Source organism: Arenivirga flava, assembly GCF_030161575.1.
Lineage (GTDB): Bacteria > Actinomycetota > Actinomycetes > Actinomycetales > Microbacteriaceae > Arenivirga > Arenivirga flava.
On sequence record NZ_BSUL01000001.1, the window covers coordinates 1,243,426 to 1,299,949 of the forward strand.

51 protein-coding genes and 8 pseudogenes (1 of these 59 cut by a window edge) are annotated in these 56,524 nt (G+C 70.3%); 26 read left to right on the forward strand and 33 right to left on the reverse strand.

Features of this window, described 5'->3' with window-relative positions; translation table 11 throughout:
• Positions 1-87: 87 nt before the first annotated feature.
• Positions 88-1,052 (reverse strand): annotated as a pseudogene (galE, locus tag QQK26_RS06080) (UDP-glucose 4-epimerase GalE).
• A gap of 369 nt (positions 1,053-1,421) precedes the next feature.
• Between galE and QQK26_RS06085 the strand changes: the two are divergent.
• Positions 1,422-2,357: a GlxA family transcriptional regulator gene (locus tag QQK26_RS06085; protein ID WP_348519993.1), complete on the forward strand. Its 936-nt coding sequence runs from the start codon at positions 1,422-1,424 to the stop codon at positions 2,355-2,357.
• 240 nt (positions 2,358-2,597) lie between these two features.
• Here QQK26_RS06085 and QQK26_RS06090 read toward each other — a convergent pair whose 3' ends face one another.
• The 4 genes and pseudogenes from QQK26_RS06090 to QQK26_RS16200 form a co-directional block, all read right to left on the reverse strand.
• Positions 2,598-3,125, reverse strand: a complete 528-nt coding sequence (locus QQK26_RS06090) for a PDDEXK family nuclease (protein ID WP_284231064.1) — start codon at positions 3,123-3,125, stop codon at positions 2,598-2,600.
• 186 nt (positions 3,126-3,311) lie between these two features.
• Positions 3,312-3,443 (reverse strand): annotated as a pseudogene (locus QQK26_RS16410) (type IV toxin-antitoxin system AbiEi family antitoxin domain-containing protein); the annotation flags it as partial.
• A 383-nt stretch (positions 3,444-3,826) separates the two neighbouring features.
• Positions 3,827-4,444, reverse strand: coding sequence for a cupin domain-containing protein (locus tag QQK26_RS16195; RefSeq protein WP_348519994.1), 618 nt, complete (start codon positions 4,442-4,444; stop codon positions 3,827-3,829).
• Complete coding sequence (locus tag QQK26_RS16200) at positions 4,441-5,079, reverse strand: type I phosphomannose isomerase catalytic subunit (protein WP_348519995.1); 639 nt, start codon at positions 5,077-5,079, stop codon at positions 4,441-4,443. Before QQK26_RS16200 ends, QQK26_RS16195 begins: the two co-directional genes overlap by 4 nt.
• Positions 5,080-5,199: 120 nt before the next feature.
• On the opposite strand from QQK26_RS16200, the gene QQK26_RS06100 reads away from it, so the two are divergent.
• Genes QQK26_RS06100 through QQK26_RS06125 form a run of 6 tightly spaced genes read left to right on the forward strand, consistent with a single transcriptional unit; the run spans position 5,200 to position 10,971 of the window.
• Entirely contained in the window at positions 5,200-6,396 is a 1,197-nt protein-coding gene (locus QQK26_RS06100; RefSeq protein ID WP_284234475.1) for an acyl-CoA dehydrogenase family protein, read from the forward strand.
• 45 nt (positions 6,397-6,441) lie between these two features.
• A complete protein-coding gene (locus QQK26_RS06105; protein WP_284231067.1) occupies positions 6,442-7,842 on the forward strand; it encodes an O-antigen ligase family protein in 1,401 nt (466 codons plus the stop codon).
• A gap of 37 nt (positions 7,843-7,879) precedes the next feature.
• Positions 7,880-9,157, forward strand: coding sequence for an exopolysaccharide production protein (locus tag QQK26_RS06110; RefSeq protein WP_284231070.1), 1,278 nt, complete (start codon positions 7,880-7,882; stop codon positions 9,155-9,157).
• A 46-nt stretch (positions 9,158-9,203) separates the two neighbouring features.
• Positions 9,204-9,575, forward strand: coding sequence for a glycosyltransferase (locus tag QQK26_RS06115; protein WP_284231072.1), 372 nt, complete (start codon positions 9,204-9,206; stop codon positions 9,573-9,575).
• Positions 9,576-9,601: 26 nt separating this feature from the next.
• Complete coding sequence (locus QQK26_RS06120) at positions 9,602-10,147, forward strand: glycosyltransferase family protein (RefSeq protein ID WP_284231076.1); 546 nt, start codon at positions 9,602-9,604, stop codon at positions 10,145-10,147.
• On the forward strand, positions 10,144-10,971 hold the full coding sequence (locus QQK26_RS06125; RefSeq protein WP_284231080.1) for a glycosyltransferase: 828 nt from the start codon (positions 10,144-10,146) through the stop codon (positions 10,969-10,971). The genes QQK26_RS06120 and QQK26_RS06125 overlap by 4 nt, the downstream gene beginning before the upstream one ends.
• Before the next feature lie 67 nt (positions 10,972-11,038).
• On the opposite strand, the pseudogene QQK26_RS06135 reads toward QQK26_RS06125, so the two are convergent.
• The 9 genes and pseudogenes from QQK26_RS06135 to QQK26_RS06170 all read right to left on the reverse strand — a co-directional run.
• Positions 11,039-12,978, reverse strand: a pseudogene (locus tag QQK26_RS06135) (DUF6541 family protein).
• Positions 12,979-12,990: 12 nt separating this feature from the next.
• On the reverse strand, positions 12,991-14,883 hold the full coding sequence (locus QQK26_RS06140; RefSeq protein ID WP_284231090.1) for a glycosyltransferase: 1,893 nt from the start codon (positions 14,881-14,883) through the stop codon (positions 12,991-12,993).
• Between the two features lie 68 nt (positions 14,884-14,951).
• Positions 14,952-15,689 carry an ABC transporter ATP-binding protein gene (locus QQK26_RS06145; protein WP_284231094.1) on the reverse strand — a complete coding sequence of 246 codons (738 nt, stop codon included), beginning with the start codon at positions 15,687-15,689 and terminating at the stop codon, positions 14,952-14,954.
• Positions 15,690-15,691: 2 nt separating this feature from the next.
• Positions 15,692-16,555 carry an ABC transporter permease gene (locus QQK26_RS06150; RefSeq protein ID WP_284231097.1) on the reverse strand — a complete coding sequence of 288 codons (864 nt, stop codon included), beginning with the start codon at positions 16,553-16,555 and terminating at the stop codon, positions 15,692-15,694.
• 16 nt (positions 16,556-16,571) lie between these two features.
• Positions 16,572-17,741, reverse strand: a complete 1,170-nt coding sequence (gene glf / locus QQK26_RS06155) for a UDP-galactopyranose mutase (RefSeq protein WP_284231099.1) — start codon at positions 17,739-17,741, stop codon at positions 16,572-16,574.
• Between the two features lie 83 nt (positions 17,742-17,824).
• Positions 17,825-18,358, reverse strand: a complete 534-nt coding sequence (locus QQK26_RS06160; RefSeq protein WP_284231101.1) for an arabinosyltransferase C-terminal domain-containing protein — start codon at positions 18,356-18,358, stop codon at positions 17,825-17,827.
• Between the two features lies 1 nt (position 18,359).
• Entirely contained in the window at positions 18,360-18,887 is a 528-nt protein-coding gene (locus QQK26_RS06165; protein WP_284231104.1) for a hypothetical protein, read from the reverse strand.
• 66 nt (positions 18,888-18,953) lie between these two features.
• A pseudogene (locus QQK26_RS16415) lies at positions 18,954-19,400 on the reverse strand (arabinosyltransferase domain-containing protein); the annotation flags it as partial.
• Positions 19,401-19,459: 59 nt separating this feature from the next.
• Positions 19,460-20,857 (reverse strand): annotated as a pseudogene (locus QQK26_RS06170) (arabinosyltransferase domain-containing protein); the annotation flags it as partial.
• Between the two features lie 180 nt (positions 20,858-21,037).
• Here QQK26_RS06170 and QQK26_RS06175 point away from each other — a divergent pair.
• Genes QQK26_RS06175 through QQK26_RS06190 form a run of 4 tightly spaced genes read left to right on the forward strand, consistent with a single transcriptional unit; the run spans position 21,038 to position 23,376 of the window.
• Positions 21,038-21,625: a hypothetical protein gene (locus QQK26_RS06175; protein WP_284231110.1), complete on the forward strand. Its 588-nt coding sequence runs from the start codon at positions 21,038-21,040 to the stop codon at positions 21,623-21,625.
• A complete protein-coding gene (locus tag QQK26_RS06180; protein ID WP_284231112.1) occupies positions 21,558-22,268 on the forward strand; it encodes a polysaccharide biosynthesis protein in 711 nt (236 codons plus the stop codon). Before QQK26_RS06175 ends, QQK26_RS06180 begins: the two co-directional genes overlap by 68 nt.
• On the forward strand, positions 22,265-22,981 hold the full coding sequence (locus QQK26_RS06185; protein WP_284231116.1) for a glycosyltransferase family 4 protein: 717 nt from the start codon (positions 22,265-22,267) through the stop codon (positions 22,979-22,981). The genes QQK26_RS06180 and QQK26_RS06185 overlap by 4 nt, the downstream gene beginning before the upstream one ends.
• Positions 22,978-23,376 (forward strand): glycosyltransferase, encoded by a 399-nt coding sequence (locus QQK26_RS06190; RefSeq protein ID WP_284231119.1) that lies wholly within the window; start codon positions 22,978-22,980, stop codon positions 23,374-23,376. The genes QQK26_RS06185 and QQK26_RS06190 overlap by 4 nt, the downstream gene beginning before the upstream one ends.
• Before the next feature lie 53 nt (positions 23,377-23,429).
• Here the strand turns inward: QQK26_RS06190 and QQK26_RS06195 are convergent, their stop codons facing one another.
• Positions 23,430-24,359 carry a decaprenyl-phosphate phosphoribosyltransferase gene (locus QQK26_RS06195; RefSeq protein WP_284231122.1) on the reverse strand — a complete coding sequence of 310 codons (930 nt, stop codon included), beginning with the start codon at positions 24,357-24,359 and terminating at the stop codon, positions 23,430-23,432.
• A 95-nt stretch (positions 24,360-24,454) separates the two neighbouring features.
• Between QQK26_RS06195 and QQK26_RS06200 the strand changes: the two genes are divergently transcribed.
• Positions 24,455-25,066, forward strand: a complete 612-nt coding sequence (locus QQK26_RS06200) for a histidine phosphatase family protein (protein ID WP_284231125.1) — start codon at positions 24,455-24,457, stop codon at positions 25,064-25,066.
• Between the two features lie 12 nt (positions 25,067-25,078).
• Here QQK26_RS06200 and QQK26_RS16420 read toward each other — a convergent pair whose 3' ends face one another.
• From QQK26_RS16420 to QQK26_RS06210, 4 genes are all read right to left on the reverse strand, one after another.
• On the reverse strand, positions 25,079-25,480 hold the full coding sequence (locus tag QQK26_RS16420; protein WP_431307986.1) for an LGFP repeat-containing protein: 402 nt from the start codon (positions 25,478-25,480) through the stop codon (positions 25,079-25,081).
• 67 nt (positions 25,481-25,547) lie between these two features.
• A complete protein-coding gene (locus tag QQK26_RS16425) occupies positions 25,548-26,537 on the reverse strand; it encodes an LGFP repeat-containing protein (protein ID WP_431307987.1) in 990 nt (329 codons plus the stop codon).
• Between the two features lie 71 nt (positions 26,538-26,608).
• A complete protein-coding gene (locus QQK26_RS06205) occupies positions 26,609-27,538 on the reverse strand; it encodes a hypothetical protein (RefSeq protein WP_284231128.1) in 930 nt (309 codons plus the stop codon).
• A gap of 55 nt (positions 27,539-27,593) precedes the next feature.
• Entirely contained in the window at positions 27,594-28,907 is a 1,314-nt protein-coding gene (locus tag QQK26_RS06210) for a fibronectin type III domain-containing protein (protein WP_284231131.1), read from the reverse strand.
• A gap of 488 nt (positions 28,908-29,395) precedes the next feature.
• Between QQK26_RS06210 and QQK26_RS06215 the strand changes: the two genes are divergently transcribed.
• From QQK26_RS06215 to QQK26_RS06230, 4 genes and pseudogenes are all read left to right on the forward strand, one after another.
• Positions 29,396-30,517 carry a glycosyltransferase family 4 protein gene (locus QQK26_RS06215; RefSeq protein ID WP_284231134.1) on the forward strand — a complete coding sequence of 374 codons (1,122 nt, stop codon included), beginning with the start codon at positions 29,396-29,398 and terminating at the stop codon, positions 30,515-30,517.
• Positions 30,518-30,627: 110 nt separating this feature from the next.
• Positions 30,628-31,872: an acyltransferase family protein gene (locus tag QQK26_RS06220; protein ID WP_284231136.1), complete on the forward strand. Its 1,245-nt coding sequence runs from the start codon at positions 30,628-30,630 to the stop codon at positions 31,870-31,872.
• The gene (locus QQK26_RS06225) at positions 31,827-32,720 is read left to right on the forward strand and encodes an SGNH hydrolase domain-containing protein (protein WP_284234477.1); all 894 of its coding nucleotides are present in this window, start codon (positions 31,827-31,829) and stop codon (positions 32,718-32,720) included. The genes QQK26_RS06220 and QQK26_RS06225 overlap by 46 nt, the downstream gene beginning before the upstream one ends.
• A 101-nt stretch (positions 32,721-32,821) precedes the next feature.
• Positions 32,822-33,294 (forward strand): annotated as a pseudogene (locus QQK26_RS06230) (CAP domain-containing protein).
• A 28-nt stretch (positions 33,295-33,322) separates the two neighbouring features.
• Here QQK26_RS06230 and QQK26_RS06240 read toward each other — a convergent pair.
• The gene (locus QQK26_RS06240) at positions 33,323-34,408 is read right to left on the reverse strand and encodes an LCP family protein (RefSeq protein WP_284231145.1); all 1,086 of its coding nucleotides are present in this window, start codon (positions 34,406-34,408) and stop codon (positions 33,323-33,325) included.
• Positions 34,409-34,420: 12 nt separating this feature from the next.
• Here QQK26_RS06240 and QQK26_RS06245 point away from each other — a divergent pair, with 12 nt between their 5' ends.
• Positions 34,421-34,633 carry a hypothetical protein gene (locus QQK26_RS06245; RefSeq protein WP_284231148.1) on the forward strand — a complete coding sequence of 71 codons (213 nt, stop codon included), beginning with the start codon at positions 34,421-34,423 and terminating at the stop codon, positions 34,631-34,633.
• Between the two features lie 31 nt (positions 34,634-34,664).
• On the opposite strand, the gene purE is transcribed toward QQK26_RS06245, so the two are convergent.
• Positions 34,665-35,159: a 5-(carboxyamino)imidazole ribonucleotide mutase gene (gene purE, locus QQK26_RS06250; protein WP_431307988.1), complete on the reverse strand. Its 495-nt coding sequence runs from the start codon at positions 35,157-35,159 to the stop codon at positions 34,665-34,667.
• A gap of 20 nt (positions 35,160-35,179) precedes the next feature.
• Entirely contained in the window at positions 35,180-36,307 is a 1,128-nt protein-coding gene (locus QQK26_RS06255; RefSeq protein ID WP_284231152.1) for a 5-(carboxyamino)imidazole ribonucleotide synthase, read from the reverse strand.
• A gap of 111 nt (positions 36,308-36,418) precedes the next feature.
• Between QQK26_RS06255 and QQK26_RS06260 the strand changes: the two genes are divergently transcribed.
• Positions 36,419-36,889, forward strand: coding sequence for a GtrA family protein (locus QQK26_RS06260; RefSeq protein ID WP_284231155.1), 471 nt, complete (start codon positions 36,419-36,421; stop codon positions 36,887-36,889).
• A gap of 4 nt (positions 36,890-36,893) precedes the next feature.
• On the opposite strand, the gene QQK26_RS06265 is transcribed toward QQK26_RS06260, so the two are convergent.
• Positions 36,894-37,196 carry a hypothetical protein gene (locus tag QQK26_RS06265; RefSeq protein WP_284231161.1) on the reverse strand — a complete coding sequence of 101 codons (303 nt, stop codon included), beginning with the start codon at positions 37,194-37,196 and terminating at the stop codon, positions 36,894-36,896.
• A gap of 94 nt (positions 37,197-37,290) precedes the next feature.
• Positions 37,291-37,689: pseudogene (locus QQK26_RS06270) on the reverse strand (biotin--[acetyl-CoA-carboxylase] ligase); the annotation flags it as partial.
• A 138-nt stretch (positions 37,690-37,827) separates the two neighbouring features.
• Between QQK26_RS06270 and QQK26_RS06275 the strand changes: the two are divergent.
• The 3 genes and pseudogenes from QQK26_RS06275 to QQK26_RS06285 all read left to right on the forward strand — a co-directional run bounded on the left by QQK26_RS06275 (position 37,828) and on the right by QQK26_RS06285 (position 40,854).
• Entirely contained in the window at positions 37,828-38,907 is a 1,080-nt protein-coding gene (locus tag QQK26_RS06275) for an LCP family protein (protein ID WP_284231166.1), read from the forward strand.
• A 113-nt stretch (positions 38,908-39,020) separates the two neighbouring features.
• Positions 39,021-40,621, forward strand: a pseudogene (locus QQK26_RS06280) (acyl-CoA carboxylase subunit beta).
• Entirely contained in the window at positions 40,618-40,854 is a 237-nt protein-coding gene (locus tag QQK26_RS06285) for an acyl-CoA carboxylase subunit epsilon (RefSeq protein ID WP_284231168.1), read from the forward strand. The pseudogene QQK26_RS06280 and the gene QQK26_RS06285 overlap by 4 nt, the downstream one beginning before the upstream one ends.
• A gap of 1,152 nt (positions 40,855-42,006) precedes the next feature.
• On the opposite strand, the gene QQK26_RS06290 is transcribed toward QQK26_RS06285, so the two are convergent.
• From QQK26_RS06290 to QQK26_RS06305, 4 genes are all read right to left on the reverse strand, one after another.
• Positions 42,007-43,041 (reverse strand): hypothetical protein, encoded by a 1,035-nt coding sequence (locus tag QQK26_RS06290; protein WP_284231172.1) that lies wholly within the window; start codon positions 43,039-43,041, stop codon positions 42,007-42,009.
• Positions 43,038-44,321, reverse strand: a complete 1,284-nt coding sequence (locus QQK26_RS06295; protein ID WP_284231174.1) for a sensor histidine kinase — start codon at positions 44,319-44,321, stop codon at positions 43,038-43,040. Before QQK26_RS06295 ends, QQK26_RS06290 begins: the two co-directional genes overlap by 4 nt.
• Positions 44,322-44,396: 75 nt before the next feature.
• Positions 44,397-45,059 carry a response regulator transcription factor gene (locus QQK26_RS06300; protein WP_284231179.1) on the reverse strand — a complete coding sequence of 221 codons (663 nt, stop codon included), beginning with the start codon at positions 45,057-45,059 and terminating at the stop codon, positions 44,397-44,399.
• A complete protein-coding gene (locus QQK26_RS06305) occupies positions 45,056-46,282 on the reverse strand; it encodes a class I SAM-dependent RNA methyltransferase (RefSeq protein ID WP_284231181.1) in 1,227 nt (408 codons plus the stop codon). The genes QQK26_RS06300 and QQK26_RS06305 overlap by 4 nt, the downstream gene beginning before the upstream one ends.
• Here QQK26_RS06305 and QQK26_RS06310 point away from each other — a divergent pair.
• The gene (locus tag QQK26_RS06310; RefSeq protein ID WP_284231184.1) at positions 46,281-46,943 is read left to right on the forward strand and encodes a Maf family protein; all 663 of its coding nucleotides are present in this window, start codon (positions 46,281-46,283) and stop codon (positions 46,941-46,943) included. The two genes, QQK26_RS06305 and QQK26_RS06310, sit on opposite strands and share 2 nt — an antisense overlap.
• Positions 46,944-47,514: 571 nt before the next feature.
• Here QQK26_RS06310 and QQK26_RS06315 read toward each other — a convergent pair.
• Both QQK26_RS06315 and QQK26_RS06320 read right to left on the reverse strand, forming a co-directional pair.
• Positions 47,515-48,351: an alpha/beta fold hydrolase gene (locus QQK26_RS06315; protein WP_284231186.1), complete on the reverse strand. Its 837-nt coding sequence runs from the start codon at positions 48,349-48,351 to the stop codon at positions 47,515-47,517.
• Between the two features lie 134 nt (positions 48,352-48,485).
• On the reverse strand, positions 48,486-48,632 hold the full coding sequence (locus tag QQK26_RS06320; RefSeq protein WP_284231189.1) for a hypothetical protein: 147 nt from the start codon (positions 48,630-48,632) through the stop codon (positions 48,486-48,488).
• Between the two features lie 181 nt (positions 48,633-48,813).
• On the opposite strand from QQK26_RS06320, the gene QQK26_RS06325 reads away from it, so the two are divergent.
• The gene (locus QQK26_RS06325; RefSeq protein ID WP_284231192.1) at positions 48,814-49,080 is read left to right on the forward strand and encodes a hypothetical protein; all 267 of its coding nucleotides are present in this window, start codon (positions 48,814-48,816) and stop codon (positions 49,078-49,080) included.
• A 93-nt stretch (positions 49,081-49,173) separates the two neighbouring features.
• A complete protein-coding gene (locus tag QQK26_RS06330) occupies positions 49,174-50,937 on the forward strand; it encodes an acetyl/propionyl/methylcrotonyl-CoA carboxylase subunit alpha (protein WP_284231194.1) in 1,764 nt (587 codons plus the stop codon).
• 118 nt (positions 50,938-51,055) lie between these two features.
• Here QQK26_RS06330 and QQK26_RS06335 read toward each other — a convergent pair whose 3' ends face one another.
• Positions 51,056-51,583, reverse strand: coding sequence for an RICIN domain-containing protein (locus QQK26_RS06335; protein WP_348519996.1), 528 nt, complete (start codon positions 51,581-51,583; stop codon positions 51,056-51,058).
• Between QQK26_RS06335 and QQK26_RS06340 the strand changes: the two genes are divergently transcribed.
• On the forward strand, positions 51,485-52,399 hold the full coding sequence (locus tag QQK26_RS06340) for an alpha-L-arabinofuranosidase C-terminal domain-containing protein (RefSeq protein WP_284231201.1): 915 nt from the start codon (positions 51,485-51,487) through the stop codon (positions 52,397-52,399). The two genes, QQK26_RS06335 and QQK26_RS06340, sit on opposite strands and share 99 nt — an antisense overlap.
• Positions 52,400-52,571: 172 nt before the next feature.
• Positions 52,572-53,597: an aldo/keto reductase gene (locus QQK26_RS06345; RefSeq protein WP_284231204.1), complete on the forward strand. Its 1,026-nt coding sequence runs from the start codon at positions 52,572-52,574 to the stop codon at positions 53,595-53,597.
• Positions 53,598-53,687: 90 nt separating this feature from the next.
• Here the strand turns inward: QQK26_RS06345 and QQK26_RS06350 are convergent, their stop codons facing one another.
• Both QQK26_RS06350 and QQK26_RS06355 read right to left on the reverse strand, forming a co-directional pair.
• Positions 53,688-55,868, reverse strand: coding sequence for a CocE/NonD family hydrolase (locus tag QQK26_RS06350; RefSeq protein ID WP_284231207.1), 2,181 nt, complete (start codon positions 55,866-55,868; stop codon positions 53,688-53,690).
• A gap of 96 nt (positions 55,869-55,964) precedes the next feature.
• Positions 55,965-56,524, reverse strand: partial view of a LamG-like jellyroll fold domain-containing protein gene (locus tag QQK26_RS06355; RefSeq protein ID WP_284231216.1) — the 3' end only. It continues 3,568 nt past the right edge of the window; only the last 560 of its 4,128 coding nucleotides appear in the window; the start codon falls outside the window, past its right edge; its stop codon occupies positions 55,965-55,967.

A 56,524-nucleotide genomic window follows, 5' to 3' on the forward strand; every position in this document is an offset into this window, starting at 1 on the left:
CCGGTCTGCGCCACGCCGGGGTCGCGCATCCCGGAGAACACCGAAGCGGCACCCCCGAGCAGGGGGTGCCGCTTTCACAGTGCGCGTTCAGGCAGTCGCAGCCTGGCGCGCCGACCACGCCGAGTCGACCATCTCGTCGAGGGTGAAGGTCATCCGCCAGTCGAGGTCGCGCGCCGCGAGATCGCCGGTGGCCACGATGCGGTCGGGGTCGCCGGCGCGACGCGGCGCGATCTCCGGCTCGAAGGCGATGCCGGTGACACGGGCCATCGCGGTCATGATCTCGCGCACGGAGACGCCGTCGCCGCTGCCGAGGTTGTAGGCCGGCTCGACGGGCTCGCCGGCCTCGAGGCGACGCGCCGCCGCGACGTGCGAGCGCGCCAGGTCGGCGACGTGGATGTAGTCGCGCACGCAGGTGCCGTCCGGCGTCGCGTAGTCGTCGCCGTTGATGCGGGGGTGCGGCCTGCCAGCAGCGCATCGAAGACCAGCGGGAACAGGTTGTGCGGGCTGGCATCGTAGACGCCCGGGTCGCCGGAGCCGACCACGTTGAAGTAGCGCAGCGACGTGTGCTGCAGCCCGGTCGCGACGCCCTGATCGCGCAGCAGCCACTCGCCGATGAGCTTCGACTCGCCGTAGGGCGACTCCGGGCTCTTCGGGGTGCCCTCGACGACGAGGTCGGTGTCGGGCGTGCCGAACACGGCCGCGCTCGAGGAGAAGACGATCTTGTCCACACCGGCCCGCTCCATCGCCGCCAGCAGCACCGCGGTGCCGGTGACGTTCTGCTCGTAGGTGTGCAGCGGGCGCTGCACCGAGACGCCGGCGTACTTGTAGCCCGCGACGTGCACGACGCCCACCACGGCGTGCTCGCGCAGCGTCCGCTCGACGAGCTCGCCGTCGAGGATGCTGCCGCGCACGATCACCACGCCCTCCGGCACGAAGCCGTCGAAACCGCTGGAGAGGTCGTCGAGGACGACCACCGGCACGCCGGCCTCCTGGAACGAGCGGACCACGTGCGCACCGATGTAGCCGGCCCCGCCGGTCACCAACCAAGTCATGCGACCAGCCTAGGGGCGGGTGCGGATGCGGCGGTGACCGTCGCGGGCGATGTCACAGACGGTCGCGACGACGCCGGCGAGGGCGAGACCGGCGAGAAGGTAGAAGAACACGATCATGGCACGAACGCTACGAGTGGCAAGATTCCGCCACGAGTGGCAGGATGGCCTCAGGTCGTCGGATTCCTGCCACGGGATCTGCCACCGATCCGCGATCACCGGCCACGAGGCGCTGTGGAGACGACCCGCTGCAGTGCCCGCTCGCCTGCTCGGGCGACCGCCCTCATCCGCTCTCCCCCACCGATCGGAGCCCGTCATGCTCGAGAAGATCGCCCTGCTCGCGATGCCCGGACTCACCCCTTCGAGTTTGGGGTGATCTGCGAGGTGTTCGGCATCGATCGCCGCGACACGGGCGGGCCCGCCTTCGACTTCACCATCGCGACCGCCGTGCCCGGACCGGTGCGCACGAGCATGGGCTTCGACGTCGTGGTCGACCAGGACCTCTCCGCGATCGCCGACGCCGACCTGCTCGCCGTGCCCGCGTACCCGGTCGGCACGCCGGTGGACGAGGTCTACCTCGAGGCGATCCGAGCGGCGCACGAGCGCGGAGCCTGGGTGCTCAGCGTGTGCAGCGGGGCCTTCGCGCTCGCGCAGTCGGGCATCCTCGACGGGCGCCGGGCCACCACGCACTGGATGCACGCCGACGCGATGGCCGAACGCTTCCCGCGGATCGAGGTCGACGCCGATCGGCTCTTCGTGGAGCAGGACCGCATCGTCACCGGCGCCGGCACCGCCGCGGGCATCGACGCCGCACTGCACATCGTGCGCCGCGAGATGGGGGCCGCCGCCGCGAACTCGATCGCCCGGCGCATGGTGGTGCCGCCGCAGCGCGACGGCGGGCAGTCGCAGTTCATCGCGACCCCCGTGGTCGAGTGCGCGGACGACTCGCTCGCGGAGGTGCTCGACTGGATGGCGGAGCACCTGGAGCGCGAGCTGCCGGTGCCCGAGCTCGCCCGCAAGGCCCTCATGTCGCCGCGGACCTTCGCGCGGCGCTTCAAAGCCGAGACCGGCACGACCCCGGCAGCCTGGCTCAATCGGCAGCGCCTGCTGCGCGCGCAGCAGCTGCTGGAGGAGAGCGCCTACGGCCTCGAGCGCATCGCGGCGGAGACCGGCTTCGGCACCGCGGCGGTCATGCGGCACCATTTCGTGCGCGTGCTGCAGACGACGCCGACCGCGTACCGCGCGACCTTCGGAGGCCTGGCGGCGTCGGCGTCCGCGCCGGACGCGGGCGCGCCCCTCGCCGGCTGAGGCGGCCGGGAGCGCCACCGCTCCGCCCACGCTGCGGGCCACGCGTCGCCCGGTGTGCGGCTGCGCCATCGCGCGGCTTTCTGGAGTTCAGGAGCCACGTCGCGGCTCGCCGCACAGTCGCCCGCAACACGCCGCCACCGACGCATCCGCTCCTGAACTCCATCGGTGTGAACGGCGGCCGCGGAGCCCCTCGCGCCGCCGCGCACGGGCGGGTTCAGCGATGGCATCGCAGGCGCCGTGTCAGCAACCGGTCGATGCCCTCACCGCCGCCACGCATGCGGGCCAGTCGTCTCGGAGCTGGCGGTAGGTGATGCGGACGACGTCGTAACCCCAGAGCCGCGCAACGAGGTCCTTCGCCCGGTCGCGCTCGAAGGCCACTGGATCGTCATGGTGCGCACGCCCATCGATCTCCATGAGGCACGACGGCCCGCAGCGGAGGTCGTAGGGGCCAGCGCCCGGCAGCCGGAACTGCGGGGTGGCGTGGATGCCGACCTCCAGCAGTCGTAGGCGAGCGATGGTCTCCCCTCCGGCCTCGGCCCTGCCGTCGATCAGCGTGGCCCATGCCCGCACCCGATGCGGAGCGTTCGCGAAGGTCGAAAGGACCGTCGCGCCGTCCGCGAGGCCGAGATGGATGATCGAGTCCGCGAGCACGATCGCCTCTTCCAGGTCGCACCGGCTGAGCACCACCGCGAGCGCCTCCACAGGACCGTCACGCCAGGCGTCCTCGCCGTACCGACCGGGACGCCTGAGCTCGCCGCTCCAGTGCACGAGCGCACCCGAGGTCTGCTCCGGCCGGAGCCTCGCCGCATTCGCTGGAACGCGGATCTCGAGGGGGTGCGCGCTCGGCATCCAGACCCCGTAGCTGCGCAGCGCCGACCGGCCGGTCAACCGACCGCCGCGCGAGATCGCCTCCCGCGCCTCCCGCGGCGCATCGGCTCCGACGTACCAACCGCGGCGAGCACGGACGAGTGCTCCGATGCCGACCGCTTCGCGGATCCGCGAGTCCGGGACACCGGCGGCGAACAGGTCGGCCCGACGGATGACGCCGCCATGCCGACGCAGCAGATCGACGATGACGGGGTCCACAGGCTCATCGCACCGCAGTCGCGGACCGCTCGCGCAGGTCGACCCGATCCTGTGGACAGGGTCGGGCTGTCGAGGAGCGGCGCCTGGCGCCCCGCGCTCCGCGTCGCTGCGCCCGGCCGGCCGACGTGCCGCGCTTCGCCCTGGTCGCGGGTGACCTATCGGCGCACCGCCTCAATCGAGGATCAGGAGTCACGCGGCGACACGCCGCGATCGCCGCGCAACATGCCGGGACGAGGCCCGGCGGCTCCTGAACTCCAGTGCGTCGAGCGGAACAGCTGTCGGGCCGGCGCGGGAGCGCCCGGGCTGGGCGGGCACCCGGCGCAGGGACGGTGCGCTCCGGGCCCTGCTGCGGAGGCCACAGCGACGCGGCCGAGGGCCAGCGGTCAGGTCGTGGTCGCGAGGAACGCGGTGCCCCTGCCGAAGACGCGGAGGGTGCGCTCGTCGGGGGTGGCGTAGAGCGACTCGCCGCGGGTCATCGAGGCGCTCGAGCGCTCCCCCGCGAGCTGCATGTCGCCGGCGGTGGCGATGATGATCGCGGGGCCGGTCAGTTCGACGGTCGCGGTCGAATCACCCGGCTCGATGGCGACGAGGCGGAAGTCGCCGTCCGTCGGCGCATAGACCGTGGCGCCGGGTCCGGAGGTCCGCCCGGGCAGGTACGGCGCAGGCAGCGGGCGGAAGTCGAGCACCGAGAGCAGCTCCGGCACATCGATGTGCTTCGGGGTGAGGCCTCCGCGCAGCACGTTGTCGCTCGCGTTCATCAACTCGACGCCGAGACCCGCGAGGTAGGCGTGGATGTTGCCGGCGGGCAGGTAGATCGCCTCGCCCCGCGCGAGCGAGACCCGGTTGAGGAGCAGCGCGATGACGATGCCGGGGTCCCCGGGGTAGTCCTCGGCGAGCGCCGCGGCGGTGATCAGTTCGGCGCTCGGTTCCGGCAGCTCCGAGCGATCGGATGCTCCTCCGGGCATCGTCGCCGCGATGACGGACGCCGCGATCACCGTCACGGCTTCCACCAGCTCGACGACGCCGTCGCCGCGCGTGATGAGCCACTCGAAGGCCTCGCGCAGCGCCCCCGCTCGAGCAGGTCGATCAGCTGGTCGAGCGCGACGCCGGCCTCCTCGAGTCGGAGAGCGCCGCCGAGCGCAGCCACCGGTGCGAGCGCCGCGCGCATCGGCCGCAGCAGCGCCACGACCTCGGCCGGCTCGCGGAAACCGCTCAGCGCCTCGAAGCGCTCGCTGAGCGCGACGACGAGCTCGGGCTTGGCGGAGGCGTCCTTGTAGTTGCGGTGCGGCGCGTCGAGCGGGATGCCGAGGGCGTTCTCCCGCTCGAAGCCCTCGCGCGCCTGCTCGGGGCTCGGGTGCGCCTGGAGCGAGAGCGGCGCGGCGGCGGCGAGGAGTTTGAGCAGAAACGGCAGACGGTCGACGCCGGCGGATGCGGGGTCCGCCTCGATCCACTCGGCGAGGTCTGCGGCGCCGCCGGTGAGCGCCGGCTCGTCGATGCGGCTCGGCGATCCCGGGTGCGCGCCCAGCCACAGTTCCGCCTCCGGGCCGTCTCCCGCCGGCCGTCCGAGCGCCTCGGCGATGAGCGTGCGCGACCCCCATCCGTAGTCCCGGGGCATGTTGGAGATGGGGATCAGCATCGACAGGGCCTTTCGGACGGAAGCTACAAGCGCACGGGAGGTCGGTCGCACCCCCTTGGCCCACAGTAACAACGGGCTGCGAACGGCGGATGTCCGCGCGTAGCGTCGAAGCCCCGACACCTGCGATGGAGCACACGTCATGACCTTCTCCCCCTCGTCAGCGACTTCCTCGGCTACAGCGCCGAGCTCACCGAGCTGGAGCGCGGCAAGCTCGCCGAGCTGCGCACCTGGCTCGAGGCGGAGGTGGCGCCGATCGCGGACGACTACTGGCAGCGCGCCGAGTTCCCCGTGCAGCTGCAGCGGCCGCTGGCGGAGCTCGGGATGCTCGGGCTGGGGTTCGAGGAGACCGCCGCGTTCGAGAACTCCGCCGTGTTCCGCGGCTGGGCGGCCCTCGAGATGGGCCGCGTCGACGCCGGCATCGCCACTTGGGTGGGCGTGCAGAACGGTCTGGCCCTCGGCGCGATCGGGGTCTGCGGATCGCCGGAGCAGCGGGCCGAGTGGCTGCCGCGGCTCGCGAGCGCCGAGGTCGTCGGCGCCTTCGGTCTCACCGAGCCGCTCTCGGGCAGCGACAGCGCGCAGGGGCTGCGCACCACGGCGCGCCGCGATGGGGACGGATGGGTGCTCAACGGCTCCAAGCGCTGGATCGGCAATGCCACGTTCAGCGACATCACCGTGATCTGGGCGAAGAGCGAGGAGGACGGGCAGGTCAAGGGCTTCATCGTGCCCACGGACACTCCCGGCTACGTCGCGACGAAGATCGAGGGCAAGCAGGCGCTGCGCACCGTGCAGAACGCCGACATCGCGCTCACCGACGTGCGCATCCCGGAGTCGCTGCGGCTGCAGGGCGCGAACAGCTTTAAGGACACGGCGAAGGTGCTGCGCCTCACGCGCGCCGAGGTCGCATGGCAGGCGGTGGGCATCGCGATCGGCGCATACGAGGCGGCGCGCGCCTACGCGACCGAGCGCGTCCAGTTCGGCAAGCCCATCGCCGCGCACCAGCTCGTGCAGGACCTGCTCGTCAAGAGCCTCGGCGACATCACCGCGAGCCTGGGCATGTGCGTGCAGGTCTCGAAGATGCTCGACGCCGGTGTGCAGCGCGACGAGCACTCGGCCCTCGCGAAGGCCTTCTGCACCGCGGGGATGCGCGAGGTCGTCGCCCGCAGTCGCGAGATCGTCGGCGGCAACGGCATCGTGCTCGAGCACGGGGTCGCGCGGCACTTCGCCGACGCCGAGGCCATCTACTCGTACGAGGGCACCCGCGAGGTGAACACGCTCATCGTCGGTCGCGCCGTCACCGGCGTCGCCGCGTTCGTGTGATGCGGCCAGCGGATGCGCGCGAGCGCACCCCGGTAGCCTGAGGCGGTGCCCCTGCCTCAGCCCGCGCCCGTGACGGAGCCGTCCGCGCCCTCCCGCCGCGACCGGATCGCCAACGCCCTGACCTCGCACCGGGTGATCGTCGGCACCGTGCTGCTGCTGCTCGTCTTCGGCGGGCGCCCGCTGCGCAACGCCTTCGGCTACCCCGGCTGGGGCGTGCTCGCCGGGCTCACGATCGTCGGCGCCGTGGCCGCGCTGCTCGTGCTGCGTCCTCGGTTCACCCTGCTGAACGTGCCGACCGGCCTGGTCGCGTTCCTCGGCCTGCTGACGATCTCGATGGCGTGGTCCGCGTATCCCAGCGCATCCATCGTCGGCATCATCGCCACCTGGGGCACGACGCTCGCGGCGGCACTGCTGGTCTCGATGCTGAGCTGGGCCGAGATGCTGCGCGCCTTCGCGCACACGCTGCGCATCCTGCTGGTCGGCAGCTTGCTGTTCGAGCTCGTCGTGGCCGTCTTCATCCGCCATCCCGTGCTGCCGCTCTGGATGGAGCGGCCGGACGGCGACGTCGCGTTGCTCCTCTACTGGTCGCGCGCGTCGCTGTTCACCGGCGAGCGCATCCAGGGGCTCTTCGGCAACGCCACGGCGCTCGGGTTCGTGGCCGTGCTCGCCGTGCTCGTGTTCGCGGTGCAGCTGGTCGACAAGCGCGTGAGCCGGGCCGGCGGCATCGGCTGGCTGGCGTTCGCGTTCGTGATGCTCGCGCTCGCGGCCTCGGCCACCGTCGTCGTCATCCTCGTCGCCTGCGCGGTGGTCACCGGCGTCGTGCTGCTGCTGCGCCGTATGCGCCGACGACGCGGGCTCGCCACGATCGGTGTCATCGCGGGCTTCGGGCTCGCGGTGGCGGCCGCCGTCGCACTGCGCGAGCCGCTGCTCGCCCTGCTCGGTCGCCGCAGCGACCTCACCGGGCGCACCGACATCTGGGCCAGCGTGGGTGAGTTCGCCGCGCAGCGCCCCGCCTTCGGGCACGGCTGGACGAGCTTCTGGATGCCCTGGGCCACCTACCTCGAGGATCTCGTCGAGGTGCACGGCGTACGCCAGTACGAGGCCCACGGTGCCTGGATGGACCTCTTCCTGCAGCTCGGCGTCGTCGGCATCGTCGTCTTCGCCATCCTCATCCTCGGCACGCTCGCCAGGGCCTGGACGGCGGCGCTCGACCAGCCGCTGCGCACGGCGTTCGGCGGCACCCGCCCGTACGACGCGCTCGGGATGCTGCCGCTGCTGATCCTCGTGGCCCTGCTCGTGCAGTCCATCGCCGAGAGCCACATGCTCTACGAGAACGGCTGGTTCCTGCTCTGCGTGCTCGTGCTGGGGCTCAAGCGTCGCACGCCCGGCGACGAGCGCATCCTGCCGTTGCAGCCCGCCGCGGCGAGGCCCGTGCCGTGGAGCTGACCGTCACGACCCGCCCCGGCGACGAGGTCGCGAGCGCATGACCGGCATCGTCGCCCCGCTGCTGGCCTTCGTCGGCCACGCCCGCTTCGTGCAGGCCTGGGCGACCTGCGCGGTGGCGGCGATCGCCCTGTCGCATCTGGTGCGTCAGCTGAGCGGATGGGCGGGGTACATCGGCCTGATCGGCGCGCTGGTCGCGCTCGGTGCCGCGATCGTGTGGGCCCGGCGCGATCGGATCGAGTGGAACGTCGCCCTGCCCATCTCGGTGGCCGTGCTGCTCGGGCTCAGCGCGCTCAGCGTCGTCTGGAGCCAGTACCAGTGGGTGACCGTCGGCGGCGTGGCGCTGCAGGTCGGCACCGCCCTGCTCGGCCTCATCATCGCCGCGACGCGGGACCTCATCCAGATCGTCCGGGTCGTCGGCGACGTGCTCCGCGCAGCGCTGCTGCTCTCCGTCGCGCTCGAGGTGCTCGCCGGGCTGCTGATCGACATGCCGATCGTGTTCCTCGGCATCCGCGGCGACCTCGCCACCGGCGGGCCGATCCAGGGTGTGTTCGGCGACCAGGCCGCCCTGTCGCTGGCAGCGGTCGTCGCCGGGGCGAGCTTCGTCGTGGAGCTGCGCACCCGCAGCGTCTCGCGCCTGACCGGTGCGCTCTCGCTCGTGCTCGCCGGGCTCTGCCTGCTCTTCGCGTCGTCGGTCGTGGCCGTGATGACGGCGGCGGCGGCGCTCGTCGTCGGCTGGCTGCTGAGCACCCTGCGGCGCGCCGCCCCCGAGACGCGCTCGGTCGTGAGCGTCGGGCTGCTGCTGCTGGCCGTGGTGATCGCGCTGACCCTGTACCTGTCGCGGGCCGTCGTCGTCACGTTCATCACCGACCACCGGGAGCTCGCGGTGCGGCTGCCGGTCTGGCGCGAGGTCGTGCAGGTCGCCGAGCTGCAGTCCGTGCTGGGTTGGGGCTGGTCGGGCATCTGGCGCACCGACATCCCCCCGTTCCTCGCGATCGACGGCCGTTTCCTGCTCGAGCAGACCTCGGCACGAGGCGCCTTCTTCGACATCTGGCTGCAGCTCGGCCTCGTCGGCGTCATGGTGCTCGTCGTGCTGCTCGGCCTCGCCTTCGGGCGCGGCTGGCTGCTGGCGCTGCGGCAGCGCACCGTCGTGGCGTGCTGGCCCGCCGTCGTCCTCGCGGCACTCATCGCCTACAGCACGGTGGAGAGCGGCGTGCTGGTGGGATTCGGATGGCTGCTGCTGGTCGTCTGCGCGGCGAAGGTGTCGGGGGCGGTGAGCTGGCGGACCCGCGCGGCGGCCGAGGCCGGCCGTCGGTAGACTGACGCGATCCCAACCCCTCCACCCCTCCAGAGGACGCTGCACCGTGACGACGACTCCCCCGCGCGTGGTCGCGGTCATCGCGGCATGGAACCGTCGCGACCTGCTGCGCGAGGCGCTCGAGGCGCTGCTCGCGCAGACCGTCCCGCTCGCCGGGATCGTGGTGGTCGACAACGGCAGCGACGACGACTCGGCCGAGGTGGCGGCGCAGACCGCGCCGGATGCGGTCGTCGTGCGCTTCGATCGCAACACCGGCGGGGCCGGCGGCTTCGCCGCGGGCATCGCGCACGCGCTGGAGCTGCAGCCGGACTGGATCTGGGCGATGGACGACGACACCATCCCGACGCCGAGCGCGCTCCAGGCGCTGCTCGCGACGACCGCGGCGCTCCCCGGGTCGCCGTCGCCGGCTCCCGCGTGATCTGGACCGACGGCCGCGATCACCCGATGAACACGCCGCGCCGCAAGCCCTTCGTCGGTGGGCGGGAGGCGCGCGACGCCGAGCGGGTCGGCGCCATGCCGATCCGCAGCACCTCCTTCGTCTCGATGCTGGTCCGAGCGAATGCGGTGCGCCGTCACGGCCTCCCCGTGGTCGACTACTTCCTCTGGAACGACGACTTCGAGTACTCCACCCGGCTGCTCCGCGACGCGGACGGCGTGTTCGTGCCCTCGAGCGTCGTGCTCCACAAGACGGCGAAGTTCGGCTCGACCGACGCCGACCCGGGCCCCCGGTTCTACTGGGAGGTGCGCAACAAGGTCTGGATGCTGCGCGCCTCGCGCTCGCTGCGCCCCGCCGAGAAGCTGCTCTACGGCGGCTCGTCCCTGCTGCGCTGGGCGCGCACCGTCGCCAGCTCCAGCGATCGCTCCGCACTGCGCGACGCCGCCGTCAAGGGGTGGCACGACGGTTGGCGCACCGCGCCGCGCCCGAACGCCGAGGCGCTCGGCGACCAGCCCGCCACCGCCGCACTGGTCGCGGACCTGGAGCGTCGATGACCGCGCCGTTCAGCCTGCTCATGTCGGTGTACGCCGGCGACGACCCCGAGCACTTCGAGCGGGCGCTCTCGAGCTCGACGCGCGCGCAGACCGTGCCGCCGGCGCAGGTCGTGCTCGTGCAGGACGGGCCGCTCGGCGAGGCGCTCGAGGCCGCGGTGCTCGCCGCCGTCGAGGCCTCCCCGGTGCCGGTCGAGACCCTGCGCCTCGACAGCAACCAGGGCCTCACCGCCGCGCTGACCGCGGGCCTCGAGCGCTGCGAGCACGACATCGTCGCGCGCATGGACGCCGACGACATCTCCCTGCCCGAGCGCTTCGCGCGGCAGCTGCCGCTGCTCGAGGACGGTCGCGACCTCGTCGGGGGCGGCATGCTCGAGTTCGCCGACGAGGGCGGCAGGGTGCTGGCGCAGCGCACCCCGCCGATCGGGGCCGAGCAGATCCGCGATTACGCCCGGTTCCACCAGCCCTTCAGCCATCCGACCGTGGTGTTCCGCAAGCGCGCCGTGCTGGCCGCCGGCGGTTACCAGCCGATGGGGCGGATGGAGGACTACTGGCTCTTCGCACGGATGATCGCCGGCGGCGCCGAGGTCGACAACGTCGCGGAGCCCGTGGTGATGTACCGGGTCGGCACCGGCGCGTACTCGCGCCGCGGCGGCCGCGAGCAGTGGCGCAGCGAGATGCTGCTGCAGCGGGCCTTCCGGCGGATCGGCTTCACCTCGCGGCGGGAGTACCTGCGCAACGTGGCGGTCCGTGGCGTCTACCGCTTCGTGCCGGAGGGCCTGCGCACGACGCTGTACCGGCGCTTCATCGCCCGCGGCGGGCGCTGAAGCGAGCGCGGACGCACGCTGAGCGCACGCTGCCGCTGCTGAGCGCGCGCCCGCATCCGCTCGCCGCTCAGTCGCAGGCGGTGATGCGCAGCAGGCGCGCGGTGCCCTGCTCGGCGACGATCTCGAAGCCCGGGGCGTCCGCTGCGGCGGTGATCGTGGTGAAGGGCTGCGCCTGCACGTCGCCGCCACCCCAGAGCTCGCTGCCGGAGCTGTAGAGGTAGTGCACGTCGAGCCGGTCGAGCGCGGCGCAGACCTCGGGATCGGTGCTCGCCTGGTCGAGGCGCGCCATGAGGAGCTCGCGGTCGGCGCCCCAGGAACCGGTGAGGTGCGGGAACACCGGCTCGCGGTCGCCGAGCACCCAGGTGAGCACGGCGCCGTCCCAGGGGTCGCCGATCACGCGCTCCCCGCCGGCACGATGCCGGGCATCTCGGCCATCACGGCGGCGTCGTCCGCGTCGATGAGGCCGCCGGATGCTGGCACAGCGTAAGAGGCAGCGGCGGCGTCGCGCACGGCGACGGGCCCGGCGGTGACCGCGGCGATGGCCAGCGCGACGGCCCCAGCCGCGGCGGCGCTCATCCGCTTCGCCTTCGGACGGTCGCGGAGACCGTGGGCGATGCGCGCCGCAGCGAAGCCGAGCACCGGCGCCAGCAGCATCGGCAGCAGGGTGATGAGGCGGTAGCGGTCCTTATACCAGGCGCCGGTGAGCACCTTCGCCCAGTCGTCGTTCGAACCCGCCGCCGCCGTGTAGAGGCCGATCACCAGCAGCACGCTCGCGGCGACCCAGCGGTGCGGGCCGCGGAGCAGCAGCAGCGCCAGCGCCGCGGCGCAGAGCAGGGCGAGCAGCCAGGCGTGCGGGGCCGGCTGCCCCGTCGGCAGCGCGGGGCTCATGGTCAGCGACTGCAGCAGCGCGGTCGGCAGGTCGTCCGTGGCGGTGGCCGGCCCGCCGTTGAGGCGGTCCGCGAGCGAACGCTCCGCCAGCCCGTAAGAGCGGACCAGGTAGAGGTAGACCGCTCCTAGGCCCCCGATGAGCAGCGCAGCGGATGCGGCGATCGCCGCGATCGTCAGCCGGCGGCGGCGCTGCCATCCGAAGCGGATGAGACGCGCGAGCACGACGATCGCGAGCGGCGCCGCGACGGCGACGAGGCTCAGGAGCGATCGCGGATGCGCGAGCCCCGCCGCACCCAGCCACAGCGCACCGGGCAGGAGCACCTCCCGCAGCCCGCCGCGCTCCACGGCGCGCACCAGCAGCGCCAACCCGGCCGGGAGCAGCGCCATCGCGAGCCCGGTCGGGAAGATGGTGCCCCAGGCGAGCAGCAGTCCCGGGAACAGCGGGAACGCCGCCGCCGCGAGGGCGGTCGCGCTGAGCAGCACCCGCGGCTGCGGACCGCGCCCGAAGAGCGCGTCGGCGAGCGCGACGACGCCGGGCACCCAGACGAGCGCACCGACGCCGACCCAAACGGCGGCTTCGGCGACCGGCACGCTCGCCCCGGAGAGCATCGCCACCGTGGCGACGAGCGCGTGCCATCCGCCCGGGTAGAACTCGACGCCGTCGCCGCCGATCCGCGCGATCGAGTACAGGTCGAACGAGGATGCGTCGCCGGTCGCCAGGATCGAGCTGACGACGTTCGCGTGGAAGACCCCGTCGTAGCTCTGGTTCGCGGCGCCCCACGGAGCGGTGGCGCTGAGGCCGAACCAGGCGATCGCCACAGCCGCGACGATTCCCGCGGCGACGACCGGCCAGCCCCGCCGCAACGGCAGGCGCGGCAGACCGCGCCTGGTCGAGACGGCGATGGCGAGGAGCACGGGGGCGGCGAGCACGAGCAGCACCTGCGGCGCTGCGAACGCGACGCCCGCCCATGCCAGGACCACGCCGGCGCCGCCGAGGAGGAGCACGGCGAAGGGTCCCGCGAGGGCCGCCATCCGCACCGCGCCGAGGCGCAGCACCCAGCCGAGCGCGAGGCCCGGCAGGAGCAGCACCGCCGCGGCGATGAGGAGGGCGGTCAGCATGGCGCGGCCGGCCTAGAGGCCGAAGGTCTGCTTCCAGGCCTCCGGGGAGGTGACGTCCTTCGACGCCGCACGGTACCGGGCGCTCAGCTTGGGCCACTCGCGCAGCAGCCGGCGGTTCAGCGCCTGCCCCTCGCGCAGCAGCTTGCGGAACTGCGCGCGGTCGCGGCGGTACCAGTGCATGCCGTCGCTGGCGGCCGTGGTGATGAGCACGCTGTCGTAGCGCGGCACGCGCCACCATGTCGCGTCGTAGCGGGTGAGCTGCGCTTCGGGCCGGTCGAGCTGCTCATCCTTGGCCTTGACGAAGAAGTGGCGGAGCGACGACAGGCCCGCCCAGACGCCGATACGCGTCCATCCGCCCGGGTGGCTTTCCCAGGTCCCGCTGACCACGACGCGTCCGCGCCGACTCGAGGGGATCTCCTCGACATCGCGGTAGATCCGCGCGTCGCCGAACGATTGCAGCTCGCTGCGCACCTGTGGCAGGATCGTCGCGATCTCGGCGTGCAGGTGCTCCGGCCCGCGAAGCACGTCCTGCATGGCCCGGATGCGCAGCGAGGCGGCGGAGTACTGCATCTGGAGCAGCTGCTTGAGGTGCAGCTTCGTGAAGTCGAGCAGCACGCCGCGCCCCTGCGGCGCGTGCAGCAGCGCCGCGACGAGGCGGTTGCGGGCGTGGAAGTACGCCTGCCAGTCGATGCTGTCGTCCTTGTCGAGCCACGAGATGTGCCAGAGCGCAGCGCCCGGCAGCGAGACCGTCGGGAAGCCGTGCTCCTTGGCGCGCAGGCCGTACTCCGAGTCGTCCCACTTGATGAAGAGCGGCAAAGACAGACCGATCTTGCGGATGACCGCCTTCGGGATCAGGCACATCCACCAGCCGTTGTAGTCGGCGTCCATGCGCGCGTGCATCCACGGCGTCTGCTTCAGGTTCGCGCGGCGGAAGTCGTGCCGCACCTGGTTCTTGGTGCTCTGACCCCAGATGAAGCGGTCGAGGTGCACCACCTCGGCGTAGGCGTTGAGCACCGTGCGGTCGTTGAGGTCAAACATGTGCCCGCCGACGATGGTCGGTTTTTGCGCGTAGCGCGCGAAGGTCAGGGCGCGGAGGATGCCCTGCGTCTCGACGGTGACGTCGTCGTCGAGCAGGATGAGGTACTCGGCATCGGGGTGCTCGAGGTGCTCGAACATCGAGCGCGCGAAGCCGCCGGAGCCGCCGAGATTGGCTTGCTCGATGACCTGCAGCTTGTCGCCGAGACGAGCGGCGACCTCGTCGTAGCCCGGCTCGTCGACGAGCTTCTTCGTGCCCTGGTCGACGATCATGATGCGGCCGATCTGCTCGAGCAGCGCTGCATCGTCGGCGAGGGTGCGCAGCGTGCGCACGCAGTAGTCGGCCTTGTTCAGGGTCGTGATGCCGATGTCGAGCAATCCGGGGTTTACCGGCTCCGAGTCGGTCACCCAGTCGCCGCTGACCAGCTCGACGTCCTGGGGGCCGGCGATGATCTCGAACCAGTACCAGCCGCCGTCGAGGAAGCCGGCGAGCGGAAGGGTGAACGACTCCTGCGAGGCTCCGGTCACGACCCGGGACTCGAGCGTCTGGATCGCCCCGCGAGGATTCGATCGGTTCACGACGATGCGCGCCTCGCCCTGCAGCTCGAGGCGGAGCGTCACGTGATCGACCTTGGTGAAGCGACGCCAGTACGACGCCGGGAACCCGTTGAAGTAGGCCGCGTAGGATACACGCGCGCCGGCCGGCACGATCGCGCTGCGCTGGCTGCGGATGGTGTTGATGTCCGCAATCGCGGTGACTCGAACCGGATCGTCATCGATCTCCGTCCACGCCTCGGGATCGAGGTAGAGCGGCAGCACCTCGGGGTCGCCGCTGGTCGGGAAGATGACGTTCTGCAGGACGTGGGGCACAGCTCTCCTCGAGAGGCGGATCAGGACCGACCGATCCTACCCCGGGTCGGAGACACCATCCGCGCTCCTCAGCCGTGGAGCTCGACGAGCGCGTCCTCGATGCCGCCCTCGAAGACCTTCTTGCCGTGACGGATGACGATGCCGCGCTCGCAGAGCTCGCGCACCATCTCCTGGTCGTGACTCACGATGACCATAGTCTTGCCCTGGGCCGCGAGCTCCTTGATCTTGATGCGGCACTTCTCGCGGAACGGCGCGTCGCCGACGGCGAGCACCTCGTCCACGAGCAGCACGTCGAGCTCCGTGTGGATCGCCACCGAGAAGGCGAGGCGCATGAACATGCCCGAGGAGTAGTGCTTGACCTCGGTGTCGATGAACTCGCCGATCTCGCTGAACGCGACGATGTCGTCGAAGCGCGCATCGATCTCCGGGGCCTTCATGCCGAGGATCGCCGCGTTGAGGTAGACGTTCTCGCGCCCGGAGAGGTCAGGGTGGAATCCCGCTCCGACCTCGATCAGGCCGGCAAGGCGCCCGCGGACGAGCACCCGCCCCGCATCCGGCTCGAGCACCCCGGAGATGAGCTTGAGCATCGTGGACTTGCCCGAGCCGTTGAGGCCCATCAAGGCGACCGACTCGCCCTCGAGGATCTCGAACGAGACGTCGTCGAGCGCTTGGAACTCGCGGGCCTTGATGTCCTTGCGCCGGATCCAGCCGACGAAGGCCTCTTTCATGGAGTGGGTGCGGCGCAGCAGGAACGTCTTGCGCACGTTCTGCACGAGGATGCTCGGTCGCGTGGTGACGGCGGACATGCTCACAGCTCCTGGGCGAAACGGCGCTCGAAGTGTCGGAAGACGAGCTGACCGAGCACGAGCGAGAGGACGGCGAATGCCACACTGTAGGGCAGCACGGTCCAGAGTTCGGCGGGCGGCTGCAGCGGGGAGTCGGTGGTCGTGGGCAGCCAGAATCCGATGTGGAACAGCTCCACCGCTGCGGAGAGCGGGTTCGCCAGATAGAGGTGGAAGAGCCAGGACGGCAGCACCCTGGCGACGAGGTCCCAGGAGTAGAGCACCGGCGCGGCCCAGGTCGCGAACATGAGGACCAGCTCGACGAAGTTCTGCGCGTCCCGGAAGGCGACGTTCAGTGCCCCGAAGATCATGCCGAACCCGATGGAGACGGCCGCGATCAGGAACGTGCCCAGCAGGATCGCGGCGATGCCTACCAGCGACGGCGTCCACCCCAGCACGATGCTCGCGAGCAACAGGATCGCCAGCTGCGGGAGGAAGTGCGTGAAGGAGACGATCACCGCGGCGATCGGGAAGAGCTCGCGCGGCAGGTAGATCTTCTTGACGAGCGCCTCATTGTCGACGATCGATCGCGTTGCGTTGCCGAAGCCCTCGCTGAAAAAATTCACGAGCACGATGCCCGAGAAGAGGTAGACCGCGAAGTTCGGGATCTCCGCGCCGAAACGCAGGAACACGCCCATCACGATGTAGAACATCACGAACTGGGCGGCCGGCTTCACATACGACCACACCCAGCCGAGCACGGAGCCGCGGTACCGGGTCTGGGTGCCCTTGCGCACCAGGAGCCGCAGCAGGTAGCGCCAGCGGAAGACGTCGAGCAGCCCCTTGCCGCGCCCGGGGGTGCGGAACTCGCTGAGGTCGATATCGGTCACGTGCGGGAGTCGGCGCTCAGGCGCTCTCGCCGCGGAAGTGCGGCACGAGGGTGTTCTCGTACATGCCGAGCGCCGACGCGATCGCCATGTGCATGTCGAGGTACTGGTAGGTGCCGAGGCGCCCGCCGAAGTGCACGTCCTGCTCGGCCTTGGCCAGCTCGCGGTAGGCCAGCAGCCGCTCGCGGTCCTGCGGCGTATTCACCGGGTAGTAGGGCTCGTCGCCGCTCTCGGCGAAGCGCGAGTACTCGCGCATGATGACCGTCTTGTCCTTCGGGTACGAGTCGGCGCGCTCCGGGTGGAAGTGCTTGAACTCGTGGATGCGGGTGTAGTCCTTGTCCGCGTCCGGGTAGTTCATGACCGGCGTGCCCTGGAAGTCCTCGATGGGCAGCACCTCCTCCTCGAAGTCGAGGGTGCGCCAGGCGAGCTCGCCCTCCGCGTAGTCGAAATACCGGTCCACCGGGCCGGTGTAGACGACCGGGGTAGAGCCGACGACCTTCGACTTCGAGAACTCCTGCGAGTCGTCGAAGAAGTCGGTCTCGAGCTGCACCGTGATGTTCGGGTGGTCCGCCATCTTCTCGAGCCAGGCGGTGTAGCCGTCGACCGGCAGGCCCTCGTAGGTGTCGTTGAAGTAGCGGTTGTCGTAGGTGTAGCGCACCGGCAGGCGGCTGATGATCGACGCGGGCAGGTCCTTCGCATCCGTCTGCCACTGCTTCGCGGTGTAGTCGCGGATGAACGCCTCGTACAGCGGGCGGCCGATGAGCTGGATGCCCTTGTCGTTGAGGTTCTGCGGGTCCTGGCCGGCGAGCTCGGCGGCCTGCTCCTTGATCAGCTCGCGGGCCTCGCCCGGCGTGTACGCAGCCCGGAAGAACTGGTTGATCGTGCCGAGGTTGATCGGCATCGGGTAGACCTCGCCCTTGTGCGTGGTGTACACCCGGTGCACGTAGGGGGTGAAGGCGGTGAAGCGGTTCACGTACTCCCACACCTTCTCGTTGGAGGTGTGGAACAGGTGCGCGCCGTAGCGGTGCACCTCGATGCCGGTCTCGGGCTCGGCTTCGCTGTACGCGTTGCCGCCGATGTGGCTGCGGCGGTCGATGATGAGCACCTTGAGGTCGAGCTCGCTCGCGCAGCGCTCCGCGATGGTCAGGCCGAAGAGGCCGGACCCGACGACGATGAGGTCATAGGACACGCGGGATCGCTCCAAATGATTCGAGGGGTGGTGAGACGTAGAACTCTACTCGATGGGATATCGCCGCCGAGCAGCCAGCGTGCTCAGCCCTCACGCTCGACGACAATCAGCTGACTGGGTTCCGGGAACGCGCTGCGCCAGCCCGCTGTGACGACCCGCTCGACCGAGACGTCGTAAGCCTCCTCGGCAACCGGGTAATCGACCAGGTGGACGTTGCCCCAGTCCGGACCGAACCCCAGCATGTCGTCCTCCGTGGTCATCACATCGCCCAGACGCTGCACGCCCGCGATGATGCCCCCGCGCTGCACGCGCCACGGGTTGAGATCTCCGCCGCCCGCATCGACCGAGGTGTATGCAGCGGGCGGTTCGATGATGCCATCCGCAATGGCTGGAGGGCGCTCGCAGGAGAACCAGAACGTGGTCATCCAATGCGATGAGACTGCCGCGCCCGCAGGCACGTCATCGAGCAGCGTGCTGCGTTCGGCGATGCTCGGTCCCGCGACAGCGACCCAGTCGTCCTGCGCTGCGGAGGTGCTCGAGATGACGATCGAGAAGCTCACCGCGGGGTCGGCGGGAGGCGGCACGTCGAACGTCCGCCAGCCCTCCCAGTCGGTCACGTCATCGATGCGGACCGGCTGTCCGACCTCGGCTCCGTCCGCAGCACGGAAGACCACCTCGATACGGGTCGGAGCGGCCTCGGCGACGCGCCCCCGCAGCGATGACCACACGCTCCTCATCGGCGAGCTCGGGCCACGCGTACTCGCCGGCATCAACGCTGATGGCGCGATTCGACGAACCATCGGTCGTGGCCCACACGGAGGCTCCGGAGCCGGTGACAGTCGCTGTATCCAGACCGCGCGGCAGGAATCGGTCCGTGTACACGTCATCGCCACCGCGGAGTGGCTGCAACGGCACCCCATCGGAGGCATCCCATGTGGAGACTGCCTTGCTGGACAGGCACGAGCCACCGAGCGGGTCGATCACGTTGGCAGCCGCCGTGGAGAAGGTGGGCATCATGCGTGCGGTCGCATACGTGAATGTCGCGAACATGTAGCCGGTGCCGAGCACCATGGCACCGATGACGACGATCGCGGGCGCGGCGAGCAGCGCAGAACCATCCGAGTTCGCGCGCCGGACCCGCAACACGTAGAGGCATGCGAGCACGATCAGCCCGACGATGACCCATGCCGCCAGGTTTCCGAATCCGATGGGTCCGAGATGCGGTGCCTCTCCGGATTGCGGGAGACCGGCGTTCCACGAGTACCAGTAGTTCGGTCCCGAGAATGCGAGGGCGATTGGTGGCGCCAGGGTGAGGACGCCGAGCACGCTTCCCCACACACGAGCGCCGCTGCTGAGCGTTCGGGCGAGGAGCTTGGGGAGAAGTACGACCGCGACTGCGACGAAGAGACCGCCGACCGAAGCCATCGCTCCGAAGTGATGCGACCACTTGCTGGTCGTGATCCAGATGAGGACGAAGCCCAGGGCGAAGGACCAACCGAGCAAGGCCACCGGAGTGATGATCGTTCGCTGTGCCGTTCGGCGGTCCCAGACCCAGGCGACGATGAACCAGACGACCAGGAGGAGGGCGACGAGGACGAGCAGCCGCTTGATGTAGGAGCCCTGAGGACCCCACTCGAGCAGGAAGTTGTAACGCCCCAGCTCATCGACCCAGGTACGGGGGTTTCAACCGCAGCGAAACGCCGCTGACTCGACAGTCCGTCATACAGCGAGGCGTCGTGGAAGGCCGCGATCAGCGCCGCCACGCCGCCGCTGGCTACGCCTGCGGTCCGTGCGAGCGCGGCCCCGAGACCAGATCCGTTGGACGATGCGATCCGCCAGAGGGCGGGCACCGAGAGCAGTAGCGGGGCGAACGCGACCACCCCCGTGGGATGAGCGGTGAATGCGAGGGATGCGACCACGACGGCGCCGAACGCAGGGAGCAGTCGGGACCGTTCGATGGCGCGGGAGATCAGCAGTACTGCGAGGATCGTCGCGAGCGACGCGACGCTCTCCGGACGCGTTCCGATGTTGAATGCACTCCACCACGCCACGAAGACGATGCCGGCCAGGCCGACGAGAACGATCTGTAGCGCCCCCTCGAGGTGCACGTAAGAGCGGACAAAGGCGCGGACGACGAACCACGCAGCGACAGCGGCGATCAGCGATGGGATGCGCAGCCACACCGCGCTGCTCCCACCGATCTGCTGCCAGACGTCGAGCAGCTGCCAGAACCAGACGAATGGGGCGAACGGCTGGTTGAACATCTGGAAGTAGTTGCCGACGAAGCCAGCCTCATCGTTGTTGAGCGACATCGTCGCGTAGTAGCCGTCGTCGGCGGTCATCGAACCGATGAACGTCCAGACCACCACAGCGGTCACGACTGCCGCATCGATGACGCCGAGCCGCCAGTCGCGACGCGGCCGCGGACGCGCCGCGACAGCCGAGAGCTCCTCGATCCGCCGGTCATCGCGCCTGATCAGGACCGCAGAAGCGACGAGAGCGGCGAGAGCTATGACGAGTACGATCCACTTGACCGCTGTCGACTCGGTGCTGGCGTCGTCGACCGCTTGAACCGATGCACTGAGCGCCGCGGCCTCCTGCCCCCGGGCGTCCGTGATGAGGGCATCGATCTGCGGCGGCAGTGTCGTATCCCACTGCGCAGCAACGGCTCCATCACGCTCGATGATCATCCCGTCGACAGATGAGGTCAGAGTCCAAACGTCGTCGACCGACCACGCGGACTCGAGTCGCTCGAAGCCGGTAGCCCACGACAGCTGGTCACCGGAGACGCTCACGAGCAGCCCCGGAATGCCGATGTCACCGGCCGTCTCGTCCACTCCGACGCGATCCGGCCGCATCGTCGCGAACACCGTACCGCCGCCGCCGGAAGCGCTCTGCACCGCGGCGCCGGTCAGTTCGAGCTCCAGTCGGTGCGGCGTCTGGTTCGCGAGCAGCAGTGCGGTGGATTCCACCTCCTGCCCTTCCTGGGGCCAGGTCACGGTCACCTCGGGCTGTGTGACCGGTGCGATGGCGAGCGCGAAGCCTGCCAGCATCGCAATGGCCGCCGTCAGCATCATCGCAACCCAGCGGGAGCTCTTCGGGCTCCTGTCGGACATTCCAAGCACGCGGGGCAACCTCTCAATCGATGATCTCTGCGCAGCGATCGGTGAACCCTTCGATGCTGCTCCGCCCCGGACCGGCGGTCGAGGAGAGTCAGGACGTGGATCCCTACCGCGTGATGGGACGAGGGATCGCGTCGGCGCGGACCGCGGAAATTATGGCATAGCCTCGACTGCATGGCAGTCCAGAGCTCGTCCCGTGGAACTGCGGGACTGGCACTGTTCGCGACCCTCGTCGCAGGGCTCGGAACGTACGCCTTCCTCGCCATCGGGTCGAGGAGTCTGGCCGACGAGGCTTCCGATCTGTTCGCTGTCTTCTGGTCCCTGAGTCTGATTCTCGGGTTCGGGTTCTTCCTCCCGATCGAGCAGATGCTCGCCAGCGGGCAGGGCTTGGCGCCGCGCTGGTCGTCGAGGCTGATGCTCACGGCGGGTACGCTGATGGCCGTCGCCGTGGTCTTCGCTGCGGCGGCCACCGGCATCGCGACCGGTGGTTGGACCAGACCGGGCAGCCTAGCCCTGAGCGTGGCCGTCGGAGCGATGCTCGTCACGGCTCCACTGCAGTTCTCCGTGCGGGGAGCTGCCCTGCGCCTGGGGCGGAATCGGCTCTACTCGATCATGCTCATCGTCGATGCGAGTGGACGCGTCATCGTCGCCCTGCTCGCGGCGCTGGTCGCGACCGACGACGCTCCTCCCATTCATGCTCGCGGTACCCCTGTCGGCCCTCGTCGCGCACGCCGTCGGCATCTCGGTGCTCCGGGGCGATGACAGCCTCAGGTCCACGGCCGATCCGCTGCCAGTAGCGCTCACACTGCTGCCCTCGACTTTGATCGCGCAGTTGATCGTCAATGCAGCACCGATCGCCGTATTCGCGCTCGCACAAGCAGGCGTCGCGAGCCAGTTCCAGTACTCCTTCAGTCTTGCGCGCATCCCGCTCTTCATGGTCGTGCCGCTGCAGAGCATGCTGATATCTCCCTTCGCCCAGATGATCGAGCAAGCGGATCGCGCTGAATTCGTCCGGCGGGTCCGTCTCGGAGCGACGATCCTGCTCGCGCTCGCTATCACCGGTTGCCTGCTCGGCGCCATACTCGGCCCGCCGATCATCGAGTTCGTTTTCGGCGCAGGCCGGAGTCTCGAGGGCTTCGGGGTCGGCCTGCTCGTGGGCGCGGTCATCGTGCACGTCGCCCTGATCATCGGCACGCAGCTGCTCCTCGCGGCGAGACGACCTCAAGACGTGGCGATCTCGTGGACGGTCGCCCTCGCGGCAGCTGCCGTGGTGCTCGTCGCGCTCGCCGTTCCTGCCGGCATCACCCTGGCGAGCGGTTCAGCGGTCCTCGTCGGCTCCGCCGCTGGCGCCATCGTCGCTTTGCGACGCAGTCTCAACGCCCTCCGATCGAAGGATGCTTCGTGAAGTTCGTCATCGCCCTCAATTACTACTCGCCCTACGTCAGCGGTCTCACCAATGTGGCCCGCGATGTCGCGGAAGGACTCGCAGCGCGAGGCAACGAGGTGGTGGTCGTGACCACCGCCCACGACCGAGCACTCGCGAGCGAGGAGATCATCAACGACGTTCGAGTAGTCCGCCATCCGGTGGCCATCCGGATCGGCAAGGGCGTCGTGGCTCCTGGTCTCGTCGGCGGGATCGTCCGAGAGGCGGTCGATGCGGACGTCGTCAACCTCCATGCTCCGATGCTCGAGGCCGGCTTCGCGGCCGCTCTCGTGAAGTCCCGTACCGCAGCTTCGGTAGTGCTCACGTACCACTGCGACGTCTCCTTGCCCCCGGGACCTCTCAACACCCTCCAGGGCCGCCTCATGGATCGCGCGTCTCGCATGGCCGCTCGCAACGCCGACGCGGTCGTCGTCTCGACCGAGGATTATGCGCGAAACTCGCGCATCAGCGCCTCACTTCTACCGAAACTGGAGGTCATCGCACCCGGATGCCATGATCGGGATCGAGGAACCGCAGAGTTCCGGGACGGGACAGGGCTTCACGTCGGCTTCCTCGGCCGCATCGTCGAGGAGAAGGGGATCGATTACCTGGTCCGTGGTTTCCGGGCTCTCGACGATCCGGCAGCGCGGCTGCTCATCGCGGGCGACTTCGCTCAGATCGCCGGGGGTCGGTGATCGACAGGGTGAAAGCAGAGATCGCCGCCGACGACCGGATCAAGCTGATGGGCTTCCTCGACGACGAGCAGCTAGCCGGCTTCTACGGCTCGATCGACGTCTTCGCCCTGACATCGGTCAACGCGTTCGAGGCGTTCGGGATCGTCCAGGTGGAGGCGATGATGATGGGCATCCCAGTGATCGCCTCCGATCTTCCGGGCGTGCGCGTCCCCGCTCGAGAGACGGGCATGGGCACCATTGTCCGCCGCAGGGATGCGGGGGCGATCACCGAAGCGCTCCGGGTCCTTCCGACCATGTCATTCCCCGACGACGGGGCGGCCCGGGCACGCCAGTTGTTCCATGTCGATGCGTCGACGCGGGCCTACGAGCGTCTGGCTGGTCGTCTCCGCGGTTGAGACCGACTGCCGCAGAGCGTGATGCAGCTGTGCGCAGCGTTGCCCGAACGCGCTCAGGGCAAGTAGAGGCAGAGGAACAGCACGATCAGCCAGACCGCGGCGAGGACCTGCAGGAGGCGATCATGCGCAGCGATCTCCTCAGGCGCCTCCGCATCACCGGAATCGATGTGCTGGCAATAGCGGAAGATCGCAAGAACGAAGGGGACGATGGTGATGGCCAACCGCTGGTCGCCGCCAGCGGCGACCTCACCCTCGAAGGTCCAGAGGCTGTAGACAATCACGACTATCGCCGCAGCGCTCTGCCAGATGAAGCGCAGATAGCTCGGGGTGTAGTGCTTGAGGGAGCGACGCGTTGCCGCAGCCTCGTGGTCCGAGACGATCTCCCCGTAACGCTTGCCCGCCACCATGAGCAGCGATCCGAAAATGGCTACCAGCAGGAACCACTGGGAGAGAGCGATCCCCGCCGCAGCCCCGCCGGCGACAGCTCGCAGCAGGAATCCCGACGAGACGACAGCGATGTCGAGTACGGCGATGTGCTTCAGCCAGAAGCAGTACGCGATCTGCACCACGCAGTAGACAAGCAGCACAAGGCCGAGCAGGACGTTCACTACGAAACCTAGGGCTACACCCGCGACGAGGAGGACCACGAACGACGCCCATGCCGCGGCGATGGGCACTTCTCCCGCCGCGATCGGCCTAAACCGCTTCTTCGGATGGGCACGGTCGGCTTCGATGTCGAGCGAGTCGTTCAGCAGGTAGATGCTGGAAGCACAGAGGCAAAAAGCGACGAACGCGACCCCTACTGCCAGCAGAGCACCGACATCCGACAGGTCGCCTGACGCGAGCGGAGCAGCCAGGACGAGGAGGTTCTTGATCCACTGCCTCGGGCGCGCCGTGGCGATGATGCCACCGATCATGCCTCGTCTCGGAATCGGTTCGGTCGAGATCAGGTCGGGCTCGGAAATGCTGTTGCTCCTCCGCATCGCGGGCACCCGGCGGCGCCCGGAATAGCATAAGGGAAACCCGACCGAGGCGCCGTCCGCCGGACGCTGCGCCGCGCCCGAATGAAAGAACTGATATGAGCGACCGCCTCGTCCACCTCGTCCGCCACGGCGAAGTACACAACCCTGCCGGCGTCGTCTACGGACGACTGGAGGGTTTCGGCCTCAGCGATCGCGGGCATCGTCTGGCTGAGGCTTCCGCTCGGCACCTCGAGAGCACAGGGCGCGAGATTGGGGTGCTGCGCACCTCACCGTTGCAGCGCGCGCAGGAATCGGCGGCTCCTATGGCCGCCCTCACGGGTCTGACGCCGGAGCTCCGTCCAGAGCTGCTCGAAGCAACGAGCCGTTTGGAGGGCAAGGACTACGACGTCAGTCTCGCAATCCTCGGTCGGCCGGAGGCGTGGCGATTCCTCGTCAATCCACTCCGCCCCTCGTGGGGCGAACCGTATGCGCAGGTCCGGGATCGGATGCTCCGCGAGGTGAAGGACGCCTTCGACCATGCTTCGGCCGGCGACGCGGTGCTCGTCAGCCACCAGATGCCCATCTGGATGATGGCCCGAACCGCCGCGAGGCGCTCACTGGCGCACGACCCGCGCCGTCGACGCTGCGCGCTCTCGAGCATTACTTCGCTCGCGCTTCGCGACGGCCAGCTGGTCGAGGTTGCCTACTTCGCACCGGAGGTGTCCTGAGGGCGCGGCTGGTCAGCCGCGCACGCCGCCCGCCGCCGTCCACGTCAGCGTTCCTCCCTGATACCGCGACGTGCAGGTACCGTTCGCGCAGACCTCGTTCGAGGTCGGCCAACCCAGTCTCGACCCCGGACCCCCAAGCTGCTGGTAACGAGCGTGGATGAGACTGTCCCCATTCGCGAAATACGTCGATCCGGCGGAGCTGTACGCATAACCCCCTTGGAAACGCTGCGTGGACCCTCCGCCGCTTGCACTCGAGGGGATCGTCGCGCCCACAGGAACGCCGAGCGCCCCGTCCTCACCCCCGTAAGCGCTGTACGAGCGGAAGCGCTCCCCAGTGATGGAGTGAACGCCACTCGCCGCGGTCCATCCGAGTAGGCCGCCCGAGTAGCTCGTGCTGCAGCGCCCCCTCCGCATCGCTCGGGGCTCAGCGGCCAGCCCAGCTGTCCCGCCTCGGAACCCCAGTAAGCCCAGTGCTGATGGATCAGGCTGTCAGAGTAGGCGTAGGCCGATCCCTGACTTGTCGCAGTCGCGATGCCGTTCCCGAACGTCTGCACGCGGCCTCCTCCGTTGGAGGCGCTCGTACGAGCATCGGCAGCCGGGGGCCGAGTTTGCCGCGGGGCCCACCGGCTTCGCGATAACGCTCATCGAGCGCTCCCAGTACGGCAACCGCTCCTGAGGCTCGCGTCCACACGATGCTGCCGGACTGATAACGGGTCTCGCAGATGCCCGACGCGCAGTCCTCATCCGAAACAGGCCAGCCCAGCGAACCCGTTGCTCCCCCGAGGCTGGCGTAGCGGGCATGCACCATGCTCGCCGCGGTCGCGAAGAACGCGGATGCTCCACTCCGGGCGTAAATCGCCCCTCCACGCAGGGAGAGCACGGTACCGCCGCTAACTGCGCTCGGCGCGGCGAGCGGCAAGCCGAGTTCGCCACGCGGGCCGCCGCCACGCAGATAGGCGGCACCGGTCTCTCCCGAGAACGTCTGAACGCCTCGCGTGGACGACCATGTGATCACGCCCCTCTGGAACTCAGCGAAGCAGCCATCGTCGCGGCATTGCTCGAGGCCCGTCGGCCAACCGAGAGCACCCGCCCCGGCGCCGAGGCGATCGTATTCGCGCCCGATCAGACTGTCGGGGTTGAACCAGAAGCCAGGACCATTCCCCGCGGCGTGCACCCGACCCCCACTGAAACGCTGCACCCAGCCGCCTCCGTTGGCCGTCACCCATTCGGCCGGTCCCGTGGGGTGCCCGATCCTGCTACCCGGCCCACCCTGCGCGAGATACTCCGAGGCGCGCGTTCCAACGATGGAGTGCACACCGGTGGACGGGGTCCATCCGAGGACACCCCCGGTGAAGGAGACGGTGCACGAGGAGTTGTCCCGGGCGCATACCTCAGGTGTAATCGGCCAGCCGAGCGCTCCGTTCTGGCCACCGTACTGCGCCCAGTGCTGATAGTTGAGGCTGTTGTTCATGAGGTGCACCGCTCTGCCACCCACGACGTACACCTGCGCATTGCGGAAGGCTTGGTGCGCTCCCCCACCATTCACCGTATGGGAGACCTCGCCTCGCTCCGGGCCGCCGAGAACGCCCGCTGCGCCGCCGAGTGAACGCCAATAGCTAGCAATGGTCCCTCTGACCGCGACGGTGGGGCTTCCAAACCAGTCGGTGTAGTAGCTGAAGAAGTTCCGGTTCCCGTATGCAGAGCAGGTGTCTCCGTGGCCGTACTCGTTCGCCAGGGCAGCGGCGTTCGGCTGGTACGGGGTGTAGTAGTAGAGGTTCGCAGTCGCCTGGTTCTGGATGAAAACTCGGGACAAACCGCAGGACGCGGTCGGGCTGAAGCGAACGTCGCGCCACCCCCGGGGGCGTAGGCGGTGAAATAGGGGCTGCCGTTGGAGTTCGTTGCGAACTGGTAGAGCTTGAACTGCCGCGCAGCGTTGAACACTTGGTTGTAGAAACCGAAGTATGCGGGGTTGCAACCTTGCGGGGTGTCGGGGCACATGTACCCCATGGCCCGGTCGACGGCTGCTCGGCTCGGATTCGAAGCCCGCACCAATCCCTGCTCCTTCTGCAGGGTTACTAGAATCACCTGGGGGTTGATGCCGCAGGCACGAGCGACTTTCGCAATGATGTCAGCTGCTGATTCACGACCGGCTCCAGCGTACTCCGAGCAGTAACGGTCGCCTGCGCGGGTGAAGGTGTCCTGCCGGAAGTTCTTCAGGCACAGGCTTCCGGATGGGCAGCTCGACACTTGCGAATCGAGAAATCGCTGCACCCCCGGCGCGTCCATGGTGGCGCTGTTGAAGAAGTTCTCATCGCTGATGATGTTGCCGGGGTCGAACGTACGGAGGTCAGCCGCGGCCGCTCTCCCCGATTTGCCCATGAAGCCGTCGAAGCTGGTGAATCCGACTGCAACGACCAACGTCGCCAGGAGGATCGCAAGCAGCCGGGTTCCCGAAACCGGTGCACGTCTCATGGGCGAAGGCTACTAGGTCGCCTTCGTCGAGCGACACCGCCACACTGGGCTCCGTTCATGCAACGGCCCGGCCATCCGAATGCTCTCGTCCTGGAAGGGCCGCGACCGCAGTATGCCCATCCCCCGTTCTCAGTGCTCCGAGCTCCGAGCTCCTGCGGACGGAGGCATGCCCCGCAAGACCGCCGAACGTGAGCAGTCCTCCGAGCAGTACAGCCGCCAGCGCCCACCGCAAAAACCCGAGGTCGGCTCCCGTCGCCGGCAACGCCGCAGTACTCGGGACCACCTCGAGCGGCACGAACACCTCGTGTGGCGCGCTTGCGAAGGCGTCGAAGTTCACGCGGAGAGTCACCGTGCCTCGCAAGATCTCATTGGGCACGCGGAGATCGATGCGAGTGGTTCCATCCTCGCCGGCCTGCGCCCGCGAGACGAACTCACCAGTGTCGAGAAGCACGGCGCGCAGTTGCGCTCCGGCGGGCACGTCTCTCACCTCGATCGCGATCTGCTGTCCTGCCACGACTTCTCTGGCGTCGTTGCCCTCCACGCCGTCGATGAACGGGGAGAAGCGGAATGGCGTCAGGACGACGAAGTCCTCGATTCCGGGACCGTTTGAATTGACGGCTTGCACGGAAACTCGAACGGGCAGCCCATTCTCCAGGCCTCCGATGCGGAGACGTCCCTCTGAAGTCCTCACGGATTGCTCCTCAACGAACTGTGGCGACGACCAGCGGACGAGGTAGTCGGTGACCTCACCAGCAGGATCGTCGACTCCGTGCCAGTCGATCTTGATCGCTCCATCATGCGCCGAGAAGCCAAAATTGCGAGGCTGCGACGGCGTCCCGGCGAAGGTGGTGGTCAGGGGTTGGCTCGGATCCCCGACTCCGAGGATGTTCACTCCAGCGACCCTGATCTCGTAACCGACGCCGCGTTTCAGACCGGTGAGCACGGCTTCCGTCGCCCGAGGTCCTGCCATTTGGTGAGCCATCCACGCGCCATCCGGCAACTCGCGCACCTGGATCTGCTGTCCCGAGAGCGGTCGCCCCCCATCGAACGGCGTGGTGAGCCAACGGATGGTGAGCGAATTCGCATCCCCGGCGATCGTCATGGGGCTGTACGTCATCATGGTCGGCACACGACCAGCTTCCAATCGCACGGATGCCGGGACCCCGGGGCCAGCCATCGTGGTCGGCACAACCGAGAGGTCGTACGCGAGGCTGTGGTCGAGATCCTCGAACCAAGCGACGTCACGCCCGATCTCCGCCGCCGCGATCCGGGCACCACCGGACACCGGTACAGCCCAGGCTTCGGCGCCTACGATCGTGGGGTCGTCGAGAACTCCCCAGCGCCGTTCGACCCGCTCGGGATTCGACACGCTGACGTTCGTGTTAGGAAACGGGCCCGGGAGGGCAACGGCGGGCGCCGCGGACGCCGGAGCGGCCACGGCCATGATCTACCCGACCGCAGCGCCGACGATGACGGCCAGCACACGCTGGCCCAAGCGAGCTGACATGAGCTCCATCTCCCAGTGCACCGGTTCGAGCCTCGACCCCCCCGAGGCTGAGGCGAACCGGTCGATGCCCAAAATAGCGCCGGCAGGACGCTGGCACATCGATCTCGAGCGGTACGTCGCTGCGATGAGCTCTCCGACCAGGGATGGGCGCCGAGCGCATGAGGACATATCATCCGTTTTGTCGCCGTCGCCGACAGCTGACCGTGGCGTCGACAATGCCCCTGCCATCAGCTTGTAGGCCTGCATGGCAGGGGCTCCCCTTCAGAGTGACCATCCGCTCCCCCTGTCCCTCGCGGGCGATAGAGTCGAGAATCGCGCTGTCACGCGCGGAGAGAAGTCGGAGGAGGAGCATGACGAACCTCCAAGTGGTGATCGATCCTGCCGTCGGCTCGGACCCGGGTGACATCGGTCGATACACCACGGAGTTGACGAGCGAGCTCATCCGCTCGGCCCCCGATGAAGTAGGCGTCGAAGCGCTCGTCGCATCGGTTACCGCGCAGGAGTACGAGCAGCTGAACGAGGAGCTCCCTGGGTTGCTCGACGTGCGGAAGTCCGCATTCGACCGGGGCACGCTCCGTTCGATGTGGCGTCGCGGCCTGGGCGGGCCGACGCGCGGACTCATCCACGCGACAGATGTCTTCGCGCCACTGCGCAAACGCAGCCGTGGCGACGACGACACGTCCCAGGTGGTCGTGACGGTCCCCGATGCGAGAGCGTGGACAGAGCCTGATCTCCTGCCCAAGGGTGAAGCGTCAGCGCGGCGGTCGATGCTGAAGCGAGCGGAGCGGTACGCCGACGCCCTGATCGTGCCGAGCCATACCGTGGCCGACCAGCTCAGCAACTTCGGTCGATTCGGCGACCGCGTGCGCGTGATCCCTCCGGGTGCCACCGCCTGGACCGTTCCACCCGCTGACGCTGCGAGCCGCGCCGAACGACTCGGACTTCCGAATCGCTTCGTCTTCGTCGACGAGGAAGCAGCGGGCCGTAATGGGCTGGCGACGCTCGTCAAGGCGATGAGTAGAACGGACGGGCCGACCGTCCCCCTCGTCGTGAATCGTCGAGGAGACCTCAACGACGTGATCAAGCGGGCCGGCTTGGACTCGACCCGTGTCGTGCAGCTGGACAGACCGACGCCGGAGGACCTCGCGACCGTACTGTCTCGCGCCACGGTCTACGTGCAGCCCAGCCCTGTAACCGGTTTCGGGCTTCGCGCGCTCGACGCGCTCGCAGCCGGTGTGCCCGTCGTGCACTGCGACGATGCAGCACTCGAAGAATTGACTGCAGACGCGGCGCTCGTCATCGATCGCAAGGATGTCTCGGGATACACGGCGAGCCTGGCGCAGCACCTCGAGGCCCTTCTGGACGATGAGCAGACGCTGGCCCGTCTCCGGATCGCCGGCCAGGACCGTGCCCGCTGGTTCTCGTGGCGGGACGCCGCGGAGAAGGTTTGGCAGCTGCACGCTGACCTCTGAGGGAACTCGCACGCCTCTCGGGTACAGTTCTCGACTTCCGGTTGGGGGCTACCGGGAGTCGGTTGCGTCGACAGCGCGGCCGCCATCGTGCAGAAAGAGGCCCGCCTGTCATGTCGTTCGAAGTTCTCAGCAAGCGACGAGTGCTGCGGGAACGGGAATCCGCATTCGAACGACGTGACGACGTCCAGGGCCTTCGGACTGTAGCCGCCCTCCTGGTCGCCGCTTACCATATTTGGACGCATCGGATCTCAGGCGCAGTCGATGTCTTTTTCGTGGTGTCCGCCTTCGTGATGACGCAGTCGCTGCTCCGCGAGATCCAGCGATCAGGCACTGTGAGCCTCGCCCGCTTCTACAGGAACCTGCTCTTCCGCATGGCGCCTCTGGCCTGGGCTGTGATCGCGGGCACGATGCTAGCGGCGCTGCTCCTCCTGCCCATCACGCAGTGGAGCACGATCGGAGAGCAAGCCACTTCGGCCGCCCTGTTCCAGATCAACTATTTCCTGGGATTCGAGAGCATCGCGTACCTCGGCGAAGCAGCGAACTCGAGTTTGTTCCAGCACTTCTGGGCGATGTCCGTGCAGGTGCAGTTCTACCTGGTCTTCCCGCTCTTCGGATGGCTGCTCGCAGCGGTGATCCGAGCCACACGAATCCCGCGCACGCCGCTGCTGTTGTGCGCCTTCTCGGTCATCCTCGCCGCCTCGCTCACCTACGCGACGGCGTCGATCATCGAGAATCAAGCGTTCGCCTACTTCGACACCGGCGCACGGGCTTGGGAGTTCGCAGCCGGTGCCCTCGTCGCCATCGCGCTCCCCCACGTCAGGCTCCCTCGGAGCGCGAGGCTGGTTTTGGCTGCGACCGGCCTCGTCGTGCTCGTGTCCTTCGGCGCGTTCCTCGATGCAACGACCCTCTTTCCCGGGCCCGCAGCACTCGTGCCAGTGGTCGCGGCCGTCGCGATCCTCGTGGGAGGTGCTTCCGGCGCGACTCACGGAGCGAGCAAGCTGCTCGCCTCGCGCCCATTGGTGGCCGCCGCGGAGTACTCCTTCGGCTTCTATCTCTGGCATTGGCCGGTGCTCGTCATGCACCGCCAGCTCACCGAGCAGGAGCTGCTCGGGCCAGTCGACGGCCTGGGAGTGATCGCGATCAGCGCTGCGCTCGCCTACCTGACGCATCGGCTGATCGAGGTACCGGTGCGCGGGGCAGCTCGGCAGGCCAAGACGCCACGAGAGTGGCGCAGGCCTATTGCGAGGCTCGCGGTCGTCGCGCTCGTCCCCTTCTGGCGATCGGAGGTACAAGGGCGTACGTGGACTGGATGCTCGCTTCCACGCCCGTCGATAATCCCGGCGCAGCGGTACTGACCGGTCCAGTTGCTTTGAGCCCGTTCGCAGAGGTGCAACCGCCGTTGGCGACGCTTGAGAACGGCCAGTGGGAGGAGTGGGGGCAGGATTGCATCCAGCGCCACACGGAGAGCGGAGCCGAGTTCCGGGAGTGCAGCGCCGGTTCCCCCTCCGCTCCGCTGAACGTTGTGGCTCTGGGAGATTCGCACACCGAAAATTGGCTGACCGCGTTCGCTCCTGCAATCGAGTCGGGCGCCATCAGGCTCACGAGCTGGTTCCGTGGAGCATGCCCGCTTTCGACGGCCGGCAGCGACAAGCTGGGGGCCGATCATCCTGATACGCCTGATTGCGAAGCAGTGAACCTCGAGCGCATTGCCCTCGCCATTGACATGAATCCGAACGTGGTCTTCACCACTGGCAATATCGCGGACGCTGGGAGCCCTGAGCTCCGATTCACCGATGGGTTCATCGAAGCCGCGGAGCAGCTGTCACGGGCGGGGTTGCCCGTGGTCGCCATGCGCGACATCCCGCGACACGACGAGCGAGCGAGCATCTGCCTCGAAGAGAACGCCATGGATGGAGCGGCATGCTCTGTGCCCGTCGACGAAGTGCTCGCGAGCCTTGACTTCAACACCTCCCTTCCAGAGGCCCTTTGGGAGAATCCGATGGTCACCGGCATGGATCTCACCGCACTGATCTGCTTCGACGGCACGTGCCCGCCGGTGATCGGCGGCATCCTCACCTACATCGACGACAATCATTTGACCAGGGCGTACATCGAAACGATGACCCCGTCGTTCATCGATGAGTTCAAGAACGCTCTTCACGCAGTCGGACAGCCCATCCCTCCCGCTCTGACCACCCCCTGAACGTCCCTCGACTCCCAGGTGCTCCGCACCGCCACCCACGGCAGGCTGGGGAGCGGTCGGCAGCGGCGCCAGGTCGCTGCCCGGAGACGAGAGGAACGACCATGCGCAAGCAGATCACCATCGCCGCCGCCGCGGCGCTCGCCCTCGCCGGCTTCACCGCCGCGCCCGCAGTCGCGGCACCGGCTCCGGCGGCGACCGCCGCCATCGCGCAGGCGACCGACCTGCAGCAGGTGCGGGCGCTCATCCTGCAGCAGACGAACCAGCAGCGCGCCGCGGCGGGCCTGCCCGCGCTGCAGGCATCCGCATCGCTCGACGCGTTCGCGCAGGACTGCACGCAGCGGCAGGCGGATGCGCGCAGCATCTTCCACTGCGACCCGCCGGCGGACTTCGGTCGCGCCTGGGCCGAGAACGTCGCGTTCGGGCAGAGTCCCGACCGCGTGGTCGCCGCGTGGATGGCCTCCCCGGGCACCGCGCGAACATCCTGAACCCGCGCTACACGCACCTCGGTGTCGGCTACGCGCTCGACGCCGACGGGCGCACGCACTTCACGCAGAACTTCCAGCTGCCCCGCTGACCAGCAGGGCGTCGGCGCCCGTCGTACCTCAGGGTGCGGCGGGTGTCGCCGTGAGGGCGTCGCGCACCAGCTGGTGCACCTGATCGAAGTCCGCATCCGTCGGGTCGATCAGCGGCGGCACGAGTTCGAGGGTGCCGCGCGGCTGGTCCCGGGCCTCGAGCAGCAGCGCCGCGAGCGTGCCGACGGCGCCCTGGGGCACGTCGGTGCGCACCAGGTTGCCCACGGCGGGCGCGATCGTGCCGAACGAGGTGAGCAGGGTCCACGGGTCCGCGGCCGCGATGAGCGCGTCCTGCACCTGACGCTGGCGAGCCATGCGGTCGTAGTCGCTCGTGCCGTACCGCACGCGAGCGTAGGTGAGCGCGCGAGCGCCGTCCATCGTCTGCGCGCCGGGCTCGAAGTAGTCGACGACGATCGGGTTGCCGCGCGAGTCCTGGTGGAACGCGACCGGGGTGCGGTTGGGCACCTCGATGGTCACCCCGCCGAGCGCGTTGATGAGCTGCTCGAAGCCGCCCATGTCGACGAGCGCGAAGTAGTGGATGGTGAGTCCCGTGGCGCCCTCGACCGCGTCCTTGGTCGCCTCGATGCCGCTGTCCGAGCCGTTCGCCTCGGCGTCCGGGTAGAGGTCCTGGTCCCAGGTCATGACCCGGCTGTAGTAGGCGTTGATCTGGCAGGCGCTGCCGCAGGGGTTGTCCACGGTGACGAGCGGCGAGTCCGGCGCGAGCGGGATGCTGCTGAGGTCCCGCGGGATGCCGATGGTCGTGGTTGCGCCCGTCTCGGCGTCGATGCTCACGACGGAGATGCTGTCGGGGCGGAGCCCCTCGCGGTCGGCGCCGGCGTCCCCGCCCAGCAGCATGATGTTGTAGCGCCCGTCGGTCGGCGCCGTGATGAGGCCGGGCCGGAACTCGTCGGCGAGCAGCTTGCGCTGCGCGCTCAGGGAGCTGCCGGCCCACGCGAACGCCCCCGCCATGAGCGCCAGCACGGCGACGGATGCGACGACGACGGTGAAGCGCGGCCTCGCCGGCACGCGCACGAGCTTGACGAGGATGAGCGTGTTGAGCGCGAGCAGCGCCCAGACGAGCAGGATCGCGGCGAACACGACCTGCACGGCGAGCACCCCCACTCGGTGGTGAGCACCGTCAGCGGCACGGCCGGCACGAGCAGCAGCGACACGACGAGCAGCACGACGAGCGCCCAGAACAGGAACGTCATGATCGCACCGAAGCGCCCGAAGCGCTTGCGGCCGGCCACGATCTGCGCCGAGCCGGGCAGCACGATGCCGAGCAGCACCAGCCACCAGGCGCGGCGGCCCATGAGCCGCGGCGACGCCAGGTCGGGGTAGCGCAGCGGCAGACCGGAGCGGCTGGCCGAGCTCACAGCGAGCGCTGGAGCGCCGCGTTCTTCTGCGCGACGAGCTCCTCGAGGGAGGCGGCGTACTCGGCCAGCCTCGCGGTGAGCGCCGGGTCGCCGGCGGCGAGGATGCGCGCGGCCAGGAGCCCGGCGTTGCGCGCGCCGCCGATGGAGACGGTGGCGACGGGGATGCCCGCGGGCATCTGCACGATGGAGAGCAGCGAGTCCAGGCCGTCCAGCTTCGCGAGCGGCACCGGCACGCCGATGACGGGCAGCGTGGTGACGGAGGCGAGCATGCCCGGCAGGTGGGCCGCTCCCCCGGCGCCCGCGATGACGACCTCGATGCCGCGACCCGCGGCCTCGGTGCCGAAGTCGATCATGCGGCGCGGCGTGCGGTGCGCGGAGACGACCTCGACCTCGAAGGGGATCTCGAACTCGGTCAGGGCCTTCGCCGCCTCGCCCATCACGGGCCAGTCGGAGTCGGAGCCCATGACGACGGCCACGCGGGTCTGCTGCATACCGGTCATGATAGGCGCGCTCAGCCGAACAGATCGGCAGCGGCGCGAGCCCGCGAGCGCACGTCGTCGAGCGACGCGCCGATGGCGGTCACGTGCCCGACCTTGCGGCCCGGGCGGCTCGTCTTGTCGTACCCGTGCAGCTTGACGTCGGGGTGCGCGGCCATGGCCTCGGCGTAGCGATCGGTGAACGCCTCGCCAGCGGGACCGCCGAGCACGTTCGCCATGACCGACCACGGAGCGATCGGCGAGGAGTCGCCGAGCGGCAGGTCGAGCACGGCCCGCAGGTGCTGCTCGAACTGGCTGGTGACGGCGCCGTCGATCGACCAGTGGCCGCTGTTGTGCGGGCGCATCGCGAGCTCGTTGACGAGGATGCGGCCGTCCACGTGCTCGAAGAGCTCGACGGCGAGCACGCCGGTGACGCCCAGCCCGTCGGCGACGCGCGCGGCGATGCGGCGCGCCTCCGCATCCGCTTCGTCGCTCAGATCGGGAGCGGGGGCGAGCACCTCGGCGCAGACGCCGCCGCGCTGGATGGTCTCGACCGTCGGCCAGGCGACGGAGGCACCGGAGGGGCGACGGGCCACGAGGGCGGCGAGCTCACGACGGAACTCGACGAGCTCCTCGACGAGCAGAGCGCCGCCGCGGCCGTCCTCGGCGAGCGCCGCGAACCAGTCCTCGGCTTCGGCGGCCGAGGAGATGACCCGCACGCCCTTGCCGTCGTAGCCGCCGCGCGGCGTCTTGAGCACGCCCCTGCCGCCGTTGGCGGCGAGGAAGTCGGCGAGCTCCGCGGTGTCGTGCACGGCCGCCCAGGCGGGTGCGGGCAGGCCGAGCTCGGTGAGGCGGGCGCGCATGAGCAGTTTGTCCTGGGCGTAGCGGAGGGCGTCCGGGCCCGGGTGCACGGGCACGCCGCGCTCGATCAGCGCGCGCAGCACCGGCTCGGGCACGTGCTCGTGGTCGAAGGTGATGACGTCGACGTCCTCGGCGAAGGCGAGCACGGTGTCGAGGTCGCGGTAGTCGCCCACCGCCGTCGCGGCGATGGCGGCCGAGGAGTGCTCGGCCTCGGCGAGCACGCGGATCTCGAGGCCCAGAGCGATCGCCGGGGGCACCATCATGCGCGCGAGCTGTCCGCCGCCGATCACGCCGACCTTCATCCAGATCCTCCGGTTCCCGGCCGAGCGCTCACGCGACGGCCGCTAGCATCGAGTGCTCCCCATCCTTCCGCATCGCCGGGCCCCTCGGCGCCGATCCGCCCCGGAGGCCGCATGACCCGCCTCCGCGCGCTCATCCGCTCGCTGTGGGAGAAGCTGATCGGCTACGCCGTGCGCTTCGGCGTGGTCGGCCTGGCCTGCTACGTGCTCGACACGGCGATCTTCAATCTGCTGCGCACGGGTGCCCTGGGCGATGGTCTCCGCGAACCGCTCACGGCCTCGACCGCGGCCTTCGCCGTCGCCCTCGTGGCCAGCTGGATCGGCAACCGCTACTGGACGTTCCGGAACCGACGACGAGCGGACCCCTGGCGGGAGTTCGCCGAGTTCGCCGCGGTCGCGATCGGCGGCTTCCTGATCGGACTGCTCTGCGTCTGGGTGTCGCACTACGTGCTCGGCTTCCAGTCGCTACTGGCGGACAACATCGCGCGGAACGTGATCGGGCTGGTGCTCGGCACGGCGTTCCGGTTCCTGCTGTACCGGTACTGGGTCTACGGCAACCGTCGCACAGTCGCACCGGCGGAGTGACGCCTCACTCCGGTCGCAGGTGCGTCACGTCGGCGGCGGCGAGCGACTCGAGCGTGCCGTCGTCGTAGCGCACCACCAGCCGGCCGTCCGGGTCGATGTCGACGGCGAGCGCCTGCGCATCCGCTCGTCCGGCGCGCACGATGCGCACCCGCCGACCCGGCGTCGAGCTGACGGCGCGAACCCGACCGAGCAGCCCGTCGCGCTCCGCGTCGCCACCGGTCCCGGCGAGCGAGGCGGTCGCATCGAGCAGCCGGCGCAGGTAGCCGGCGAGCACGGCATCCGCCAGCTGCTCGGCCTCGCACTCCACCCTCCAGCAGCAGCGAGGTGGCGAGCTCCGTCGGCAGCTCGTCCACCTCCAGCGTGAGGTTCACCCCGGTGCCCACCACCACGCCGTCGGGCACCAGCTCGGCCAGCACGCCCGAGATCTTCCGACCCCCTACCTGCACGTCGTTGGGCCACTTGACCGCGACGCGCTCCGAGGCCCCCGCGCGCTCGCCGAGCAGCTCGGCGATCGTCTCCGCCAGGCAGAGGCCTGCGAGCAACGGGAACCATCCGTAGCGCTCGAGCGGCAGGCCGGGTCGCAGCAGCACCGAGGCGGCCAGGCAGCGCCCGGCCGGCGCCACCCAGGTGCGGCCGAGCCGGCCGCGGCCGGCGGTCTGGTCCAGGGTCACGACGACGCTGCCGTGCTCGAGCCCGTCGGCGAGACCGACCAGCTCGGTGTTCGTGGAGCCGACGGAATCGAGCGCGATGAGCCGCGCTGCGACGGCGGTGGCGAGCGGATACGCGGAGCCCGGGGTCATGCACGGCACTGTACCGACGCGGCCCGCCCCACAGGCGGCATCCGGGGCCTGCACAGCCGTGCCGGTCTAGGCTGACCCCGCCCGGTGCCCCCGGGCTCGCCCCGTGCCGAGCTCGGGCCCAGCACCCGACGAGGACCCATGACCGAACCCGAAGCCATCCCCAGCCGCCGCGAACTGCGCGAGCAGGAGCGCCGCGGCGGACGCGGACGCAAGACCGCCGTGCCCCGTCGGCGTCGGCGCTGGCCGTGGATCGTCGGCTCGATCGTGCTCGTGCTCGCGCTGGTCGCCGGCGGCGGCTACCTCTGGTACCGGAACGTGCGCAGCGACCTCGCACAGGTCACGCGCCTCGACGACAGCGTGTTCCCCGGCGAGGAGGAGCGTGCCGAGGACACGACGCCGGACGCCCTGAACATCCTGCTGCTCGGCGCCGACGACACCGGCGAGCTCGGCAACGACATCAACGAGGTCACCCGCCGCAGCGACACGATCCTCGTGCTGCACATCCCGGCCGACCGGCAGAGCGTGCAGGTCATGTCGATCCCGCGCGACAGCTACGTCGAGGTGCCGGGCTTCGGCGAGCAGAAGATCAACGCCGCGCTCAGCGAGGGCGGCGTCTCGACGGCCGTCTCCGTCATCGAGGGCATCATCGGCGATCGGGTCGACCACATCGGCATCATCGGTTTCGACGGCCTGGGCAAGATGGTCGACGTGCTGGGCGGCGTCACGGTGACGAACGACATCGGCTTCCGCCCCCGCCTGCTGCGGCAGAACTACTTCCCCGAGGGCGAGCTGACGCTCGAGAACGGCACGCAGGCGCTCGCCTTCGTGCGCGAACGGCAGTCCTTCCCCGACGGCGACTTCCAGCGCATCCGCAATCAGCAGGAGTTCATCCGCTCGATGGTGCAGAAGATGCTCGACACCGGCGCCCTCTCGAACCCGGTCACCCTGAGCAACCTGCTCGGCGAGATGGCCCCCTACCTGGCGCTGGACGCCGGGCTCAGCAATTCGCGGCTGGTGGAGATCGCGAACGAGCTCTCGGCCGTGCCGCCCGAGAACATGACGTTCTTCACGATCCCCACGCTCGGCACGGGCACCGAGGGCGGTCAGTCGGTGGTCTATCTCGACGACGACTGGGTGGACCTCGTCGGTCAGCACTTCGCCGCCGACGATCTCGACACCTTCCTGGTGCGGCGGGTGGAGGACGAGGCGACCCAGTAGGACGAGCGGATGCGGGCATCCGCCCCTCCTGCACGCCCGCGCCAACGGATCCCCCTCGACCCTGTCGGAGCGCCACAAAGGCCGACCCCTCGGCCCGCGCTACTGTGGGGGACGTGACCGCCGAGAACACTGCCGCTCCCGATCTTTCGACCACCGCGGGCAAGCTCGCCGACCTGCAGCAGCGGTACCACGAGGCCGTGACCGCCGCGGGCGAGGCCGCCGTCGAGAAGCAGCACGCCAAGGGCAAGAAGACGGCCCGCGAGCGCATCGAGGAGCTGCTCGACCACGGCAGCTTCGTCGAGCTGGACGAATTCGTGCGGCACCGCACCCACGCGTTCGGCATGGACCGCAAGCGGCCCTACGGCGACGCCGTCGTCACCGGCACCGGCACCATCCACGGCCGCCAGGTGGCCGTGTACTCGCAGGACTTCACGATCTTCGGCGGCAGCCTCGGGGAGGTCGCCGGCGAGAAGATCATCAAGGTGATGGATCTCGCGCTCAAGACGGGTGTGCCGATCATCGGCATCCTCGACTCGGGCGGTGCGCGCATCCAGGAGGGCGTCGTGGCCCTCGGCAAGTACGGCGAGATCTTCCGCCGCAACACCGCCGCCTCGGGCGTGATCCCGCAGATCTCGATCGTCATGGGCCCGGCCGCGGGCGGTGCCGTCTACTCCCCGCGCTCACCGACTTCGTGATCATGGTCGACAAGAGCTCGCAGATGTTCGTCACCGGGCCCGACGTGATCAAGACCGTCACCGGCGAGGACGTCGGCATGGAGGAGCTGGGCGGCGCGCTCACGCACAACTCCGTCTCGGGGGTGGCGCACTACCTGGCCAGCGACGAGTCCGACGCGCTCGACTACGCGCGCAGCCTGATCAGCTACCTGCCCGACAACAACCTCACCGAGGCGCCGGTGTACGACGCCGAGGTCGAGCTGGAGACGACGGATGAGGACCGTCGCCTGAACACGATCATCCCGGACTCCCCGAACCAGCCCTACGACGTCAAGAGCGTCATCGAGCACGTGGTCGACAGCGGCGAGTTCCTCGAGGTGCAGCCGCTCTTCGCCCCGAACATCGTGATCGGCTTCGCCCGGGTGGAGGGGCGCAGCGTCGGCATCATCGCCAACCAGCCGTCCTCGATGGCCGGCACGCTGAACATCGACGCCGGCGAGAAGGCCGCGCGCTTCGTGCGCTTCTGCGACGCCTTCTCCATCCCGATCCTCACCCTCGTCGACGTGCCCGGCTACCTGCCCGGCACCGACCAGGAGTGGACCGGCGTCATCCGCCGCGGCGCGAAGCTGCTCTACGCCTACGCCGAGGCCACCGTGCCGCTGGTGACGGTCATCACGCGCAAGGCCTACGGTGGCGCGTACATCGTGATGGGCTCGAAGCAGCTCGGCGCCGACATCAACTTCGCGTGGCCGACCGCCGAGATCGCGGTGATGGGCGGCCAGGGCGCGGTGAACATCCTCTACCGCAACGAGATCAAGGCCGCCGAGGCCGCCGGCGAGGACGTCGCAGCCGTGCGCGCGCGCCTCGCGAACGAGTACACCTACAACGTGGCCTCGCCGTACCTCGCGGCGGAGCGGGGCGAGCTCGACGGCATCATCGAGCCGGCCGCGACCCGTGTCGCGATCGTGAAGGCGCTGCGCGCGCTGCGCACCAAGCGGGCGAGCCTGCCGGCCAAGAAGCACGGGAACATCCCGCTGTGAGCCTTGACCAGGGTTCGCCGCTCGACCTGCGCTTCGTCGCCGGATCGCCGAGCGACGAGGAGGTCGCCGCGGTCGCCGCGGTGCTGACCGCCGCCATCGAGGAGCTCGCGGCGCGCGGTGGCGAGGTGTCCGGCCCGCGACGCCCGGGAACCTCGGCGTGGAGCCGCTCGCAGCGCCCGCTGCGCACCCCGCTGCAGCCGGGGCCGGGGCGCTGGGCGCACGAGGGCCGCTGACGGCCTCAGGGCGGCGCCTTGCGGGCGCTGCCTGCGCACTCGCATCCGCTCCGCTCAGGTCACAGTGCTGCCCGGGCACTGCCTGCGCGCTCGCATCCGCTCAGCTCTGCTCGCAAAATCAGGAAGCTCGGCCCGACACGCCCAGGGCGGTGGCCGGGACCTCGGCGTGTCGCGCTGATGTTCCTGATTTCTTGACATGGCCGAACGGGGTGGCCAGACAGGAGGGGCCTGAGGAGGTGGCCAGATGGGCTGGCCAAGCGGAGGGGCAGGCGGAGGGGGCAGGCGTAGGGCCAGAGGAACGCGGTGGTCGCCGACCGCGGCCTCCACCTCGCCGCGCTGGCGCGCATCCGCTCGAGGTGCAGTGCTTCGGGAGCAAGACCGTGCGCAAACCGCACGCGCCGATGCCCACACACCGGACGCCCCGGCGGCCCGGGCTCGACGCTCGGGCAGGGCGATGCGTCCCCCATTCGGACGGTGGCTCACGGAGCGCATCCTCCTCGATGGGCGGCACGGCACGACCGCGACGCCGCTCGGGCGCTAGGCTGAGCTGACGGGTGACCGTGATCGCTCCGGCGCTATCCCCCGCACCGAGCGGTCCGCGTCCCCGTGTCCCCCAAAATGACGACTACCTTCACGGTGGCTCGTCGAGCACTATGACTAGTGCACGGTGTCGCTTCTGTCGACACCACCTCTCATTCACCGACAAGGGTAAGCGGGTGAATGACTTGGGGGAGGGCTAGGACGGTATTCGGGTTATCGTCCTAGCCCGCATCTCGTTAACGGGCGTGCAGCGGATGCGCGATCGCAGGCCGCGCGCAGCCGGCTGGTGGTAGCGGATACCGACGCATCCGACCCGCTGCAGCGAGAACGGGTGCGTCCGACCCGCGACAGCGGATACCGACGCATCCGACCCGCGGCAGCGAGAACGGGTGCGTCCGACACCCGTCGCCGCGCTCGATGGACTCGTCACGTCGTCCAGAACGACGGGGCCGGAAGAGCCGGTGAGTGACGAAATGCAGGAGATCCGGCGCGACACGCCGAGGTGGCAGGGCGACTCGCCGGGAGCCCGCAAGGATCTCCTTCATTTTGGTCCGGGTGGCCCGGCGAAAAGGTCCGGGTGGCGCGGCGGAGCGGTGCGGGCGGCGTGGCGGGCTACCGCTCGCGCGGGATCTCGAGCCAGAGGTCGACCTCGTCCTCGGCGTCCTCGTCGAGCGCGCCGAGCGCGGCCGAGTCCTCGGAGACCGAGCGCAGGCCGACGATCGTGACGGCGATCTCCGATCCGGTCGGCACGGTGCGGATGATGAGGCGGTCCGTCCGCACGCCCTCCAGGGCCCTGGCGAGGTCGGCGAGCACGCGCTCGCGCGCGCCCTCGGCCAGGTCGTCGAGCCCGCCCTCGTCGAGCAACGTCACCGCGGTGCCGGCGCGCCGGGCCTCGAGGATGCGCTGGCGCACCGCGTCGTCGAGCAGCCCGCGCCCGCGGATCTCGTCGCGGATCGACGCCTCGAGCAGCAGGCTCTCGCGTTGATCCTCGGGCGCGAGCCGCCCGCCGGTCACGATGATGCGGTTGAGCATCGGCAGCGCCATGCGCCGCGTCTGGCGCAGGCGGACCTGGCGCTCGTTGAGATGCGCCTCCTGCGCGGCCTGCCAGGCCTCGGTCTCGCGCTCGGCGTCGGCGAAAGCCTCCGCCTCCAGGGCGGCCCGGGCCACCGCGACGCCGATCATGTGCGTCAGCCCTACCCAGACGGCGCTGCCGACCACGCCGAGCGTCGCCAGGGCGATCGGGCCGGCCCAGAGCGCCGTCTGCACGCCGAGCACGACGATCCCGATCCAGGCGATCGCGTGCCGTCGCCGCGCCGAGACGATGACGAGCAGCGTGCCGACGGCGGCGATGTGCCAGGTGGCGTAGCCGCTGCCCTGCGGATGCGCGGGATCGAGGTCGACCGTCACCAGCACCGGCAGGATGGCCGACACCACGAGCGCGAAGATCGCCTCCCACTCGGGCATGACGACCGGGCCCCAGGGACGCAGCACGATGACCGTGACGATGGCGTAGAGCGCCATCGCCGTGATCAGCGCGGCCGGCGAGCTGTGGTCGCGGTACGAGAAGGCGGCGAGCACCAGGTGGTACGCCGAGAACAGCGCGCCGAGGGCCGAGAGCAGCGAGCGCTTGATCGAGATGTTGTTCACGCTGGCTCCCCCGCCCACACGATGCGCACGCGCACGCCGTGGCCCGCCGAGGCGGTGAGCTCGGCGCGCCCGCCGACGCTCGCGACGCGATCGACGATCGAGACCCGCACGCCGAGGCGGCCGGGCGGCAGCGCGTCCGGGTCGAAGCCGACGCCGTCGTCGCGCACCTCGATGGCCACGCCGGATGCGCCGGCGGTGAGCTGCAGGGTGCGGCGCGCCTGCTCCCCCGCGTGCTGGGCGGAGTTGACCATGGCCTGCACCGCCGCGGAGTAGAGCGCCTCGGCGACGTGGGCGGGCAGCATCCGCTCGGCGTCCAGGGAGGCGGGGATCAGCTCGAACGGCGCCTGCAGCACCTCGGCCGCGGCGACGAGCCTGCGGCGCAGCTCCTCGGCCGACACCTCGGCCTCGGGCGGCACGACGGCATCGCCGTCACGGAGATGCCCCATCGCGCTGCGCGCCATCCGTGCGGCCATGACCTGCTCCTCCGGCGTGCCCGCACGCGCCGCGGTGAGCAGGGTGGTGAGCACGCTGTCGTGCACGATCGCATCGACGTGCACGCGCTCGAGCTCGGTGGCGTGCTGACGCACGGCGCGGCCGTAGCGGCCGAGCGCCGTGGCCTGCACCGCGTCGACGGCGGCCGCGGCCTGGCGCAGCAGGGTGATGATGACGAGCGCGGTGCCGCCGAGGACGAGGGTGTAGGTGCCGTCGAGCAGCGCCTGGCGCGGCTCGAGCCCGCCGCCCGCGGGCAGGAGCCGCTGCACCACGTAGATGACGGGCATGAGCACCGCGAAGCCCGCGGCGACCGGCACGGGGAAGGCGTAGGTGGCCGTGGCCACGGCGACGGTGACGAGGTACCAGACCCACGGCATCGCGCCGGCGTAGGAGCCTCCCGTCGCGAAGACCCAGGTGCTCTGCGCGATGAGGAACACGATCGCGAAGCCGGCCGCGGCGGGCCGGGCGAGGGTCGAGCGGAAGGCGGCCGCCAGCACCGTCGCGATGGCGACGGCCAGGCTGCCGGCCGCGGCGATCGTCCAGACCGGGTCCGTCAGGGCGGCCTGATCGATCAGCAGCGGCACGGTCTGCACGAGGTAGACCAGGGCGACGAGGGCGGTGCCGCGCAGCACCAGCTGCTCGACGGTCGCGCGGCTGACGGGCGTTCGGCCGGCGGAGCGACGCGGCGGCCGCACCGGCGGGCGCAGCGGCGCGACGGCCGGGAACTCAGCGGCCACGGCGCGCATCCGCTCGTTCGCAGGCGTCATCGGCCGGGTGGCGGCGTGCATCCGCTCGTCCGGATGCGACGGCGGGGCCGGCGTGGGCCGCCTCGCGAGCGGATGCGCACCATCCGCCCCGGCCGCTCATCGCGCTTCCGGCCCGTCGGTCTGCAGCCCGGGCAGGATGCCGTCCTCGACGGCGCGGCGCAGCAGGTCGACCTTGGTGGGCGCGGGGCGGCCCACCTCCACGTACTTGGCGCGGATGCGGTCGAGGTACTCGCGGGCCGTCGAGTAGCCGATGCCGAGCTGCTGCGCGGCGAGCTTGAGCGGCAGGCCCGAGGCGTAGAGATGCAGGATCTCACGCTCGCGGCGGCCGAGCTGCGCCTTGGCGAAATCGCCGTCGGCGTCGATCGCGGTGGCCCACTCGAGGTTGTTGAGCACGTCGCCGCGTGCGACCGTGGCGATCGCGTTCATGACCGTGCTCGTGGCGCTGGCCTTGGGGATGACGCCGGCCGCGCCCGCGGCGAGCGCCTCGCGGACCAGGGCGACGCGATCGGCGATCGAGTGGACGAGCACGGCCGCGCCGAGCACCTGCATCCGCTTCACGTTCTCGGTGACGGTGGAGCCGTCGCCGAGGGAGAGGTCGAGCACGACGACGTCGAGGTCGCCGGGCTGGATCGCGGCCGCGACCTCCGAGGCGGTGGCGCCCGTCGCGACGACCGTGTAGCCGGCCTCCTGGCAGGCGGCGCGCAGGCCGAGACGCACCGACTCGTGGTCGTCGACGACGCCGACCCGCACGGCGCTCATGCGTCGATCGGCACGAGCGTGCCGACGGCCTCGAGGTGGTGGGTGTGCGGGAACAGGTCGAAGGCGCGCAGCTTCTCGAGACGCCAGCCCAGCTCGGCGAAGGTGCCGACGTCGCGCGAGAAGGCGACCGGGTCGCAGGCGACGTAGACGATCTGCGCGGGGGCGAGCGAGGCGAGCCGTTCGACGACCTCGCGGCCGGCGCCGGAGCGGGGCGGGTCGAGCACGACGGTGGCACCCTTGGCGCCCCTGGTGCCGACGGCGCCCTCGAGGTCGACGAGGAAGCGGTCGACGCGGGCGTTGACGGTGCGCGCGCCCAGCCAGTCGGCGAGGTTCTCGGCGGCGTGCTCGGTGGCGCGCTCATCCGATTCCACCGAGGTGATGCGGGTCCTCTCGCCGAAGCGGTCGCCGACGGCCGCGGCCAGCAGGCCGACGCCGCCGTAGAGGTCGAGGTTGCCGGCGGCGGCGTCGAAGCGCTCGGGGATGATCGCCTCCTGGACGGCGTCGGTCAGCACCTGGGCGGCGCTGCGGTGCACCTGCCAGAAGCCGCCGTCGTCGAGCTGGAACTCCCGCTCGCCCACGCGCTCGACGATCGGGCTCGGAGCCTGCTCGTCGATGATGAGGCGCGCGCCGCCCTCGGCCGCGAGGAGCACATCGACGCGCTGGACGCCGACCATCTTCTCGGCGAGGGGAGCCGCCTCGGCGACCTCGGCGACGGCGAGCGGCAGGGACTGCACGGGGATCACGCGGTTGCTGCGGGCGGCGTAGGGGCCGACGGTGCCGCCGCCGGCCACGTGCAGGCTGATGCGGGTGCGGTAGCCGAGCCCGTTGACGCCCGTGTCGCCCGTTACCGGTTCGACGGGGACGTCGCGCTCGACCTTGCCGAAGCGGGCGAGGGACTCGCGCAGCACCTGCTGCTTGAGCTCGCGCTGATGCGACAGGTCGATGTGGCCCAGGTCGGCGCCGCCGGCGCGGTCCTCGGGGGCCCGCTCGATCGAGGCCTCCGCCCAGATGTGCTCGCGGCGGTGCGGGCTCGCCTCGAGCACCTCGACGGTGTCGGCGCGCCAGAACGACTTCTTCTGCTCGGTGACCCGGGCGCGCACGGTCTCGCCGGGGATGGCGTCGCTGACGAAGACGACCCGCCCGTCGAGCCTCGCGATGCCGAGACCCCCGTGAGCTAGCGTGGTGACCGTCAGTTCGACGTCCTGATCCCGAGCGATTGCCATGCAACGAGCATCCCACACCCCCGTTCGCCTCTATCTCGCCTCGACCTCCCCCGCCCGCCTCGCGACGCTGCGCGCGGCCGGCGTCGAGCCCGTGCTGATCAGCCCCGGCGTCGACGAGCAGGCGGTGGTCGACGCCGAGGAGGCGCGCCGCGGCTCGTCCCTCGGCGCCGAGGAGTTCGTGCAGCTGCTCGCCAAGGCGAAGGCGGAGGCCGTGGCCGGTGACCCGTCGATCGACGGTCTGGTGCTCGGCGGCGACAGCGCCTTCGCGATCGCCGGCCGCATCCACGGCAAGCCCCACCGCCCCGAGGTGGCGAAGCAGCGCTGGCTCGAGCAGCGCGGAGCCAGCGGAGTGCTGCACTCGGGGCACTGGCTCATCGATCACCGGGGCGGACGTCACGGGGATGGCGTCGGAGCGGTCGCGGCAGCCGGGGTCTCGTTCGCCGACGACATCACCGAGGACGAGATCGACGCGTACATCGCCACGGGCGAGCCGCTGCACGTGGCCGGCGCGTTCACGATCGACAGCCTCGGCGCCGCGTTCATCACCGCGGTCGACGGCGACCCGCACGCGGTGGTCGGGCTCTCGGTGGCGACCCTGCGCGGACTCGTCCGCGAGCTCGGGGTCGACTGGACCGACCTCTGGAACATCCCCAAGCGCTGACGACGCGGATGAGCGGATGCGGTCGCCCGCATCCGCTCATCCGCTGTTCCCCGGCTTCGCGCCGGCTCGCTCGACCGCCGACGCATGCGCCAGGAGTTCAGGAGCCCGGCAGCGGCACGCCGCCCGGTGCCGGCGGTTCCGCGGCGCGTCGCTCCAACTGTTCCTGAACTTCAGCTCGGGCAGGAGGCAGGACCCGACGTTCCGGGCTCAAGCGGCGGGTGGTTCGTGCAGCGGTCATGGCGTGGAGCGCTCGATGCACGATCGACGCCGATCGGGTGCCGCCCCTGCTGGAGATCAGGAGCGGGGTGGCGCCACGCCGGGGCGGAGCAGGAAGTCCTCGGCGTGTCGGGCGTCGGCTCCTGAACTCCAGCCTGGGCTCGCGCGAGCGCGGGAAGGAGCGCGGGGCCGCGGGGTGGGTGCGCGGGGTGGGCTGGCGCCGAAGGTCGGGCAGGGGCTGAATGCGGGGCTGGGGCCGAACGTCGAAGAGGGGCTGGATGCGGGGCAGGGGCTGGAGGCGGGGCAGGGGACGAGCGGATGCGCATCCGCTCGTCCCCTGCGTGACGTGCGGCCGCTACTTGGCGAGGAATGCCAGCAGCTCGCGGTTGAACTCGTCGGCGTGCGACACGTTGATGCCGTGCGGGCCGCCGACGACGACGTGCAGCTCGCTGCCGCTCAGCGCCTGGTGGGTGCGCTGGCCCGAGCCCTCGAAGGGCACGGTGCCATCGCTGTCGCCGTGGATGATGAGCGCCGGCACCGTGACGGCCTTCAGGTCCTCGCGGAAGTCCGTGGTCGCGAACGCCTTCATCGCGCCGAGCGCGGCGTGCTTGTCGGCCTGCTTCGCGAGCGCGAGGGCCTGCTGGCGCTGCTCCTCGGTGACGGCGATGGTGCCGTTCGCGGTGAAGAAGTCCTTCGTGAACTGGTCGTAGAAGGCGGCGTCGTCCTCCTTGAGGCCCGACTCCATGCCGTCGGCCGTCTCCTGGTCGAGCGGACCCTCGGGGTTGTCGTCGGTCTGCGCCAGGTACGGCGGCACCGCTGCGGCGAAGACGGCGCTGCGGATGCGGTCGCTGCCGAACTTCGACAGGTAGCGGGCCACCTCGCCGCCACCCATCGAGAAGCCGACGAGCGTCGCGTCGCGCACGTCGAGCGCCGAGAGCACGGCGTCGAGGTCCTCGGCGAAGGTGTCGTAGTCGTAGCCCTGGCGCGGCTTGTCGCTGCGCCCGAAGCCGCGGCGGTCGTAACTGACGACGCGGTAGCCGGCGGCGGTGAGGGCGGGGATCTGCTCGCTCCACGACTCGCCGCTGAGCGGCCAGCCGTGGATGAGCACGACGGGACGGCCGGCGCCGCCGGTGTCGTCCACGTGGAGGTTCACGTCGGTCAGGAGTCCGTGGTGTGCGGTGATCTCGGTCATGCGTTCACTCTGCGAACGATTCGAGCCGACGAGTCGAGCCTGAAGCTGCCGGTCAGCCTGCTCCCGCCCTGCGTCGATGGATCGCTCGGAGCGGATGCAGGAACCCAGCCGAGCGCGCTGCGGCTCCGAACAGCTCAGTCGGCGTCGGCCTTGGCGACCGCGTCGAGCACGACCAGTTCGCAGTGCTCGCACCACCAGTACGGCTGGCTGACCGAACCCTCGACCGCGAGCGCCCTCAGGCAGTTCGGGCAGTTCGGGGCGGCGACATACATGGCGGTCACGGTACGTGGGGGCTACGACATCGCCCGACCGCTCGCACGTGCCGTCCAGTGACCCTCGTCGAGGGCGCGGTGTCCGGACAATCGAGCCTGCTGCACTGACCGGACACCCCGGAGTGGGCGCACATCTTCGCTCGGCAGTCTCGTCACCTACTCAGCCTCCCGCATCCGGAAGGACCGAACCATGACCCTGCACGATGCATCCGCCGGGCCCATCGCCGCGACCGCTCGCGAGACGATCACGCAACCGTCGCTCGGCCGGGTGCCCGCGGCGGCGATCATCCCGCTCTCCCTCTCGCTCTACGAGATCGTGCTGAACGACCGGCCCATCGGCTACATCGAGGCCGCCGGACCGATCTGGGTGGCGCTCAGCGGCACCCCCTACGCCTTCGCCGTCGAGGTCGGCCAGCACCGCAACCTCACCGCCGCGGTGCGCATACTGACCCACTGACCGCGCCGTTTGTCGTGCGCGTACAACCGTGCCGCGCGAATCGTGGGTGTCGGTGACAGAGCTGGGCGGGGAGCGGCCAATAGGCTGAGGGTCATGCCCCGTATCACCAAGGTCCTCATCGCCAACCGTGGCGAGATCGCAGTGCGCGTCATCCGTGCGGCCCGCGACAGCGGCATCGCCTCCGTCGCCGTCTACGCCGACCAGGATCGCGACGCGCGGCACGTGAAGCTCGCCGACGAGGCCTACGCACTGAACGGCGCGACCAGCGCCGAGACCTACCTCGTGATCGACAAGATCCTCTCGGCAGCCCGCCGCAGCGGCGCCGATGCCGTGCACCCGGGCTACGGCTTCCTGGCAGAGAACGCCGACTTCGCCCGCCAGGTCATCGCGGCGGGCCTCATCTGGATCGGCCCCTCCCCTGAGGCCATCGAGCAGCTGGGCGACAAGGTCAGCGCGCGCCACATCGCCGAGAAGGCCGGCGCCCCGCTCGCGCCGGGCACCCTCAACCCGGTGGCGGATGCGGATGAGGTGCTGGCCTTCGTGGACGTGCACGGTCTGCCCGTGGCCATCAAGGCGGCCTTCGGCGGCGGCGGGCGCGGCCTCAAGGTCGCCCGCGAGCGCGAGGAGGTGGCCGAGCTCTTCGACAGCGCCACCCGCGAGGCCGTCGCGGCCTTCGGGCGCGGCGAGTGCTTCGTCGAGAAGTACCTCGACCAGCCGCGCCACGTCGAGACCCAGTGCCTGGCGGATGCGCACGGCGACGTCGTCGTCATCAGCACCCGCGACTGCTCGCTGCAGCGCCGCCACCAGAAGCTCGTCGAGGAGGCGCCCGCGCCGTTCCTCACGGCGGAGCAGACGAAGGCCCTGTACGACGCGTCGAAGGCCATCCTCAAGGAGGTCGGCTACGTCGGCGCCGGCACCTGCGAGTTCCTCATCGGCAAGGACGGCACCGTGTCGTTCCTCGAGGTGAACACCCGCCTGCAGGTGGAGCACCCCGTCAGCGAGGAGGTGACCGGCATCGACCTCGTGCGCGAGCAGTTCCGCCTCGCCGAGGGCGAGCCCCTCGGCTACGACGACCCGGCCCCGCGCGGCCACTCCTTCGAGTTCCGCATCAACGGCGAGGACCCGGGCACCAACTTCTTCCCCATGCCCGGCCCGGTGCAGTCCCTGCGCCTGCCCGGCGGTCCCGGGGTGCGCGTCGACAGCGGCGTCACCACCGGCGATGTCATCTCCGGTGCCTTCGACTCGCTGCTGGCGAAGCTCATCGTCACCGGCGGCACCCGCGAGGAGGCGCTGCAGCGCGCCGCCCGCGCCCTCGACGAGTTCGAGGTCGCCGGCCTGCCGACCGTGCTGCCCTTCCACCGCAAGGTCGTGCGCGACGAGGCCTTCGCCCCGACCGACGGCAAGCCCTTCAGCGTCTACACCCGCTGGATCGAGACCGAGTTCGACAACGACATCCCGGCCTGGGACGGTTCGCTGGCCGGCGCCCCGGCAGCGGAGGAGACCGGCCGCCAGAGCGTGGTCGTGGAGGTCGGCGGCAAGCGCCTCGAGGTGAGCCTGCCCGCCAAGATCCTCGCCACCGCCCAGGGCAGCTCCGTCGCCGCCCCGTCGCGCCGCTCGACCACCGCGGTCGCGGCCGGCAAGAGCGGCGACACGGTGACCAGCCCGATGCAGGCCACGATCGTGAAGCTGGCGGTCGCCGAGGGCGACACCGTCGTCAAGGGCGACCTGCTCCTCGTGCTCGAGGCCATGAAGATGGAGCAGCCCATCACCGCGCACAAGGACGGCGTCGTCGGCGCAGTCGACGCGACCGTCGGCACCACGGTGTCGGCGGGGCACCGGCTGCTCAGCATCAGCTGAGGCTCCTCTCCTTCGCGGACGCCCCGCGGCTCGCCGGAGCCGCGGGGCGTCCGTCGTTGCGCACGCGGAGGCGCGGAGGTGCGGGAACGGTCCGCCCCTCCGCGCCGGTCGTCGTGCGCTACTGGATGGCCTCGCGCACCAGCCGCCACTGCTGGGCCTGGCTGCCGTCCGCAGTGCGCTGCTGCAGCAGCGCACCATCCGCTGCGGATGCGCCCTGCACTTCGAGCAGCTTGCCGCTGTTCGCGTTCTGCAGCCACCAGAAGGCGCCGCTGCGCTGCGTCAGCCAGCGCTGCGACGCGTCGCCTGTCGGAGCCCACTGCACGGCGTCGACGCCGTCGGCCGCGGAGGCTCCCGGGATCTCGAGCAGCTTGCCGCTGTTGGCGTTCACCAGCTGGAACTGGCTGCCGACGGCGTCGAGCGTCCAGACCTGCGTCGCGTTGTTCGTGTCGGCCCACTGACCCACGGGCGCGCCATCGTCGAGCGAGGCGGACAGCACCTCCGCGAAGCGGAGGACTACGGCAAACTCGCCGCGCAGACCGCCAGCGCGATGCGCCAGCTCGACCCCTCCATCGAGCTGGTGGTGTGCGGCTCGTCGAGCGCGGCCATGCCGACGTTCGGCGAGTGGGAGCGGGTGGTGCTCAGCCACACCTACGACCTCGTCGACTACATCTCCTGCCACGCCTACTACAACCTCGTCGGCGACGACCTGCCGAGCTTCCTCGCCTCCGCGGTCGACATGGACCGGTTCATCGAGACGGTCGTCGCGACCGCCGACCACGTGGGCGCGGTGAAGGGCTCGAGCAAGCGCATCCAGATCTCGTTCGACGAGTGGAACATCTGGAACATCGACCGGTACCACGCCGAGGACAAGCACACGGCGATCGACGACTGGCCGGTCGCCCCGCGCATCCTCGAGGACGTCTACACGGTCGCCGACGCGGTGGTGGTCGGCGACCTGCTCATCTCGCTGCTCAAGCACGCCGACCGGGTGACGAGCGCGTCACTCGCCCAGCTCGTCAACGTGATCGCGCCGATCATGACCGAGCCGGGCGGCGGGGTGTGGAAGCAGACGACCTTCCATCCGTTCGCCGTCACGTCGCGACTCGCCCGCGGCCAGGCCGTCGCCGTCGACGTGCGCGCCGGGTCGATCGATACCGAGCGGCACGGCACGGTGCCGCAGGTCGACGCCGTCGCGACCGCCGACGGCGACGCGCTCGCCGTGTTCCTGGTGAACCGGTCGACGGATGCGCCGGTCGAGATCGCCGTCGACCTCGGCACGGGTGCGCCCGCGCGCGAAATCGTGGAGGCCGTCGGGCTGTGGGACGAGGACCCCTTCGCGACGAACTCGCTCGAGCAGCCGGAGCGCGTTACGCTGCGCACACTCGAGGGCGCGGTGGTGGAGGATGGCGCGCTGCGGGTCACGCTGCCGCCGGTTTCGTGGGCGGCGGTGTCGCTGCGGTGACCCCCTCAGTTCGTCGCGTCGCCCGCATTCCGGCATGCCGCGGCGTCGGCTGGTGGAAGTGGGCACCTCGGCGGCCGTCGAGCGCCTGCGGGCGAGACGGGGGTTCCGTTCGCTAGCTGAACGGAGCCCCGGGGTCTCGCCACCCGCGCGCCGCGCAGGGTGAGGTTGAGGCATGCACTCACGCACACTCGGCAGGAGCGGCGCGGTCGTCGCCGCGCAGACCCTCGGCACCATGACCTTCGGCAACGAGGCCGACGAATCCACCTCGCACCGCATCATCGAGGCCTACCTCGACGCGGGCGGCAACTTCCTCGACACCGCGGACGTCTACTCGCGCGGCACGTCCGAGCGCATCATCGGCAAGTGGCTCGCCGCGAACCCGAAGGACGCGGAGCGCCTGGTGATCACCACCAAGGGCCGCTTCCCCATGGGCGACGACGCGAACGACTACGGCGCCTCGCGCCGCCACCTCTCGAGGGCCCTGGACGCGAGCCTGCAGCGCCTCGGCGTCGAGCGCATCGACCTGTACCAGGTGCACGCCTGGGACGCGCTCACCCCGCTCGAGGAGACCCTGCGGTTCCTCGACGACGCGATCAGCGCCGGCAAGATCGACGCCTTCGGGCTCTCGAACTACACCGGCTGGCAGATCACCAAGGCCGCGCTGGCGGCCGAGCACCGCGGATGGGCGCCGCCCGTCACGCTGCAGGTGCAGTACAGCCTGCTGGTGCGCGGCATCGAGCACGAGGTCGTGCCCGCGGTGCTCGACCAGGGCATCGGCCTGCTGCCATGGTCGCCGCTGGCCGGCGGATGGTTGACCGGCAAGTACCGCCGCGAGGAGGCGCCCACCGGCGCCAGCCGCCTCGGCGAGAACCCGGAACGGGGCATGGAGGCCTGGTCGCTGCGCAAGGACGACGAGCGCAACTGGGCCGTCATCGACGCCGTGCGCGAGGGCGCCGAGCGCCTCGGCTGCTCCCCCGCCCAGCTCGCCCTGGCCTGGCTGGACCGCCAGCCCGGCGTGACGAGCACCATCATCGGCGCGCGCTCCGTCGAGCAGCTGCAGGCCAACGTCGCCGCGCTCGACGTGGACGTCGACGAGGAGACCCTGCAGCACCTCACCGAGATCAGCCGGCCGCAGGCCGAGGTGTACCCCTACGGCGAGCTCGCCATCAAGCAGCGGCACCGCGACCTCACGCCCTGAGGCTCTCCGCATCCGCTCTCCTCCGTGCCTGGTGGCGTACGGGTGGAGCAGGCGCACGTCAGGCACGACGGTCGCGAGCACCCGCACCGCTCAGGCGCGCCGCCGCCGCGGAAGGGCGAGCATGCCCGCTCCTGCGAGCAGCAGGAGCAGTCCTGCTCCGGCGACGACGCCGGCATCTGCGCCGGTGCGGCTCAACGTCCTGCTGCCGCCCTGGGCCGACACCTGCGGGTCACCGCGATCACGGTCGGAAACAGTATCCGTCGGAGGAGTGGATGGGTCCCGGTCCGAGGGATCCGCCGGAGCCGTCGGGGTGGTGGGATCGGTCGGCGCCGTAGGGCCGGTCGGGGCTGCCCAGTCGGCGCGCGGCAGGCCGACGACGGGGACGGTGACGGAGCTGGCGGCGAGGTCGATCGTCGCACCTGCGGTGCCGACGTAGTCGCCGACGGTGCCGGGGTCGAGCTGCACGGAGTTGTTGTAGAGGATCACGCCGAGGCGGTGCCCGGCGGGGATCACGTGGTCCGCCGCGTAGAGGTCCCACCCCAGCTGGACCATCTCGTCGGCGGCGACGGGCGTGTACCGGGTCAGGGTCTCGTGGTGGGCGAGGCTGGCGGTGCCACGGGAGAAGGTGTAGCTGCCCGCAGCCGTGCTCCGCGCACGCGTGTCCGCTACAAGCAAGTCCTCGTCCTCGGTCGGCTCTCCCCACTCCCGCGCGGTGGGCAGCGCTTCCACGCCCGCGTCGATCGTCCAGTCGACGTACTCCCCCGGTCCGTAGTCGACGAGCGCGGCGGAGACGTTCATGTCGCTCGCTTCGCCGGCGACCCGCAGGGACACCGACGGGGTTCCCGAGATGCGCGTCGCCGTCTCGAACGGCTCGCTGACGTAGATCAGCCGATCGGGACCGGGCTGGGGGTCCTCGGCGCCTGCGGTCATCCCGAACGGCGTGGCGTCGGGCAGCTGCGCACCGACGAAGGACTCGATGCCGCCGCTGCTCGGAGCGGTGGTGATCCGTCCGACGCCACCGTCCCCGCCACCATGCAACGACAGCGGGACCGGGGTCGACCCCGCGATCGGCCAGCGATCGCTCTCGGTCCAGGCGTCCGGGCCCAGCTCGACGCGCACGGCAGGTGCGTCGGTCGCACCGTTGTCGATGCCCATCAGCTCGTGATCGAGCCAGGCGTGCAGGGTGCTCATCCATCCGTCGCGGTCCGCATCGAAGGGGTCGATGTGGCCGCGCTGATGCAACCAGAGTTTCGATTCCACGCCTGCCCGCTGCATCGCCGCCCAGTGCTCGTCGAACTCGTTGGTTCGCACGATCATGTCGCCCTGGCCCATGACGGTGAACACGCTGACCCCGTTCGCGGCGATCCGGTCGACTCGATCCGCGTAGTCCCTCGCCTTCCAGAAGGCGTTGTAGGTGCGCTCCTGCGGGTCGGATTCGGCGCGCATCCGGTCGAAGTCCGCCTGGCACTGCAGGCGCTTCTGCGCTTGATGCTCCCGCAGCCGCGGCGGGAGGGTGGGCTGCTCGGTGCCCGCCGGTTCCGGTTCGGTCAGCCATTCGCTGAACTCGGCGGTGCCGGCCCCGACGTAGACGCCGTTGGGACGGGTGTTGTAGGCGCTGGTGCCTCCGGCGATCGGGATGACCGTCTCCAGTCCGGGGACCGCCTCGGAGGTGGCGACCGCGTTGGCGATCCCGCCGTCGTAGGAGATGCCGGTGACCGCGCTGCGTCCCGAGCTCCACGGCGCATCGACGAGCTCGGCACGGTCGAGCTGCCGGTAGGCGATCGCGTCGGGTTCTCGGTGCAGCCAGCGGATGACGGCGGCGACGGACTCGACGTCGTTCGGGCCGACGTTGTCGACGCAGCCCTCGGACCAGTTCGTACCGGCGACATCGACGGAGAGGTACGCGTAGCCGCGGGGGACGAAGTAGTTGTCGTAGACGCCCGGCATGAAGCGCAGGCTCGACGTGTCGCGGTTCGCGTCGTCGAGGTAGGGCTTGCCGCCCGGCGTGCCGTTGTAGCCGCTCGCCGTGATGATGGACGGCACCGTGCCGTCGGGCGCGGCGGCGGGGCGAACGATGTCCGCTCGCACCAGATCGCGTCGTCCGTCGCGGTCCGAGTCCATGGCCGTCTGCACGTACACGTGCTCGATCACCGCCTCCTCCATCGGGTACAGGGGGTCGGACGCCGCGGGAGCTGCTGCTGCGGGCACCGCGATCGCGGTCGCCGTGAGGACGAGCGCCGCCGTGAAGCCGATCCGCCGTGTCGTCGTCATGTCGAGGGGTCCTGTTCGTTCAGTGGTGGAGCGCCGAAGCCCGCTCCGGGCCGAGGCATGGCGGGTGGAGGGACGACCCCTCCACCCGCCATCGGTTCACGCGGTCCGGTGGCGTCGGATCGCGATGAGGGCGGCGCCGGCGAGCAGCAGGAGCAGGGCGGTGCCGGCGATGGCCGACACCTCCGCGCCGGTGCGGCTCAGCGTGGTGCCGTCGCGGGTGATCGTGATGGTGTCCCAACCGATGACGTCGCCGTCAGCGGCCACGATCGCGATGCGGTGCTGGCCCGCGGATGTGTCCGCCGGGATGCGGAACTGCGTCGACCCGTCGGCCTCGACCACGTCGGAGCCCAGCGCGATGGGCTTCGAGTACAGCCACGCCCAGACCCGCTGACCGGCCCGATCACGACCGACCTGCACCGTGATCATCGACCCGGCCGCCGCCGAGGCGGGAGCCTGCACGTCGCCGCGGTTCTCATCCGTGAGGTCGCCCGCCGCAGGAGCGGAGGGCGCGCCGTCGCTCGGCGACGTCGGCGTACCGGGCTCGGTGGGCGGCGTGCCCGGGTCCGTCGGCGTACCGGGGTCCGTCGGCGTACCCGGATCCGTCGGGTCCGTCGGGTCCGTCGGGTCCGTGCCCGCCGCCGCGACCAGGGCGGAGA

Coding starts and splice junctions, on each gene's coding strand:
- QQK26_RS16200 (WP_348519995.1), bottom strand. CDS start 5,079: ATGCTGATCCCCATCTCCAACATGCCCCGGGACTACGGATGGGGGTCG.
- QQK26_RS06110 (WP_284231070.1), top strand. CDS start 7,880: ATGACCGGCATCGTCGCCCCGCTGCTGGCCTTCGTCGGCCACGCCCGC.
- QQK26_RS06120 (WP_284231076.1), top strand. CDS start 9,602: ATGAACACGCCGCGCCGCAAGCCCTTCGTCGGTGGGCGGGAGGCGCGC.
- QQK26_RS06125 (WP_284231080.1), top strand. CDS start 10,144: ATGACCGCGCCGTTCAGCCTGCTCATGTCGGTGTACGCCGGCGACGAC.
- QQK26_RS06145 (WP_284231094.1), bottom strand. CDS start 15,689: ATGTCCGCCGTCACCACGCGACCGAGCATCCTCGTGCAGAACGTGCGC.
- QQK26_RS06175 (WP_284231110.1), top strand. CDS start 21,038: ATGGCAGTCCAGAGCTCGTCCCGTGGAACTGCGGGACTGGCACTGTTC.
- QQK26_RS06180 (WP_284231112.1), top strand. CDS start 21,558: ATGCTCGCGGTACCCCTGTCGGCCCTCGTCGCGCACGCCGTCGGCATC.
- QQK26_RS06195 (WP_284231122.1), bottom strand. CDS start 24,359: ATGCGGAGGAGCAACAGCATTTCCGAGCCCGACCTGATCTCGACCGAA.
- QQK26_RS06200 (WP_284231125.1), top strand. CDS start 24,455: ATGAGCGACCGCCTCGTCCACCTCGTCCGCCACGGCGAAGTACACAAC.
- QQK26_RS16420 (WP_431307986.1), bottom strand. CDS start 25,480: ATGCGGAGGGGGCGCTGCAGCACGAGCTACTCGGGCGGCCTACTCGGA.
- QQK26_RS16425 (WP_431307987.1), bottom strand. CDS start 26,537: ATGAACAACAGCCTCAACTATCAGCACTGGGCGCAGTACGGTGGCCAG.
- QQK26_RS06205 (WP_284231128.1), bottom strand. CDS start 27,538: ATGAGACGTGCACCGGTTTCGGGAACCCGGCTGCTTGCGATCCTCCTG.
- QQK26_RS06215 (WP_284231134.1), top strand. CDS start 29,396: ATGACGAACCTCCAAGTGGTGATCGATCCTGCCGTCGGCTCGGACCCG.
- QQK26_RS06220 (WP_284231136.1), top strand. CDS start 30,628: ATGTCGTTCGAAGTTCTCAGCAAGCGACGAGTGCTGCGGGAACGGGAA.
- QQK26_RS06225 (WP_284234477.1), top strand. CDS start 31,827: ATGCTCGCTTCCACGCCCGTCGATAATCCCGGCGCAGCGGTACTGACC.
- purE (WP_431307988.1), bottom strand. CDS start 35,159: ATGCAGCAGACCCGCGTGGCCGTCGTCATGGGCTCCGACTCCGACTGG.
- QQK26_RS06255 (WP_284231152.1), bottom strand. CDS start 36,307: ATGAAGGTCGGCGTGATCGGCGGCGGACAGCTCGCGCGCATGATGGTG.
- QQK26_RS06260 (WP_284231155.1), top strand. CDS start 36,419: ATGACCCGCCTCCGCGCGCTCATCCGCTCGCTGTGGGAGAAGCTGATC.
- QQK26_RS06275 (WP_284231166.1), top strand. CDS start 37,828: ATGACCGAACCCGAAGCCATCCCCAGCCGCCGCGAACTGCGCGAGCAG.
- QQK26_RS06295 (WP_284231174.1), bottom strand. CDS start 44,321: ATGCACGCCGCCACCCGGCCGATGACGCCTGCGAACGAGCGGATGCGC.
- QQK26_RS06300 (WP_284231179.1), bottom strand. CDS start 45,059: ATGAGCGCCGTGCGGGTCGGCGTCGTCGACGACCACGAGTCGGTGCGT.
- QQK26_RS06310 (WP_284231184.1), top strand. CDS start 46,281: ATGCAACGAGCATCCCACACCCCCGTTCGCCTCTATCTCGCCTCGACC.
- QQK26_RS06305 (WP_284231181.1), bottom strand. CDS start 46,282: ATGGCAATCGCTCGGGATCAGGACGTCGAACTGACGGTCACCACGCTA.
- QQK26_RS06315 (WP_284231186.1), bottom strand. CDS start 48,351: ATGACCGAGATCACCGCACACCACGGACTCCTGACCGACGTGAACCTC.
- QQK26_RS06325 (WP_284231192.1), top strand. CDS start 48,814: ATGACCCTGCACGATGCATCCGCCGGGCCCATCGCCGCGACCGCTCGC.
- QQK26_RS06330 (WP_284231194.1), top strand. CDS start 49,174: ATGCCCCGTATCACCAAGGTCCTCATCGCCAACCGTGGCGAGATCGCA.
- QQK26_RS06340 (WP_284231201.1), top strand. CDS start 51,485: ATGCGCCAGCTCGACCCCTCCATCGAGCTGGTGGTGTGCGGCTCGTCG.
- QQK26_RS06345 (WP_284231204.1), top strand. CDS start 52,572: ATGCACTCACGCACACTCGGCAGGAGCGGCGCGGTCGTCGCCGCGCAG.
- QQK26_RS06350 (WP_284231207.1), bottom strand. CDS start 55,868: ATGACGACGACACGGCGGATCGGCTTCACGGCGGCGCTCGTCCTCACG.